This window comes from Achromobacter sp. EG18 (genome assembly GCF_059759395.1).
In genome coordinates this window covers 167,990-225,660 of the sequence record NZ_CM186213.1, presented here as the reverse complement: position 1 = coordinate 225,660, position 57,671 = coordinate 167,990, and the positions used below count along the sequence as shown (strand labels likewise).

44 protein-coding genes and 1 tRNA gene (2 of these 45 running past the window's edge) are annotated in these 57,671 nt (G+C 66.4%); 26 read left to right on the top strand and 19 right to left on the bottom strand.

All coding sequences use genetic code 11. From position 1 onward, the window contains the following. From AC6CR5_RS01075 to AC6CR5_RS01040, 8 genes are all read left to right on the top strand, one after another. A protein-coding gene (locus AC6CR5_RS01075) for an aldehyde dehydrogenase (RefSeq protein WP_316313786.1) crosses the window boundary here: on the top strand, positions 1-1,099 show its 3' portion. 401 nt of this gene lie to the left of the window's left edge; only the last 1,099 of its 1,500 coding nucleotides appear in the window; the start codon falls outside the window, past its left edge; it ends in the stop codon at positions 1,097-1,099. A 195-nt stretch (positions 1,100-1,294) separates the two neighbouring features. Further along, positions 1,295-2,869 (top strand): ABC transporter substrate-binding protein, encoded by a 1,575-nt coding sequence (locus AC6CR5_RS01070; RefSeq protein WP_498085211.1) that lies wholly within the window; start codon positions 1,295-1,297, stop codon positions 2,867-2,869. Positions 2,870-2,962: 93 nt separating this feature from the next. Next, entirely contained in the window at positions 2,963-3,970 is a 1,008-nt protein-coding gene (locus tag AC6CR5_RS01065) for an ABC transporter permease (RefSeq protein WP_421466198.1), read from the top strand. Further along, the gene (locus AC6CR5_RS01060) at positions 3,967-4,806 is read left to right on the top strand and encodes an ABC transporter permease (protein WP_006387977.1); all 840 of its coding nucleotides are present in this window, start codon (positions 3,967-3,969) and stop codon (positions 4,804-4,806) included. The genes AC6CR5_RS01065 and AC6CR5_RS01060 overlap by 4 nt, the downstream gene beginning before the upstream one ends. A 9-nt stretch (positions 4,807-4,815) precedes the next feature. After that, positions 4,816-6,450, top strand: coding sequence for an ABC transporter ATP-binding protein (locus tag AC6CR5_RS01055; protein WP_049075061.1), 1,635 nt, complete (start codon positions 4,816-4,818; stop codon positions 6,448-6,450). A gap of 49 nt (positions 6,451-6,499) precedes the next feature. After that, positions 6,500-6,820 (top strand): cupin domain-containing protein, encoded by a 321-nt coding sequence (locus AC6CR5_RS01050; RefSeq protein ID WP_498085210.1) that lies wholly within the window; start codon positions 6,500-6,502, stop codon positions 6,818-6,820. Between the two features lie 104 nt (positions 6,821-6,924). After that, entirely contained in the window at positions 6,925-7,983 is a 1,059-nt protein-coding gene (locus AC6CR5_RS01045; RefSeq protein ID WP_498085209.1) for a histone deacetylase family protein, read from the top strand. 8 nt (positions 7,984-7,991) lie between these two features. Beyond that, on the top strand, positions 7,992-8,888 hold the full coding sequence (locus AC6CR5_RS01040) for a DMT family transporter (RefSeq protein WP_498085208.1): 897 nt from the start codon (positions 7,992-7,994) through the stop codon (positions 8,886-8,888). A gap of 7 nt (positions 8,889-8,895) precedes the next feature. Here the strand turns inward: AC6CR5_RS01040 and gntR are convergent, their stop codons facing one another. Continuing rightward, entirely contained in the window at positions 8,896-9,921 is a 1,026-nt protein-coding gene (gene gntR / locus AC6CR5_RS01035; RefSeq protein ID WP_498085207.1) for an HTH-type transcriptional regulator GntR, read from the bottom strand. A gap of 132 nt (positions 9,922-10,053) precedes the next feature. Here gntR and AC6CR5_RS01030 point away from each other — a divergent pair, with 132 nt between their 5' ends. Genes AC6CR5_RS01030 through AC6CR5_RS01015 form a run of 4 tightly spaced genes read left to right on the top strand, consistent with a single transcriptional unit; the run spans position 10,054 to position 14,825 of the window. Next, positions 10,054-10,596 carry a TRAP transporter small permease gene (locus AC6CR5_RS01030; RefSeq protein ID WP_026385244.1) on the top strand — a complete coding sequence of 181 codons (543 nt, stop codon included), beginning with the start codon at positions 10,054-10,056 and terminating at the stop codon, positions 10,594-10,596. A gap of 36 nt (positions 10,597-10,632) precedes the next feature. Then, entirely contained in the window at positions 10,633-11,913 is a 1,281-nt protein-coding gene (locus AC6CR5_RS01025) for a TRAP transporter large permease (RefSeq protein ID WP_498085206.1), read from the top strand. Between the two features lie 59 nt (positions 11,914-11,972). Then, positions 11,973-12,989, top strand: coding sequence for a TRAP transporter substrate-binding protein (locus AC6CR5_RS01020; protein WP_020927027.1), 1,017 nt, complete (start codon positions 11,973-11,975; stop codon positions 12,987-12,989). A 54-nt stretch (positions 12,990-13,043) separates the two neighbouring features. Next, positions 13,044-14,825, top strand: a complete 1,782-nt coding sequence (locus AC6CR5_RS01015) for an IlvD/Edd family dehydratase (protein WP_498085205.1) — start codon at positions 13,044-13,046, stop codon at positions 14,823-14,825. 95 nt (positions 14,826-14,920) lie between these two features. On the opposite strand, the gene AC6CR5_RS01010 is transcribed toward AC6CR5_RS01015, so the two are convergent. After that, complete coding sequence (locus tag AC6CR5_RS01010; protein WP_197541470.1) at positions 14,921-15,340, bottom strand: YbaN family protein; 420 nt, start codon at positions 15,338-15,340, stop codon at positions 14,921-14,923. 101 nt (positions 15,341-15,441) lie between these two features. Between AC6CR5_RS01010 and AC6CR5_RS01005 the strand changes: the two genes are divergently transcribed. The 3 genes from AC6CR5_RS01005 to AC6CR5_RS00995 all read left to right on the top strand — a co-directional run bounded on the left by AC6CR5_RS01005 (position 15,442) and on the right by AC6CR5_RS00995 (position 16,872). Next, the gene (locus AC6CR5_RS01005; protein ID WP_035201596.1) at positions 15,442-15,651 is read left to right on the top strand and encodes a hypothetical protein; all 210 of its coding nucleotides are present in this window, start codon (positions 15,442-15,444) and stop codon (positions 15,649-15,651) included. A gap of 179 nt (positions 15,652-15,830) precedes the next feature. Further along, the gene (locus tag AC6CR5_RS01000) at positions 15,831-16,364 is read left to right on the top strand and encodes a phosphonate degradation HD-domain oxygenase (protein ID WP_026385241.1); all 534 of its coding nucleotides are present in this window, start codon (positions 15,831-15,833) and stop codon (positions 16,362-16,364) included. A 193-nt stretch (positions 16,365-16,557) separates the two neighbouring features. Beyond that, the gene (locus AC6CR5_RS00995) at positions 16,558-16,872 is read left to right on the top strand and encodes a TM2 domain-containing protein (RefSeq protein WP_241116452.1); all 315 of its coding nucleotides are present in this window, start codon (positions 16,558-16,560) and stop codon (positions 16,870-16,872) included. Between the two features lie 7 nt (positions 16,873-16,879). Here the strand turns inward: AC6CR5_RS00995 and AC6CR5_RS00990 are convergent, their stop codons facing one another. Then, positions 16,880-17,089: a hypothetical protein gene (locus tag AC6CR5_RS00990; protein WP_020927022.1), complete on the bottom strand. Its 210-nt coding sequence runs from the start codon at positions 17,087-17,089 to the stop codon at positions 16,880-16,882. 121 nt (positions 17,090-17,210) lie between these two features. Beyond that, positions 17,211-17,804 (bottom strand): CGNR zinc finger domain-containing protein, encoded by a 594-nt coding sequence (locus AC6CR5_RS00985; RefSeq protein ID WP_047993519.1) that lies wholly within the window; start codon positions 17,802-17,804, stop codon positions 17,211-17,213. 95 nt (positions 17,805-17,899) lie between these two features. Between AC6CR5_RS00985 and AC6CR5_RS00980 the strand changes: the two genes are divergently transcribed. Continuing rightward, positions 17,900-18,835 (top strand): alpha/beta fold hydrolase, encoded by a 936-nt coding sequence (locus AC6CR5_RS00980; protein WP_173000974.1) that lies wholly within the window; start codon positions 17,900-17,902, stop codon positions 18,833-18,835. On the opposite strand, the gene AC6CR5_RS00975 is transcribed toward AC6CR5_RS00980, so the two are convergent. The 10 genes from AC6CR5_RS00975 to leuC all read right to left on the bottom strand — a co-directional run bounded on the left by AC6CR5_RS00975 (position 18,801) and on the right by leuC (position 29,329). Beyond that, on the bottom strand, positions 18,801-19,019 hold the full coding sequence (locus AC6CR5_RS00975; protein ID WP_498085204.1) for a hypothetical protein: 219 nt from the start codon (positions 19,017-19,019) through the stop codon (positions 18,801-18,803). The two genes, AC6CR5_RS00980 and AC6CR5_RS00975, sit on opposite strands and share 35 nt — an antisense overlap. A 583-nt stretch (positions 19,020-19,602) precedes the next feature. Continuing rightward, a tRNA-Val gene (locus AC6CR5_RS00970) sits at positions 19,603-19,679 on the bottom strand. A 255-nt stretch (positions 19,680-19,934) separates the two neighbouring features. Further along, positions 19,935-20,588, bottom strand: a complete 654-nt coding sequence (locus tag AC6CR5_RS00965; protein ID WP_006387957.1) for a phosphoribosylanthranilate isomerase — start codon at positions 20,586-20,588, stop codon at positions 19,935-19,937. Between the two features lie 92 nt (positions 20,589-20,680). Then, positions 20,681-21,775 (bottom strand): TRAP transporter substrate-binding protein, encoded by a 1,095-nt coding sequence (locus AC6CR5_RS00960; protein ID WP_006387956.1) that lies wholly within the window; start codon positions 21,773-21,775, stop codon positions 20,681-20,683. Between the two features lie 36 nt (positions 21,776-21,811). Further along, complete coding sequence (gene truA, locus AC6CR5_RS00955; protein ID WP_047993517.1) at positions 21,812-22,633, bottom strand: tRNA pseudouridine(38-40) synthase TruA; 822 nt, start codon at positions 22,631-22,633, stop codon at positions 21,812-21,814. A 3-nt stretch (positions 22,634-22,636) separates the two neighbouring features. Then, positions 22,637-24,514 carry a FimV/HubP family polar landmark protein gene (locus AC6CR5_RS00950; protein ID WP_110059342.1) on the bottom strand — a complete coding sequence of 626 codons (1,878 nt, stop codon included), beginning with the start codon at positions 24,512-24,514 and terminating at the stop codon, positions 22,637-22,639. Between the two features lie 263 nt (positions 24,515-24,777). Beyond that, a complete protein-coding gene (gene asd, locus AC6CR5_RS00945; protein WP_006387952.1) occupies positions 24,778-25,908 on the bottom strand; it encodes an aspartate-semialdehyde dehydrogenase in 1,131 nt (376 codons plus the stop codon). Positions 25,909-26,138: 230 nt separating this feature from the next. Then, positions 26,139-27,215, bottom strand: coding sequence for a 3-isopropylmalate dehydrogenase (gene leuB / locus AC6CR5_RS00940; RefSeq protein ID WP_269878493.1), 1,077 nt, complete (start codon positions 27,213-27,215; stop codon positions 26,139-26,141). A 37-nt stretch (positions 27,216-27,252) separates the two neighbouring features. Then, complete coding sequence (leuD, locus tag AC6CR5_RS00935; RefSeq protein ID WP_006387950.1) at positions 27,253-27,903, bottom strand: 3-isopropylmalate dehydratase small subunit; 651 nt, start codon at positions 27,901-27,903, stop codon at positions 27,253-27,255. A gap of 22 nt (positions 27,904-27,925) precedes the next feature. After that, a complete protein-coding gene (gene leuC, locus AC6CR5_RS00930; RefSeq protein WP_498085203.1) occupies positions 27,926-29,329 on the bottom strand; it encodes a 3-isopropylmalate dehydratase large subunit in 1,404 nt (467 codons plus the stop codon). Between the two features lie 513 nt (positions 29,330-29,842). On the opposite strand from leuC, the gene AC6CR5_RS00925 reads away from it, so the two are divergent. The 8 genes from AC6CR5_RS00925 (at position 29,843) to AC6CR5_RS00890 (ending at position 47,861) form a co-directional block, all read left to right on the top strand. Continuing rightward, on the top strand, positions 29,843-31,357 hold the full coding sequence (locus AC6CR5_RS00925; RefSeq protein ID WP_024068383.1) for a TolC family outer membrane protein: 1,515 nt from the start codon (positions 29,843-29,845) through the stop codon (positions 31,355-31,357). 23 nt (positions 31,358-31,380) lie between these two features. Then, entirely contained in the window at positions 31,381-31,593 is a 213-nt protein-coding gene (locus AC6CR5_RS00920; protein ID WP_006387947.1) for a hypothetical protein, read from the top strand. Continuing rightward, positions 31,577-33,742, top strand: coding sequence for a type I secretion system permease/ATPase (locus AC6CR5_RS00915; protein ID WP_035201587.1), 2,166 nt, complete (start codon positions 31,577-31,579; stop codon positions 33,740-33,742). The genes AC6CR5_RS00920 and AC6CR5_RS00915 overlap by 17 nt, the downstream gene beginning before the upstream one ends. Positions 33,743-33,749: 7 nt before the next feature. Continuing rightward, positions 33,750-35,186 carry an HlyD family type I secretion periplasmic adaptor subunit gene (locus AC6CR5_RS00910; RefSeq protein WP_006387945.1) on the top strand — a complete coding sequence of 479 codons (1,437 nt, stop codon included), beginning with the start codon at positions 33,750-33,752 and terminating at the stop codon, positions 35,184-35,186. 19 nt (positions 35,187-35,205) lie between these two features. Continuing rightward, positions 35,206-35,862, top strand: a complete 657-nt coding sequence (locus AC6CR5_RS00905; protein ID WP_238920994.1) for a helix-turn-helix transcriptional regulator — start codon at positions 35,206-35,208, stop codon at positions 35,860-35,862. 85 nt (positions 35,863-35,947) lie between these two features. Further along, positions 35,948-45,043, top strand: a complete 9,096-nt coding sequence (locus AC6CR5_RS00900; protein ID WP_498085202.1) for a retention module-containing protein — start codon at positions 35,948-35,950, stop codon at positions 45,041-45,043. A 134-nt stretch (positions 45,044-45,177) separates the two neighbouring features. Then, positions 45,178-45,861: a transglutaminase-like cysteine peptidase gene (locus AC6CR5_RS00895; RefSeq protein WP_085941773.1), complete on the top strand. Its 684-nt coding sequence runs from the start codon at positions 45,178-45,180 to the stop codon at positions 45,859-45,861. 17 nt (positions 45,862-45,878) lie between these two features. Then, the gene (locus tag AC6CR5_RS00890; RefSeq protein ID WP_006387938.1) at positions 45,879-47,861 is read left to right on the top strand and encodes a bifunctional diguanylate cyclase/phosphodiesterase; all 1,983 of its coding nucleotides are present in this window, start codon (positions 45,879-45,881) and stop codon (positions 47,859-47,861) included. Between the two features lie 158 nt (positions 47,862-48,019). Here AC6CR5_RS00890 and AC6CR5_RS00885 read toward each other — a convergent pair whose 3' ends face one another. Genes AC6CR5_RS00885 through AC6CR5_RS00875 form a run of 3 tightly spaced genes read right to left on the bottom strand, consistent with a single transcriptional unit; the run spans position 48,020 to position 51,417 of the window. After that, positions 48,020-48,859 carry a M48 family metallopeptidase gene (locus AC6CR5_RS00885; protein WP_006387937.1) on the bottom strand — a complete coding sequence of 280 codons (840 nt, stop codon included), beginning with the start codon at positions 48,857-48,859 and terminating at the stop codon, positions 48,020-48,022. Between the two features lie 45 nt (positions 48,860-48,904). Continuing rightward, positions 48,905-49,972 (bottom strand): chorismate synthase, encoded by a 1,068-nt coding sequence (aroC, locus tag AC6CR5_RS00880; protein WP_054516577.1) that lies wholly within the window; start codon positions 49,970-49,972, stop codon positions 48,905-48,907. 35 nt (positions 49,973-50,007) lie between these two features. Further along, positions 50,008-51,417, bottom strand: a complete 1,410-nt coding sequence (locus AC6CR5_RS00875; protein WP_373563279.1) for a putative bifunctional diguanylate cyclase/phosphodiesterase — start codon at positions 51,415-51,417, stop codon at positions 50,008-50,010. Between the two features lie 591 nt (positions 51,418-52,008). Here AC6CR5_RS00875 and AC6CR5_RS00870 point away from each other — a divergent pair. Next, the gene (locus AC6CR5_RS00870; RefSeq protein WP_498085201.1) at positions 52,009-53,973 is read left to right on the top strand and encodes a bifunctional diguanylate cyclase/phosphodiesterase; all 1,965 of its coding nucleotides are present in this window, start codon (positions 52,009-52,011) and stop codon (positions 53,971-53,973) included. Between the two features lie 98 nt (positions 53,974-54,071). Next, positions 54,072-55,508: a sensor histidine kinase gene (locus AC6CR5_RS00865; RefSeq protein WP_498085200.1), complete on the top strand. Its 1,437-nt coding sequence runs from the start codon at positions 54,072-54,074 to the stop codon at positions 55,506-55,508. On the opposite strand, the gene AC6CR5_RS00860 is transcribed toward AC6CR5_RS00865, so the two are convergent. After that, positions 55,490-56,209, bottom strand: a complete 720-nt coding sequence (locus tag AC6CR5_RS00860; protein ID WP_024068372.1) for a response regulator transcription factor — start codon at positions 56,207-56,209, stop codon at positions 55,490-55,492. The two genes, AC6CR5_RS00865 and AC6CR5_RS00860, sit on opposite strands and share 19 nt — an antisense overlap. 214 nt (positions 56,210-56,423) lie before the next feature. Continuing rightward, positions 56,424-57,671: the 3' portion of a protein adenylyltransferase SelO gene (locus tag AC6CR5_RS00855; protein WP_498085199.1), read on the bottom strand. It continues 240 nt past the right edge of the window; 1,248 of the gene's 1,488 nt are visible here — the last part of the coding sequence; its start codon lies off the right edge, out of view — the gene reads right to left on this strand; it ends in the stop codon at positions 56,424-56,426.

The window sequence follows — 57,671 nt, the reverse complement described above, 5'->3', positions numbered from 1 at the left end:
CATCGACAAGCGCTACGACGAGATCGCGCCGACGGGGGGCAATGCCCTGGCCACGGTCACGCGCGAACCGCTCGGCGTGGTGGCCGCGGTGGTTCCCTGGAACTATCCGCTGCTGATGGCGGCCTGGAAGGTCGCGCCGGCGCTGGCCGCCGGCAACAGCGTGATCCTCAAGCCGGCCGAGCAGTCGTCCCTGAGCGCGCTGCGGCTGGCGGCGCTGGCCGAGCAGGCCGGCATCCCCGCGGGCGTGTTCAACGTGGTGCCCGGCACCGGTCCGGTCGCGGGCAGCGCGCTGGGCCTGCATCCGGACGTGGACTGCGTGGCCTTCACCGGCTCCACCGCGACCGGCAAGCGCTTCATGAGCTACTCGGGCGAATCGAACCTGAAGCGCGTGTGGCTCGAATGCGGCGGCAAGTCGCCCCACATCGTCTTCGAGGACTGCCCCGACCTGGATCGCGCCGCGCTAATCGCCGCGCTGGCGATCTTCTCGAACCAGGGCGAAGTGTGCATCGCCGGCTCGCGCCTGTACGTGCATGACGCCATCTACGACGCCTTCATGGAGAAAGTGGCGCACCACGCCGCCGAGATGCGGCCGGGCAATCCGCTGGATCCGGCCACGGCGCTGGGCGCCATGGTCGACGAGCGCCAGACGCGCTCGGTCATGGCGCGCATCGCGGCCGGCCAGGCCGAGGGTGCGACGCTGCGTATCGGCGGACGCCAGTTGCACACGGACAGCGGCGGCTTCTACATCGAACCCACCATCTTCGATTGCGCTGACGCCTCCAGCACGCTGATCCGCGAGGAAATCTTCGGCCCGGTGCTGGCGGCACAGCGCTTCCATACGGAAGACGAAGCCATCGCATTGGCCAACGATTCCTCGTACGGCCTGGGCGCCGGCCTGTGGACCGCCAACCTGGGCCGCGCGCATCGCCTGTCGCGCCGCCTGCGCGCCGGCCTGGTGTGGGTCAATTGCTACGCCGACGGCGACATCACCGTGCCGTTCGGCGGCGTCAAGCAGTCGGGCTTCGGCCGCGACAAATCGCTGCACGCGCTGGACAAGTACAGCGACCTGAAAACCACCTGGATCGACATCACCCAATAGCGCGCCCGCCGTGCACCTCGTCTGTCGCCGCATTGGTGCGCGGCGCCGTCTCTGCACCCATACGTAGCATTGTTGTAGCAGCTCCACCCCGCAGTTCCCCGAGAAACAGGTGGCACGAGGTTTGCTTGTCATAGCCGGCACACGCCGCGTGACGCGCGGCCACCTGACAACCCTCTTCCAGCCCGGAGGCTCGCAGTGAAATCGAAGACTTGGTTCTCCCTCAGCATCGGCGCCCTGGTCCTGGCGGCCGCCTTGCCCGCCACGCAGGCGCTGGCCCAGACCAAGGGCGGCACGCTCAACATGATCGTCCAGCCCGAGCCGCCCGTGATCGTCACGGCCATCAACCAGCAGGGTCCCACCCAGTTCGTCGCCGGCAAGATCTACGAAAGCCTGTTGACGTACAGCACCGACCTCAAGCCCCAGCCCGGCCTGGCCAAGTCGTGGGAAGCCTCGAGCGACGGCCTGACCTACACCTTCCACCTGCAGGACAACGTCAAGTGGCACGACGGCAAGCCGTTCACCGCCGACGACGTGGCCTTCACGCTGTCGGACATGCTGCCCAAGACCCATGCGCGGGCCCGCGTGATTCTGAACAAGTTCGTCGATTCGGTGCAGGCCAGCGACCCGAAGACGGTGGTCATCAAGCTGAAATCGCCATTCCCGGCCTTCATGCTGATGTTCGAACCCGGCTTCGCGCCGATGATGCCCAAGCACATCTACGCCGGCACCGACTACATGACCAACCCGGCCAACCAGAAACCGATCGGCACCGGCCCGTTCGTGTTCAAGGAATGGAAACGCGGCGAATACATCAAGCTGGCGCGCAACCCCGACTACTGGAAGCCCGGCAAACCCTACCTGGATGAGCTGGTGTTCAACGTGATCCCGGACGCGGCCTCGCGCGCGGTGGCGTTCGAGCGCGGCAGCGTCGACGTACTGCGCGGCGGCGATGTCGACAACGTCGACATCAAGCGCCTGCGCGCCCTGCCCAAGGTCGAATACACCACCGCCGGCTGGGAGATGTTCTCGCCCCAGGCCTACCTGATCTTCAACATGCGCAAGCCGCCCTTCGACAACCTGAAGGTGCGCCAGGCGGTGATGGCCGCGATCAACCGCAACATGGTGGTCAACAACATCTTCTTCGGCCTGGGCAAGGTCTCGACCAGCCCGTTCGTGACCACCGAGATGTTCTATGACAAGAACATGCCGCCGATGCCCTTCGACATGAAGAAGGCGCGCGCGCTGATCAAGGAATCGGGCATCAAGCCCGGCGACTACACCATCCGCCAGTTGAGCTTCCCGTACGGCTCGACCTGGGACCGCCTGGGCGAGTACACCAAGCAGGCGCTGGAACAGCTGGGCTTCAAGGTCAACCTGGAATCGACCGACGCCGGCGGCTGGGCCAGCCGCACCGGCAACTGGGACTTCGACCTGACCACCAACTTCACCTACCAGTACGGCGATCCGGCGCTGGGCGTGCAACGTCTGTACATCTCGTCGAACATCGTCAAGGGATCGCCGTTCGCCAACGTGCAGGGCTACAACAATCCCGAGACCGACAAGCAGTGGGAAGCCGCCGCGTCCGAGGTCGACCCGGCCAAGCGCCAGGCGCTCTACACGCAGCTGCAGACCACGCTGGTCAATGAAGTCGCCAACGGCTTCCTGGTGGACATGGAGTTCCCTACGCTGTATCGCGCCAACGTCAAGAACCTGGTCAAGACGGCCATCGGCCTGAACGAGTCGTTCGACGAAGTCTACATCGAGAAGTAAGCGCCGCAAGCCGCAAGCGCAGCCAACCCCGGCTCGCTTGCGGCGCCCGGCCGCGCGACGGACGTCCGCGCCCGTCCACGGAGGACCCAGAGCATGAAATTCCTGTCTTTCCTGGTTTCGCGCATCGGCAAGGCCCTGGTGGTCGTGCTGGGCGTGGTCATCATCAATTTCTTCCTGATCCGCCTGGCGCCCGGCGACCCCGCCGCCGTGCTGGCGGGCCAGGCCGGCGCGGGCGATGCCGCCTACGTCGAGCAATTGCGCGTCGCATTCGGGCTGGACAAGCCGGTGCTGACGCAGTTGTTCCTGTATCTGAAGGGCGTGGTCCAGCTCGACCTGGGCTTTTCCTATCGCAACCACGTGCCGGTGCTGGACCTGATCGTCGAACGCCTGCCCGCCACCTTTCTGCTGATGTCCTGCGCCTTCATCTTCTCGATCGTGCTGGGCGTGCTGCTGGGCGTGGTCGCGGCCAAGGCGCGCTACCGCAACAAGCGCCGCTGGATCGACAGCTCGGTCATGACCGGCGCCCTGCTGCTGTACGCCACGCCGCTGTTCTGGCTGTCGCTGATGGGCATCCTGCTGTTCTCGGTGGTGCTGGGCTGGCTGCCGGCCTTCGGCATGGAAACCGTGGGCGCCGGCCTGACCGGATGGGCGCGCGCCGCCGACATCGCGCAGCACCTGATCCTGCCGACGGTGACGCTGGGCTGCTTCTTCATGGCGGTGTACGTGCGCCTGACGCGCGCCTCGATGCTGGAGGTGATCGGCATGGACTTCGTCAAGACGGCGCGCGCCAAGGGCGTCAGCCCCGGCCGCGTGATCCGCGCCCACGTGCTGCGCAACGCGCTCTTGCCGGTGATCACCTTCGCCGGCATCCAGCTCGGCCAGATGGCCGGAGGCGCGGTGCTGACCGAGACCGTGTTCGCCTGGCCCGGCATCGGCCGGCTGATGTTCGACGCGCTGCTGCAACGCGACTACCAGCTGCTGCTGGGCATTTTCCTGGTGACCTCGATCATGGTGGTGGTATTCAACCTGTTGACCGACGTGCTGTACCGCCTGATCGATCCGCGCATCAGCGCGGGCGCGCAACAAGGAGCCGCGGCATGAAGCAATTCGCCCGACGCTATATGCGCAACTACGGCGCGGTGGCCGGACTGGCCATCGTGCTGGCCGTGGTCATCGTGGCCCTGGCCGCGCCGCTGCTGTACGAGGATTCGCCCTGGATGATGGTGGCCGATCCGCTGATCCCGCCCTTCACCGACGCCGCCTACCCGTTCGGCACCGACATGCTGGGCCGCGACATCACCGCCGGCCTGGTGTGGGGTGCGCGGGTCTCGCTGATGGTGGGCCTGCTGTCGACCGCCGTGGCGCTGGTGTTCGGCATCGTCGTTGGCGCCATCGCCGGCTACTGCGGCGGCCGCGTCGATGACGCGCTGATGCGCTTTACCGAGTTCTTCCAGACCATCCCGCAACTGGCGATGGCGGTGGTGCTGGTGGCGATTCTCGGGCCCTCGATGTATTCCATCATGGGCGCGATCGCGGTGGTGTCCTGGCCGCCGGCGGCGCGGCTGGTGCGGTCCGAGTTCATGACGCTCAAGCAGCGCGAATTCGTGCAGGCCGCCATTGTCATCGGCCAGACCCCGGCGCGCATCGTCGGCACGCAGATCCTGCCGAACGCCATGTCGCCCATCATCGTCTCGGCCTCGTTCATGGTGGCCACCGCCATCCTGACCGAATCGTCGCTGTCCTTCCTGGGACTGGGCGACCGCAACGAGATGAGCTGGGGCTTCATGATCGGCGCGGCCCGCACCATGATCCGCGAAGCCTGGTGGATGAGCGTGTGGCCGGGCGTGGCGATCCTGCTGACCGTGCTGGCCATCAACCTGATCGGCGAAGGCCTGAACGACGCCCTCAACCCGCAACTGCGCAAGCGCGGCGAATAGGAGACCGGCATGAACGCTTCCCCGCCCCTGCTGTCCATCCAGCACCTCAGCATCGCCCTGCCCCGCGGCGGCGACCGTCCGTTCGCGGTGCAGGACGTGTCATACGACATCCACGCCGGCGAGATCCTCTGCATCGTCGGCGAATCCGGCTCGGGCAAGTCCATGAGCGCCAACGCCATCATGGGCCTGCTGCCCGACTACCTGACGCCGCAACAGGGCCGCATTCTGTTCCGTGGCACCGACTTGCTGCGCCAGGACGAAGCCACGCTGCAGGGCATGCGCGGCAAGGACATGGCCATGATCTTCCAGGAACCGCTGTCGGCGCTGAACCCGCTGATGACGGTGGGCGAACAGATCAACGAGGTCATGCGGGTCCACAACGCCTATCCAGGACCGGAACGCATGCGGCGCACGCTGGAACTGCTGGCCTTCGTCGGCCTGCCCGATCCGGCCACGCTCTACCATGTCTATCCCTTCCGCCTGTCGGGCGGCCAGCGCCAGCGCGTCATGATCGCCATGGCGCTGGCGCTGGAACCGGCGCTGCTGATCGCCGACGAGCCGACCACGGCGCTGGACGTCACCACCCAGGCCCAGATTCTGGCGCTGATCGCCCGCATCCAGAAGGAAAAGGGCATGGGCGTGATGTTCGTCACTCATGATTTCGGCGTGGTCGCCGAGATCGCGCACCGGGTGGCGGTGATGGAAAAAGGGGTGCTGGTCGAACAGGGCCCGGCCGAGGAAGTGCTGAACCGCCCACGCCATCCCTACACCCAGCGCCTGATCGCGGCGGTGCCGCACAGGCGCGGCGAGGAACGCGCCACCGCCACGCCGGAACAACCGGTGCTGGAAGTGAAGGATCTGAGAAAGACCTACGTCGTCGGTCATGGCTGGCTGGGCGGCAAGCGCGAGGTGCATGCGGTCGACGGCGTCAGCTTCAGCGTGCGGCGCGGCGAGACGCTGGGCATCGTCGGCGAGTCCGGCTCGGGCAAGTCGACCATCGGCAAGTGCCTGCTCAAGCTGGTCGGCATCAACGGCGGCCAGTTGATCTTCAATGGTCAGGACATCGCCGCCATGCCGGAGTCGCGCTTCCGGCCGCTGCGCAAGGACATCCAGATGATCTTCCAGGATCCCTTCGCCTCGCTCAACCCGCGCCATACCGTGGGCCGCATCATCAGCGACGGCCCGGTCGCCAACGGCGTGCCGCGCGCCCAGGCCGAGGCCCGCGTGCGCGAGCTGCTGTCGCTGGTGGGTCTGGATCCGTCGGCCTTCGACCGCTACCCCAACCAGTTCTCCGGCGGCCAGCGCCAGCGCATCGGCATCGCCCGCGCCCTGGCGCTGGAGCCCAAGGTGCTGGTGGCCGACGAATCGGTATCGGCGCTGGACGTGTCGGTGCAGGCGCAGGTGCTGCAACTGCTGCACGACCTGCAGCAGCGCCTGAAGATCGCGCTGGTGTTCATCACCCACGACCTGCGCGTGGCCGCGCAGATCTGCAATTCGGTGCTGGTCATGCACCGGGGCAAGGTGGTGGAATACGGATCGCCCAGCCAGATTTTCGACAACCCGCAGCACGCCTACACGCAACAACTCATCGCCGCCGTGCCCGGCCAGCACTGGGATCCGACCCAGGCGCAGGCCGCGGCGTGAAGCGCATGACCCGCCGCGACGCCCGCGGCACCCCAACCAGGAGACTCGCATGCAACGCCCGCCCGCCGTGCCCACCGTCCAGATCGACAACGAGCAGGTCACCGTCACCGAATGGCGCTTTCCGCCCGGCGGAGAAACCGGCTGGCACCGCCACGGCATGAACTACGTGGTGGTGCCGCAGACCACCGGCCCGCTGCTGCTGGACACGCCCAACGGCCAGGTCACCAGCCAGCTGACCACTGGCGTGTCCTACTACCGGCCGGTGGGCGTGGAGCACAATGTCATCAACCCGGGCGACACCGAGTTCGTCTTCGTCGAGATCGAGATCAAGCAGCCGGGAAAGGCCCCGGACGCCGGCTGTTCGCACTGACCGGCCGCCCTGGGCCGACGGCCACGCATCGACCGTCGCGCCCTGAGCCACGCATCCACCCGCCGGTCGGCGGGCCCGGTTCCGCCGACACGCAAAGGACCACCATGAAGGCGTTTTTCTCGGAAGAACAACTGCTGCACACCCCCCAGCAGTTCATGCGGCTGGGACGCATCAGCGCCCCCACCGACCTACCCTCTCGCGCCCACAGCCTGCAAGGCGCGCTGGCCGCCCGCGGCATCGCGGTCGAGGCGCCGCCCGACTACGGCCGCCAGCCGCTGGAAGCCGTCCACAGCACGGACTACCTGGACTACCTGGAAACCGCGTTCGCCCGCTGGCAGGCGCTCAAGGCCCCGGGCGTCGACCCCGGCCCGGAAGTGCTGCCGAACCTGTCGCCCTACTACAGCGGCCGCGTCGAAACGGCCGGGCGCGGTCCCTGCCCGTCGCCGTCGATCGTGGCGCAGACCGGCTACTACCTGAGCGACCTGTCCTGCCCCATCGGCGCGCATACCTGGCGCTCGGCGCTGCGCTCGGCCCACAGCGCGGTGGCCGCGGCCGAGCACGTGGCAGTCTTCGGCGGATCGGCCTATGCGCTGTGCCGCCCGTCGGGCCACCACGCCCACCGCGACCGCGCTGGCGGCTTCTGCTACCTGAACAGCAGCGCGGCCGCCGCCGCGCGGCTGCTGCAGACCTGGTCCAAGGTGGCGGTGCTGGACGTGGACGCGCACCATGGCGACGGCACCCAGAACATCTTCTACCAGCGCGCCGACGTGATGACGGTGTCGCTGCACGCCGACCCTGCCGGCTACTACCCGTTCTACACCGGCTACGCGCACGAGCGCGGCCATGGCGCCGGCAAAGGCTGCAATCTCAACCTGCCGCTGCCGCACGGCACCGGCAACGACCCGTTCCTGCGGGCCCTGGATACGGCGCTGGCGGCGCTGGCCGGCTACGGGCCACAGGCGTTGGTGCTGGCGCTGGGCTTCGATACCTACAAGGATGATCCCATCAGCGTGCTGCGGCTGGACATCGACGCCTACCGCGACATCGGCGCGCGCGTGGCCAGCCTGGGCGTGCCTACGGTGGTGGTGCAGGAAGGCGGCTACATGGTGCAGGCCATCGGCCCGGCGCTGGACGCATTCCTGGAAGGCCTGGCCCGCGCCTGAACCCTGCCATGAGCAACCCCGCCGCCGTTTCCTCCGTCCCGGCCCCAGCCGCCGGCTCGCGCCAGGCCGGCATCCTGCTGTTCTTCGCGGCGCTGGTGGCCTTTGCCACCTTCGATGCCGGATCCAAGCAGATGCTGGCCCGCTATCCGGCGCCGTTCCTGAACATCGTGCGCTATATCGCCGTGGCGATCCTGGCGCTGGCGCTGCTGTGGCGCCAGCGCTGGCCCGGCCTGCGCGCCGCCCCCCACAAACCCCTGCTGGTGCTCAGAGGCCTCATGCTGGCAACGGTCGGCACCTGCTTCATGACGGCGCTGATCTGGATGCCGCTGTCCGAGGCCACGGCCATCTACTTCACCTCGCCGCTCATCATGGTGGCGCTGTCGCCCTGGCTGCTGGGCGAACGCGTGCGGCCGGTGCAATGGGCCGCGGTGGCGGCGGGCTTCGTCGGCATGCTGTTGATCGTGCGGCCGGGCGGCGACCTGCCCTGGCTGGGCACGCTGCTGATGGCGGTGTCCGCGGTCAGCTACGCCATCTTCCAGGTGCTGACCCGCAAGCTGTCGGGCAAGGTGGCCGGGCCGGTCCAATACGCCTATACGGCATTCATCTGTCTGATCGTCACCGCGTTGCCCGCGCCGTTCTTCCTGCCGGATCCCTGGCCGGACCTGACGGACATGGCCTTGATCGTGGGCCTGGGCGCCTGCAGCGGACTGGCGCAGATCCTGCTCATCGCCGCCTTCCAACGCGTCGCGGCGGCCACGCTGGCGCCGCTGAACTACTTCCAATTGCTGCTGGCGGTGGCCTTCAGCACCTTCTGGTTCCAGCGTCCGCCCGACGCGCTGGCGCTGACCGGCATCGCCATGATCATGGCGTCCGGCGTGTTCCTGGCGCTGCGCCGCGCCGGCTGACGCGGGGTCAGGTGGTTTCGCGCCGCACCAGCGTGAAGCCCAGGTCGATGTGGCGTTGCTCGATGGGCTTGCCGGCCAGGTGGCGCATCAGCAAGAGCGCCGCCTCGCGGCCGATCTCGTAGCGCGGCGTGGCGATGGTCGACAGCGGCGGCGTGGTCCAGGCCGTGCCCGCGAAATCATGGAAGCCGACCAGTGCCATCTGGTCCGGCACGCTCACGCCCAGGCGGCCGCACTGGAACACCGCGCCCTGCGCCAGGTCGTCATTGCAGAAAAACACCGCGTCGCAATCGGGATGTCCGGCCAGCAGCGTTTCCAGCAGCGCCGCGCCCAGCGCGATCGACGACTTCTCGGGCGTCATGATCTCCAGCGCCGGATCGTACAGGCCGGCGTCGCGCAACGCCTGCCGGCAGCCTTCGCAGCGCCGCAGCGAGCGCGGATCGAGCTGGGCGCCGACGATGCCGATGCGTCGGCGGCCGCGTTCGACCAGATGACGGCCGGCGGCGTGGCCCGACTCGAACTGCGAGAACCCGACGCTCATGCCATCGCTGCCTTCGAGCGTCTCGATGGTGTGGACCGTGGGCATGCCCTGCGCCCGCAGCAGTTCCCAGACCCCTGGGTTGTGGTCGATGCCGGTCAGGATCAGGCCGTCGGGCAGGTGCTGCAGGTACTTGCGCAACAACGCCTCCTCGGCATCGGGCGAATATCCCGTGACGCCGATCAGCAGGTGATAACCCTGCTCGTCCAGCACCTCCTTGATGCCGCTGATGATGTCCACGAACACCACGTTGCTCAACGACGGAATCAGCACCACGATGGTCTGCGAGCGCGCCGACGCCAGCGCGCTGGCGGCATGGTTGGGCACGTAGCCCAGTTCCTGGCAGACCTGGGTGATGCGCAGGCGCACCGCCTCGGCCACCTTGTCGGGGGTGCGCAAGGCGCGCGACACGGTGATCGCGCTGACCCCGGCGCGGCGCGCGACCTCTTGCATGGTCACGCGGCCGGCGCGGGTGCTGCGGGGCTTTCGGATGGACATCGGCCGTTCTGAGCGGTTGGCGAGTCCGTAGTCTGACGTAAAGATCAGGGCTTGCCAAACCAAAAATGTTAGCGCTAACATCGGTACCGCGATACCCATAAAAATTCCGGAAAACGGAACGAGGAGACAAGCATGCATGGTTCCCCCCCAGGGCGGCCCGGTGCCGGCCCGATGGCGCGCGCGGCGGATTGGTGCGCTCGATTGCAGACCTGGCTGATGGCCGGTTGCCTGGCGGTCATGGTGGTGTTGCTGTTCGGCAATGTCGCCATGCGCTACCTGTTCAATTCCGGCATCAACGTCTCCGACGAAATCTCCCGGCTGGCCTTCGTCTGGCTGATCTTCCTGGGCGCGGTGCTGGCGTTGCGCGATCACCAGCACATCGGCGTCACGATGCTGGTGGAACGCTTCGGGCCGGCCGCGCGCCGTGTCTCGCACGTGGTCTGTCAGCTGCTGGTGCTGTGGATGCTGTGGCTGCTGGCCGACGGCAGCTGGGCCCAGACCCTGATCGGCCTGGATACCCGCCTGCCCGTGACCGCGATGCCGCTGGCGGTGTTCAACGCCGCCGCGCTGTACGCCGCCGTCGCAATGGGCCTGCTGACCCTGTTCGACCTGGTTCGCGTGCTGGCCGGCGGCCCGCTGCCCGCGGAATCCAGCCCCGAAGACCCGCTGGTCTGACCCCGGCCCCTTGCCTCCACGTTCGGACCCGCCCCAATGATCCTGACCATTTTCCTGCTGGTGCTGCTGGGCTTCATCGCCCTGGGCATGCCGATCGCGTTCGCGCTGCTGTTGAGCGCGGTCGCCATGATGTTCCAACTCGATTTCTTCGATACCCAGATCCTGGCGCAGAACATGCTGTCGGGCGCCAACAGCTTCACGCTGATGGCGGTGCCGCTGTTCATGCTGGCCGGCGAACTGATGAACGCCGGCGGCATTTCGCGCCGCATCGTCAACCTGGCCAGCATGTTCGTCGGCCACATCCAGGGCGGCCTGGGCTACGTCGCCATCTTCGCCAGCGTGCTGCTGGCGGCCCTGTCCGGCTCGGCCGTGGCCGACGCGGCCGCGCTCGGATCGCTGCTGATCCCGATGCTGCGCGAGAAAGGCTACGACGCCGGCCAGGCCTCGGGGCTGATCGCCGCGGGCGGCATCATCGCGCCGATCATCCCGCCGTCGATCTCGTTCATCATCTTCGGCGTCGCCACCAACGTTTCCATCACCAAGCTTTTCTTCGCCGGCATCGCCCCCGGCCTGATGATGGGCCTGACGCTGGTGGCGGTGTGGACCTGGGTGGCGCGCAAGCACGGCGCCATCAAGCCCGCGCCGCGCCAGCCCTGGAGCGCCCGGCTGCGGGCGCTGCGCGAATCGGCCTGGGCGCTGCTGCTGCCCGTCATCATCATCGGCGGCCTGCGCGGCGGCATCTTCACGCCTACCGAAGCGGCGGTGGTGGCCGCCGTCTACGCGCTGCTGATCAGCCTGTTCGTCTACCGCGAGATCGGCCTGCGCCACCTGCTGCCGCTGTTCATCAACGCCGCCCGCACCACCGCCATGGTGATGTTCCTGGTGGCCGCCGCCATGGTCTCGTCCTACATGATCACGCTGGCCGACATGCCGCAGGACCTGATCGCGCTGCTGGAGCCGGTGCTGGACCACCCCAAGCTGCTGATGTTCGCGCTGCTGGTCCTGTTGACGCTGATCGGCACGGTGATGGACCTGACGCCCACCATCCTGATCCTGGCGCCGGTGCTGATGCCGGTCGTCACGCAGGCCGGCATCGACCCGGTGTATTTCGGCGTCATGTTCGTCATGGTGGGCTGCGTCGGCCTGCTCACGCCGCCGGTGGGCACCGTGCTCAACGTGGTCTGCGGCGTCGCCCGCATCAACATGGAAACCATCTGCAGGGGCGTGTGGCGCTATGTCGCGGCCTACACGCTGCTGCTGGTACTGCTGGTGATCTTCCCCGAGCTGATCACCGTCCCCGCGAGCTGGATGCACTGAGGCCCGTACACAGAGGCGCCGACCCCGCGCCATTCAGAAGAAGCCAAGGAGGAACAACCATGAACATCCGTTTCAAGACCCGTCTCGTCGTGCTGGCCGCCGCGCTGTCCTGCGCCTTCGCCGGCGCCGCCGCGGCCGCCGACGTCAAGCCGCGCCTGATCCGCTTCGGCTACGGCCTGAACGAGGACAGCGTGCAGGGCCGCGCCGCCCGCCACCTGGCGCAGGAACTGGAGAAGATCAGCGGCGGCAAGCTGAAGATGAAGACCTTCGGCTCGGCCAACCTCGGCTCGGACGAGCAGATGCAGGGCGCGCTGGTCGGCGGAGCGCAGGAAATGATGGTCGGCTCCACCGCGCCGCTGGCCGGCATGGTCAAGGAATTCGGCGTGTTCGACCTGCCGTTCCTGTTCAACAGCGAAAAGGAAGCCGATGCGGTGCTGGATGGGCAGCTTGGGCAGGACCTGCTCAAGAAGCTGGAAGCCAAGGGCCTGGTGGGCCTGGTGTACTGGGAAAACGGCTTTCGCAACATGACCAACTCCAAGCACCCCATCGTGCGCGCCGAGGACATGCAGGGCATCAAGCTGCGCGTGATGCAGAACCAGATCGCGCTGGGCGTGTTCAACACCCTGGGCGCGAACGCGGTGCCGATGCCGTTCTCGGAATTGTTCACGGCGCTGGAAACGCGCACGGTCGATGGCCAGGAAAACCCCATCACCACCATCCAGAGCAGCAAGTTCTACGAGGTGCAGCCCTATCTGACCATCACCCGCCACGTCTACACGCCCTGGGTGGTGATGGCATCCAAGAAATGGTGGGACAAGCTGTCGCCCGACGAACAAAAGCTGGTGCGCCAGGCCGCCGAGGCCTCGCGCGACTTCGAACGCAAGGACAGCCGCGCCGATTCGCTCAAGGCGATGGGCACGCTGGAAAAGGCGGGCATGAAGATCAACACCGTGTCGCCCGAGGAAGTGGCGCGGATGCGCGAGAAGGTGCAGCCCGTGGTCGACAAGTACACCCAGGAACTCGGCCCGGACCTGGTCCGGCAACTGAACGCCGAGATCAGCAAGGCACGCAATTAGGTCCCCGGCGCGCCCGCCGGCGCGCCACGCATCACCGAAGCACACGAGGCACCCATGACCGACACTCCCCGCAAGCTGCGCAGCCAGAAATGGTTCGACGATCCCGCCCACGCCGACATGACGGCGATCTACGTCGAGCGCTACCTGAACTACGGCCTGACGCGCCAGGAACTGCAATCGGGCCGGCCCATCATCGGCATCGCCCAGACCGGCAGCGACCTGGCGCCCTGCAACCGCCACCACCTGGCGCTGGCCGAACGCATCAAGGCCGGCATCCGCGACGCCGGCGGCATCCCGATGGAGTTCCCGGTGCATCCGCTGGCCGAGCAGGGCCGGCGCCCGACCGCGGCGCTGGACCGCAACCTGGCCTACCTGGGCCTGGTGGAAATCCTGCACGGCTATCCGCTGGACGGCGTGGTGCTGACCACGGGCTGCGACAAGACCACGCCCGCCTGCCTGATGGCGGCGGCCACCGTCGACATTCCCGCCATCGTGCTGTCCGGCGGCCCGATGCTGGACGGCTGGCATGACGGTCAGCGCGTCGGGTCCGGCACGGTCATCTGGCATGCCCGCAACCTGATGGCCGCGGGCAAGCTGGACTACGAAGGCTTCATGACGCTGGCCACCGCCTCCTCCCCCTCGATCGGCCACTGCAACACCATGGGCACGGCGCTGTCCATGAATTCGCTGGCCGAGGCGCTGGGCATGTCGCTGCCCACCTGCGCCAGCATCCCCGCGCCCTACCGCGAACGCGGGCAGATGGCCTACGCCACCGGCCTGCGCATCTGCGACATGGTGCGCGAGGACCTGCGCCCGTCCCGCATCCTGACGCGCGAGGCCTTCGAGAACGCCATCGTCGTCGCCTCGGCGCTGGGCGCGTCCAGCAACTGTCCGCCGCACCTGATCGCCATGGCGCGCCACGCCGGCATCGACCTGAGCCTGGACGACTGGCAGCGGCTGGGCGAAGACGTGCCGCTGCTGGTGAACTGCGTGCCCGCCGGCGAGCACCTGGGCGAAGGCTTCCACCGCGCCGGCGGCGTGCCGGCCGTGATGCACGAACTGCTGGCCGCCGGCCGCCTGCACGCCGACTGCGCCACCGTGTCCGGCAAGACCATCGGCGAAATCGCGGCCGGCGCCAAGACCCACGACGCCGACGTCATCCGCGGCTGCGACGCGCCGCTCAAGCACCGCGCCGGCTTCATCGTGCTGTCGGGCAATTTTTTCGACAGCGCGGTCATCAAGATGTCGGTGGTGGGCGAGGCGTTCCGCCGCGCCTACCTGTCCGCGCCCGGCGACGAGAATGCCTTCGAGGCGCGGGCCATCGTGTTCGAAGGCCCCGAGGACTACCACGCGCGCATCGAGGACCCTGCCCTGAACATCGACGAACACTGCATCCTGGTCATCCGCGGCGCCGGCACGGTCGGCTATCCGGGCAGCGCCGAGGTCGTCAACATGGCGCCGCCATCGCACCTGATCAAGCGCGGCATCGACTCGCTGCCCTGCCTGGGCGACGGCCGCCAGAGCGGCACCTCGGCCAGTCCGTCGATCCTGAACATGTCGCCAGAAGCCGCCGTGGGTGGCGGTCTGGCGCTGCTGCGCACCGGCGACCGCATCCGCGTCGACCTGAACCAGCGCAGCGTCATCGCGCTGTTGGACGAAGCCGAACTGGCGCGGCGGCGGCAGGATCCGCCCTACCAGCCGCCGCCGGCCCAGACGCCGTGGCAGGAGTTGTACCGGCAACTGGTCGGCCAGTTGTCAACCGGCGGCTGCCTGGAACCCGCCACCCTGTACCTCAAGGTGGTTGAAACGCGCGGCGATCCCCGGCATTCGCACTGACGGCGGCGGCAGCGCTCCGGCGACGCCCGCAAAGTAGAGGAAAAAGATGCGTTGATTTCGGCGCATCACGCAGGGGCCGGGCTTTCAGTCCGGCCTCAGCGACCGGCCGCCGGGCCGCTCGGCTCGTCAGTGTTTTCCTTTGAGATATCAGGCGCTTGCGGGCTGGGGCGAGTCAACACATAGGCGGCGCTTGCCAGGAAAAAAAGGCCGACGCCCGATGCAAGCAAGAGCGACGGATGCGCGCCCCACCAGAACAGGCCGTAGCCCACCGCCATGCCCAGCGAGGCATACAGCTTGCCTTTGCGCGACACCGCCCCCTGCTCGCGCCAGGCGCGCAGCGACGGGCCGTAGGTGGGGCTATCCAGCAGCCAGCGTTCCAGCCGTGGGGACGAACGCGAAAAGCAGGCCACCGCCAGGATCAGGAAAATTGTCGTCGGCATCACCGGCAGGAAGGCGCCGATCACGCCCAGCGCCAGCATCGCGCAACCCAGGATCAGCCAAAGTGCTCTCATCATGATGGGGTGCAGGATAACGCAGTTGCCTGCCCGGAACATTTGCGCCCTCCCTTCGGTCAGATCCCCTCCCGCCGCGACCGGCGCCCCTCCAGGAGGCCTTCTTGACCACCGAACCGCTCAACGCCAAGACCCGCCGCCGGCGCGCCGCGCCCGCGCTGCCGTCCGCCACCGAGACGGAAGGCACCCCGCTCATGCACATGAAGAAGGCGCTGGCGCAATTGCAGGCCGGCCGCCAGACACCGGAACGGGTGCAGGCCGCGGGATTGCTGGCCAGCGCCATCGCCTGGATCAACATCCTGACCTGCAGCTAGCGCGCCTGACCGCCGGCCGGACGCGGGACAGCATGGCCCGGGCATCGCGATGCGGGCCCATCGAACGCGCGGCGCCCCTGCGCGCATTCGTGCCGGGACGCGAAAATGCTCTAGTCATCTAGATGTCACGCTCGAGGCATATCGTCTCCACCGATCCACTGCCTCGAAGGTATCCACCCATGCTTACCCTGCCCATCATCCAGGACCTGTTCGCCCGCCATGGCGCCGCCTACTACGGCGGCGAAGCCATCAGCCAGACCGAACACGCGCTGCAATGCGCGCAACTGGCCGAACAGGCCGGCGAGTCCGAAGCCGTGATCGTCGCCGCGCTGCTGCACGACATCGGCCACCTGATGCTGGCCGAGAGCATCACCACCGACATGCGCCACCAGGATGTGGCCGCCGAAGCCCTCGCCCCGCTGTTCGGCGACGCGATCACGGCGCCGGTGCGCCTGCACGTTGCCGCCAAGCGCTATCTGGGCGTGATCGAGCCCGCCTATCTGGACACCCTGTCGCCCGCCTCGGTGCAGAGCCTGGCGCTGCAGGGCGGCGTGTTCACCCCGGCACAGGCCGACGCGTTCGCCGCGCAGCCACACGCCCAGGCCGCGGTGCGCCTGCGCCGATATGACGACCAGGCCAAAGTGGTCGGCCTGTCCACGCCGCCGCTGGAACACTATATGGAAATGGTCGGGCGCTGTTTGCAGACCCGTTGAATCCGGGGCGAGAGATGCCCCGACGCGGGAAGGCGCGCACACGTCCCCGCGCTGTTCAGCAGTCCGAGATTTGGCCCGCAGCCCTAGCCGGACACTTCGAAAGAACCAATCATCTGACGCGGCGAAAAATCATTCGCCAACTTGCGGCCGGCGGATACCGCCGGCCAGACCTTTGGTTCTTCCCGGAGATAACGTGAACAGTCCCGCCATGCAAACCATGATGTACGACGCCAATCGCAAAAGCGTCGGCGTGGCCTACCTCCTGTGGTTCTTCCTGGGCAGCGTGGGCGGGCATCGCTTCTATACCGGCAGGACCGGGTCCGCCATCGCCATGCTCGCGCTCACCATTGTCGGCATCGCCCTCAGCGTCATCGGCGTGGGACTGGTACTGCTGGCGGCCGTGGGGATCTGGGTGATCGTCGACGCCTTCCTGATTCCTGGCTGGATCCGCAATACCAACATGCGGCTGGCGGCGACCCTCTCGACCGGCAACATCCCCCTGCCCTGAAGCCGGATCAGCTCCTCAGCCAGCCCGCGGTCTCGGCGCGTTTGCCATGCACGTAATTCCACTCGGCACCGCAGGCCGAGCAGACAAATGCTTCGTGGTGCGCCCCGCCCTGCACCGCGGCAAGGCTGCGCACGTAGCCCAGGCTGATCAACTGGTCATGGCCCGCCGCGCCCGAGGTGGCCCGCACGATCGCCCTGCAATCTTCACAATCCGCCATCGCCCTCACCTTTCATTTGTCTTTCAATTCCTCTTGCGGGGAATCCTACAAAATGAAACGGGGCACAGTTTCATGAATTCTCACGAAACTCCGGGCGCGGCGGTTTGAGCAGCCCCGGGCATCAATCGGACTCGCTCTCCTTCTTGCGCGACCGGAACGCCGCGACCTTCATCCGGTTGCCGCATAGCGCCATGCTGCACCAGCGGCGCCGATGCGACTTGGTCCTGTCATGGAACATGAGCGTGCAGTCATGCGCCTCGCATTGCCGCACAAGCGCCAACGGCGTGTCGGTCAGCAATTCGACGATGGCTCGGGCAACAGGCTCGAGCACGCCGGCCGCGTCGTCCAGGCGGCGCGGCCTGACCGCCTTGAAGGACTGGCTGGCGCCGTCCCACGCCAATTCCGTGGCCGCCCCGCCCGCCTTGAGCACGTGGTTGACCACGCTGGCGTCCGAGTCACCGCCTGACTTGGCGGCCTGCAACAGAGATCGGGCGCTTTCGCGCAATTGCAGGGCCAGCTCCAGCAGGCCCGGAGGTGCCACGCGGGTCCCCCGCGGCAACACATCCGCCAATTTCAACCATGCCAACACGGCGTCATCGTCGCCGAAACAGTCGTGACGAGCCGCCCCCACCCCGTATTCAGTATTGATGAAATCGAGTGCAAGGTCGTCGCCCACGAAAAGCGGGGTTTTTTGATTTTGTGCGGTGTCTGGCATGGGACAAATGTAACCTATAAAAATAAATTTGACCAGTTACGCCAATCCAAAGTAACCTGAAAAAACACATTCAACGGTTACCAAGGAAATGCATCATGACTTCGAATAGCGCGACGGAAACCAGCGACCTGCCCTCGACCCCATTGACCGCAGGCGTATCCGCGGCCGATCTGCAGGTCCATCATCGGTTCGAACAGGCGGGAGACGTGAAGGTGTTCTACCGGGAGGCAGGCCCGCGCGATGCGCCCATCGTGCTTCTCCTGCACGGCTACGCCGCATCTTCGTTCATGTACCGCAATCTCATCCCGCTGCTTGCGGACGGGTACCGCGTCATTGCGCCCGACTTGCCTGGCTTTGGCTTCACCGAAGCCCCCGCGCGCGGGCAATATGACTACACCTTCGACCAGCTCGCCGAGACCATTGGACAGTTCACGCGGCAACTGGGGCTGGATCGCTACGCCATGCAGGTGTTCGACTATGGCGCCCCGGTGGGCTGGCGCCTCGCCGCGGAACACCCGGCGCGCATCAGCGCCATCATTTCGCAGAACGGCAACGCGTACGAAGAGGGGCTGGGAGCGGGCTGGGCGCCGATCCAGAAATACTGGAAGGACCCATCGCAGGCCAACCGCGACGCCCTGCGCGAGTTCGCCACGCCGGCCTCGATCCGGTGGCAATACCTCGAAGGCGTTCCGGACCAGACCCTTGTGGCCCCCGACGCGATTGCGCTCGAAAGCCACCTGGTTTCCCGGCCCGGCAATGCCGACGTCCAGCTCGACCTGCTGCTGGACTACGCCTCCAACGTCCAGAAGTATCCGGAGTTCCAGGCGTACTTCCGCAAGCACCAGCCGCCGCTGCTGGCCGTGTGGGGCAAGAACGATCCCTTCTTCCTGCCCGCCGGCGCCGAGGCCTGGCAACGGGATATCCCGGGCGCCGACGTGCGCTTCTACGACACCGGCCATCTGGCGCTGGAAACGCACGGAGCCGAGATCGGCGCGGTCATCCGGCGGTTTCTGGATAAGAACGTGAAGTGAAGCGCGGCCGGTATGTCTCTTTGACATACCGCGCCAATTCCAGCTCCACCACTGACATGGATTGCACTTCGCTTCCAGGATGCAGAAGGCGGTGCGCCGCCTCGAGCGTACGCCGCGCGCATCGCTCGGCGTTGGTGACGGCGGGCGCCGCCGGGGCATGAGTGTCGAACGCGATGATAGGCATGGCGGCTTCTCCGGGTAGGGACATCGGGCAGTCACCGCTGAGCAAGTCGCGTGCCCGGAGGAGCAGGCACAGATGTCCTTCTAGTCTCCGTGGCTTGCCAGTCACGGCCCTCCGCATTTTCGAAAGTCGTCGTCCTTCCCATGTCGCAAATCACGCCATTTTCCGGGGAAAGACGGCGGCACTGCGACACCAATCATTTCTCCGAATACGACGGGTTTCCCATAATGAATTCCAAGCGCGACCAAGTGCCGGTCCGCTTCAAAAGTGAATCATCGAGGCAACAGTTGACGGCAATCGCTTCGTATCCGGCATCAACGGCTGAAACCGTGTGCGACGCCGTCGAAGGAATGAATATGGCGAATCAAATAAACGTAGTGGATTTTGGCGCGGACCAGGCAGCGCGCAACAAAACACGCTCCGGGAAGTGCCGTTCAATCTTTCCCGTATTTTCACCACCAGGCAGACGGTTCTGCGCTGCCTGATCTACATCGTGAAAAAGCAAAAAGCCGCGAAGTCCAGGACTGTCGCGGCTTTTCAGGGTGATGCCTGACTAGCTCTATCAGGCATTCACTTTGCAGGAATTTGGTAGGCGGTATTGGAATCGAACCAACGACCTCCACGATGTCAACGTGGCGCTCTAACCAGCTGAGCTAACCGCCTGCAAAGAAAAAGAATTATATAGTGCTTTTTTAAACTGTGCAAATCGTCTTTTCAGATTTTTTGCTGTTTTTATTTCGTTGCTTGCCTGGCTTCAAAAAATGCCGTGAACCGATCAGCTCAATGCCTTTGTGCACATAAGTTTGTGCACTGCATTGGCACATGCACATTTGGCAGATACCTTCGATTCACTAAATTCTTCAGCCGCAACGGCCGGGTTCGTGATGCTCACTTCCCTGCCAGCACTGCTTTTCCCTTCTATTTCTTCGCGTCTGCGGCATGCACCGCAGCAACGAAGAACGAGATTCTATCAGAACTTTTTATTCCTTGCTCGACCTCGACGCCACTGCTCACATCGACCGCCCACGGCCGCACTGATTGCACCGCCGCGGCAACGTTGTCGGGGTTCAGTCCGCCCGACAGGATCAGCGGGCGCGACACGGGATCGGCCGCCACGTCGGCGAGCAGGGCATGGTCGAAACCATGGCCGCTGCCGCCGTAGCCCGCGCTGTAGCTGTCGAACAGCCAGCCGGCGGCTTCGCCGAAGGCGCGGCAGTACGTCGCCAGGTCTTCCGGCGTATCCAGGCCGGGCGCGCCGGCACGGAATGCACGCAGGTAGCGATGGCCATAGCGCGCACAGTCCGGCGGCGTTTCGTCGCCATGGAATTGCAGCAGCTCCGGCCCCACCTCGTCGAGCACCGCCTGCACCTGCGACGGGTCCGGGTTCACGAAAAGCGCCACCACGTCCACGAATGCCGGCACCGCGCGGCGCAGTTGCGCCGCGCGGGTCGGCGTGACGTAGCGCTTGCTCTTGGGATAGAAGACAAAACCGATGGCATCGACGCCGGCCGAGACGGCGGCGTCGATATCTTCTTCGCGGGTCAGGCCGCAGATCTTGATGCGTGTGCGCATGGAATTCACCGCTTGTATCGCTCGGCGCGACAGGTCCGGTCAGTATAAGGGAACGCTCTCCGGGCACGTCGCGCCGGCCCGGCCAGGCGCGTTCAGGCGGCCGGCTGGCCCAGCGTGGCCATGAGCGAATCGAAGCTGCCCTCGGCCACGCGGAACCAGGGGATTTCCTTGTCGCGAAAGGCGGTCATGCTTTCGTACAGCTTCTTGAACATGGGATCCTTGCCGCTCAACTCCTGATAGAGCTTGAGCGCGGCCTCGTGGGCGGCTTGCAGCATCGGCCTGGGGAAAGCCTTGAGCTGCGCGCCGCGCTGCACCAGCCGGCGCAGGGCGTCGGGATTGCCGGCGTCGTACTTTGCGATCATGTTGGAAGTGGCCATCCGCGAGGCCAGCTCCAGCGCCGCCTGGTAGGACTTGGGCAATTCGTCGTGCGCGTCCTGATTGACGTACAGGGACAACTGTAACGTGCCCGCCCACCAGCCAGGAAAATAGTAGTTCCGGGCGACCTTGTAGAGCGCGAGGCTCTCGTCATCGTGCGGACCGATCCAGGCCACCGCATCGACGCCGCCCTGCTCCAGCGCCGCATAGGTATCGGCGATCGGCAGGTCGACCGGGGCGGCGCCCATGCGGGCCAGCACCTGGCGGGCGAAACCGCCGGCCTTGACCTTCAGGCCGCGCAGGTCGTCCACCGTCTTGACCTCGCCGCGAAACCAGCCGCCCATCTGGGCGCCGGTAAAGCCGCAGGGAAAGTTGAGGATGTTGTATTTGTCGAACAACACGCGGGTCAGCGCCAGCCCCTCGCCCTGGATCATCCAGGCATTCATCTGCCGGGTATTCAGGCCGAATGGCACGCCGGCATCGAAGCACAATGCGGGATCGGTATCGAAGAACCGGGTCGACGCGGTGTGGCCGCATTCGACGACGCGCTGTTGCACCGCGTCCAACACCTGGCCGGCGTCCACCAGATCACCGGCGGAGAATATCTCGATGCGGAACTTGCCGTCGGTGACGTCGCCGACATAGCGTGCCACGTCCTCGGCGCCGGCGAACAGCGTCGGCGACTCGTTGGGGAAGCTCGACGCCAGCCGCCACGAAACCGCCGGCGCATCCTGCGCATACGCAGGCGCGGCGATCACGGCGCCGCTCGCGGCCCCCAGGGCGGTTCGTTTCAAAAACGCGCGGCGTTGCATGAGACAGGCCTCCATTGGGCGCCGGCCGGCGTCCGGCTAGGGCGGGTTGCCCGACGGTCGGGTGAAGGGCGACAGCAACAAGGCTCCGCCATCCAGCTCGTCCAGGCCGAACTCGTCCGGGTAATCGATGGCCGACAGATACAGGCCATCGGGAGAAAACGTGGGCGCGCCGCGCCGACGGTCGCGCCATGAAAGCAGTTGCGCCATCCAGTCCACCGACTCGCGCCCCTGCCCAATCTGCAGCAACGCGCCCATGATGTTGCGCACCATGTGATGCAGGAACGCGTTGGCGCGCAGCGTGAACACCAGGAACGGACCGCGTTCGTCGATGTCGAGCCGATGCATGATGCGCACCGGGTGTTTGGCCTGGCACTGCGAGGAACGAAAACTGGAAAAATCGTGCTCGCCCAGCAGGGCGTTCGCGGCAGCGCGCATGGCATCGACATCCAGAGGCTGGTAGCACCACCCGGCGCGCCCGGCCCAAAGAGCGGGACGCACCCGGCCTCGCCACAGCAGGTAGACGTAAGTCCGGGCGCGGGCCGAAAACCGGGCGTGGAACGCGTCCGGCACCGCCTTGGCCCATTGTACGGAAATGCTGGAGGGCAGGAAGGCATTCACGCCGCGCACCCAGGATTCCATGCGGCGATCGAGCGTGGTGTCGAGATGGATAACCTGCATCGCGCCATGCACGCCGGTGTCGGTGCGGCCGGCGCAGATGGTGGGGACCGCGTCCGTCACGCCACAGAACTGCGCCAGCGCGGCCTCCAGTGTGTCCTGCACCGTCTGCCGGTGCGGCTGGGTCTGCCAACCCTGCCAGGCGGAGCCGTCGTATGCCAGCCCCATTGCAACTCTAGGCATCGTTCAAATCCGGGGACCGCCAACCGGGCGCGGTTCGTCCGTGGGCGGTTCGTCCAGGTCGAGGCTGATGGAATCGAGCTTGCGGTTCAGCGCCGCGGTGTCCAGCACCGGCTCGTTATAGGCGTAGGTTTCCTCGTCGTCGTCGCCGCGCCGCGCGCCCGCGCGTCGCAGCACCCAGGCGATGGCGAAAGCGATCAGCGCCAGCACGGCGGTGACGATGACGAGAAGGTTGTCGGCCAACCAGGCCGGCATCGAAGAAGTCAAATCCTTATCCTTGTTCTTGTCGGCCGACGCCTGCGCGGCGGCCTTGTCCTGTTGCGCGGCGGCCGTCGAAGGACCGGCGGCGCCGGGCGTGCCGGAGAGGCCCGGCGCTCCCGTGGCGCCGACGGCGCCAGGGGTGCCCGATGCGCCTGCGGCACCCGTTGCGCCGGGCGAGCCCGATGCGCCCGCCGCTCCAGTCGCGCCAGGCGTACCCGATGCACCCGCCGCACCAGTCGCGCCAGGCGTACCCGATGCACCCGCCGCGCCAGTCGCGCCAGGCGTGCCCGATGCACCCGCCGCTCCGGTCGAACCAGGCGTACCCGATGCGCCCGCCGCGCCAGTCGCGCCAGGCGTGCCCGATGCCCCCGCCGCTCCGGTCGAACCAGGCGTACCCGATGCGCCCGCCGCGCCAGTCGCGCCAGGCGTACCGGATGCACCCGCCGCTCCGGTCGCGCCAGGCGTACCAGATGCACCCGCCGCTCCGGTCGAACCAGGCGTGCCCGATGCCCCCGCCGCTCCAGCGCCTCCCGTGGCGCCGTTCGCGCCCGCAGCCCCCGCAGCGCCAGGAGCGCCAGTGGCGCCCCCCTGCCCCGCGACGGCCTTGTTCAATTCATCGACATTGCTCTGCAACTGGTTCACGCGGCCCTGGGCATCCGCCATGGCTCGTGCGTCGGAGGCGCGCTGATCAGCCTGCGCGTCGGCCTGGGCCGTCGCGCCGCCTTGGGCCTGGCCGGAGGACAGGCGCACCCGGTCCTGCGGCTGGGACGCCGTGGCCACGCCCGTGTCGCCGGGACGGGCCACCGTGCCGGAAGCGGCATCCTGGCCCTTGACCACAGAGGGATTGGCACCGGCCGCCGCGCCCAGACGGGCCCGGTAGCGGGCGAACGCTTCGGCGTGCTCGTTGAAAATACGGCGCGCCTCCGCCGGATCGACGGCGCGCACGGTCGCCGCGTCGGGAATCGCCAGCTTCTGCCCGGCCCGCACCAGGTTCATGTTGCCCTGGATGAAGGCATCGGGATTGGCGCGCCACAACGCCACCAGCATCTGGTAGATCGAGGCGTTCGGCACCGCATTGCGCTGGGCAATCGCAAACAGCGTGTCGCCCGACTTCACGTTGACCGACCCCGCCGTGCCGCTGGCGCGGCTCGGCGTGCCAACGGCCGCGGGCGAAACCTCGGCGCCCGCGCCCCGCAACGGCACCAGGATGCTGACCTGCACCTGCCGCTGGCCCGAGCTGGAGCTGATGTCCAGCAGCAGGTCGACCGCGCCGCCGGACGGCGCCTGCGTCGACCGCACCCGCAGGTTCTTGCGGGTCGGATCCATCCCATCCTCGACACGCACCACCAGGCTGGCCAGCGGCGCGGGCGGCTTCAGGCCCGCGCGTTGCCACGAAGCCTCGTCGGCCACCGACACCCGCAGCGACGCGATTTCGTCGGGTGTGAGTTCCTGCAATCCCACCAGCGCCTGCAAGGGCGCGCCCGGGGCCGAGACCACCCGCGAATGCCCGACCCGCATGGCCAACGCCGGGCTGCAAGCGCTCGCGCCGATCGCCAGCGCGATCGCCCACTGGAGGGCCTTCAAACGGCGGGCATGCTTCACTTGGCGCGAACGCTGGGTCATAAGCTGGGATTCCGTTCTTGTCGTCGAATGGTCGGGCGGGGGCTGTTCGCGGCGAACGCGTGAGAACAAGCCTCAATTCACCGGAAAAGTGTAATGGATCGAGCGCGTTTCACAAACCTGAAAGGCGCATCGGCGTTGGCTGGCCGGCACATTGCCGGCCGCGTCCGATGCGCTGATGACCCGGCGCAAACGACAAAGGCACCCGAAGGTGCCTTTGCGGTACGGCCTCGTCGCGAGCGGGCGGCCACGCCGCCCGCCAGGCCTCAGGCTTCGGCCAGCGCGATACGCAGCATGCGGCGCAGCGGCTCGGCGGCGCCCCACAGCAGCTGGTCGCCGACGGTGAAGGCGCTGAGGTATTGCGGGCCCATCGACATCTTGCGCAGGCGGCCCACCGGGATGTCCAGCGTGCCCGTGACCGCGACCGGGGTCAGCTCGCGGATGGTCTCTTCCTTGCTGTTGGGGATGACCTTGGCCCACTGCGTGCCCTGGGCGATCAGCGCTTCGATCTCGTCCAGCGGCAGGTCGCGCTTGAGCTTGATGGTCAGCGCCTGGCTGTGGCAGCGCATCGCGCCGATGCGCACGCACAGGCCGTCGATCGGGGTGGCGGCGGTGCCGAAGGCGGCGCCGCGGCCGAGGATCTTGTTGGTCTCGACCTCGCCCTTCCACTCTTCCTTGGACATGCCGTTGCCCAGGTCCTTGTCGATCCAGGGAATCAGGCTGCCGCCCAGCGGCACGCCAAAGTGCTCGTGGGGCAGCGCCGCGTCCTTCTGCTTGGCCAGGATGCCGCGATCGATTTCCAGGATGGCCGAGGCCGGATCGTCCAGCAGCGGCTTGACGGCGTGGTTCAGCTCGCCGAACTGGGTCAGCAGTTCGCGCATGTGCTGCGCGCCGCCGCCGGAGGCGGCCTGGTACGTCATGGTGGTCATCCACTCGACCAGGTCGTTGTTGAACAGGCCGGCCAGGCCCATCAGCATGCAGCTGACCGTGCAGTTGCCGCCGATGAAGTTGCGCACGCCGCGCTTGAGCGCCGCGTCGATCACGGGACGGTTGACCGGGTCCAGCACGATGATGGCGTCATCGGCCATGCGCAGCGTGCTGGCGGCGTCGATCCAGATGCCATTCCAGCCCGCGCCGCGCAGCTTCGGGTAGACCTCGGAGGTGTAGTCGCCGCCTTGCGCCGTCACGATGATCGGCAGTTTTTTCAGAGCGTCGATGTTGTAGGCGTCTTGCAGCGGACCCGCGCCAGTCGCCCAAGTGGGGGCGGCGCCGCCAGCGTTGCTGGTGGAGAAAAACACCGGTTCGATCAGTGCGAAGTCGTTCTCGTCGCGCATGCGTTGCATGAGCACCGAGCCGACCATACCGCGCCAGCCGACAAGGCCTACTGCTTGATTCATTTCAATCGCTCTTTAAAGGTGGGGACAAGGTGTGGTGAAAAAACGGGCAAGAACCCAACAATTTATCAGAATGCACGCATGGATGTTGCGGCGCAGCTTGAAAAAACGGGGCCACAATAAAAGCCAACCCGCTTTCGCGGCGCGGCGGCAACACCGGCATGAAAAAGGGCCGCCCCGCGGGCGGCCCCTGGAATCGGGACCGCGCCGCAAGGGCGCGTCCCTTGCAGGCATCAGGCCAGGGCTTTGAGGACGGCGTCGCCCATGCCCGAGGTGCTGACCTTGGTGGTGCCGGGTTCGAAGATGTCGGCGGTGCGCAGGCCATCGGCCAGCACGCGGCGCACGGCGGCTTCGATGCGGTCGGCCTGCGGCGCCAGGTTCAGCGAGTAGCGCAGCAGCATGGCGGCCGACAGGATGGTCGCCAGCGGATTGGCGATGCCCTGGCCGGCGATGTCGGGCGCCGAGCCGTGGCTGGGCTCGTACAGGCCCTGGCCGCCGGCGTTCAGCGAGGCCGACGGCAGCATGCCGATGGAGCCGGTCAGCATGGCCGCCTCGTCCGACAGGATGTCGCCGAACAGGTTGCCGGTGACGATCACGTCGAACTGGCGCGGGTTGCGCACCAGCTGCATGGCGGCGTTGTCGACGTACATGTGCGACAGCTCGACGTCCGGATACTCGCGCGCCACTTCGATGACGATGTCGCGCCAGAACTGCGAGGTCTCGAGCACGTTGGCCTTGTCCACGCTGCACAGCTTCTTGTTGCGCTTCTTGGCGGATTCGAAGCCGATGCGGGCGATGCGGCGCACTTCCGATTCGGCGTAGCGCATCGTGTCGTAGCCTTCGCGTTCGCCGCTGAAGGCGCCGTCCGGCGACGAGCGCACGCCGCGCGGCGTGCCGAAATAGATGTCGCCGGTCAGTTCGCGGATGATCAGGATGTCCAGGCCGGACACGATCTCGGGCTTGAGCGAGGAGGCGCTGGCCAGCTCGGGATACAGGATGGCGGGACGCAGGTTGGCGAACAGGCCGAGCGCCTTGCGCAGGCCCAGGATGGCCTGCTCGGGGCGGAATTCGCGCGGCAGGCTGTCGTACTTCCAGTCGCCGACGGCGCCGAACAACACGGCGTGCGATTCCTTGGCCAGCTTCAGCGTGGCCGGGGGCAGCGGGTGCTCGAACTCGTCGAAGGCGGCGCCGCCGACGGCGGCCTGCTTGATGTCGAACGGCACGCCCAGCGCCTTCAGGACGCGCACGGCCTGTTCGACGATTTCGGGGCCGATGCCGTCACCCGGCAAGACTGCGATGTTGTGAGTCATGGAAAAAACGGTCCTGTGGTCGGTATGAAGGGAGCTGTCAGGCGATCGGCCGGCTTTCCAGCCAGGGATGGCGGGCCAGGCGCTCGGCCTCGAAGGCGCGGATCTTGTCGGCGTGGCGCAGGGTCAGGCCGATATCGTCGAAGCCGTTCAGCAGGCAGTACTTGCGGAACGGCTCGATGTCGAACTTCATGGCGCGGCCGTCGGCCGCCACCACTTCCTGGCGCTCCAGGTCGATATTGAGCTTGTAGCCCGGGAAGGCCTTCACTTCGTCGAACAGGCGCGCCACTTCGAGCTCGGACAGCACGATGGGCAGCAGGCCGTTCTTGAAGCTGTTGTTGAAGAAAATGTCGGCGTACGACGGCGCGATGATGGCGCGGAAACCGAACTGGGTCAGCGCCCAGGGCGCGTGCTCGCGGCTCGAGCCGCAACCGAAGTTCTTGCGCGCCAGCAGCACCGAAGCGCCCTGGTAGCGCGGCTGGTTCAGCACGAAATCGGGGTTGAGCGGACGCTTACTGTTGTCCATGCCCGGTTCGCCGTGGTCCAGGTAGCGCAGCTCGTCGAACAGATTGGGGCCAAAGCCGGTGCGCTTGATGGACTTGAGGAACTGCTTGGGGATGATGAGGTCCGTGTCTACGTTTTCGCGGTCGAGCGGAGCCACCAGGCCTTCGTGAGTGGTGAATGCTTGCATGATGTCGGTACTCGGTGGGCGCTTAACGGAACGTGCGGACGTCGACGAAGTGGCCGGCCACGGCGGCGGCCGCGGCCATCGCCGGGCTCACCAGGTGGGTGCGGCCACCCTGACCCTGGCGGCCTTCGAAGTTGCGGTTCGAGGTCGAGGCACAGCGCTCGCCCGGCTCGAGCCGGTCGGCGTTCATCGCCAGGCACATCGAGCAGCCCGGCTCGCGCCATTCGAAGCCCGCCTCGATGAAGATCTTGTCCAGGCCTTCGCTCTCGGCCTGCTGCTTGACCAGTCCGGAACCCGGCACCACCATGGCCTGGCGCACGTTGGAGGCCACGTGCTTGCCGCGCGCCACGACGGCGGCGGCGCGCAGGTCCTCGATGCGCGAGTTGGTGCAGGAGCCGATGAAGACGCGGTCCACGCGGATGTCGGTCAGCGGCGTATTGGGCTTGAGGCCCATGTATTCGAGCGCGCGTTCCATGCCGCTGCGGCGCACATCGTCTTTTTCGCGGTCGGGGTCCGGCACGCGCGAGTCGACCGGCAGCACCATTTCGGGCGAGGTGCCCCAGGTGACCTGCGGCTTGATGTCGCGGGCGTTGACTTCGACCACGGTGTCGAACTTGGCGCCTGCGTCGGTATGCAGCGTGCGCCAGTAGGCCACGGCGTGGTCCCACAGCACGCCCGACGGTGCGAACGGACGGCCGCGGAAGTATTCGATGGTCTTGTCGTCGACGGCGACCATGCCGGAACGGGCGCCGGCCTCGATGGCCATGTTGCAGACCGTCATGCGGCCTTCGACCGACAGCGCGCGGATGGTGCTGCCGGCGAATTCGATGGCGTGGCCGGTGCCGCCGGCGGTGCCGATGATGCCGATGACGTGCAGCACGACGTCCTTGGCCGTACAGCCGAACGGCAGTTCACCTTCGACCTTGATCAGCATGCTCTTGGCCTTCTTCATGAGCAGCGTCTGCGTGGCCAGCACGTGTTCGACCTCGGACGTGCCGATGCCGAACGCCAGCGCGCCCAGCGCGCCGTGCGTGCTGGTGTGCGAATCGCCACAGACCACGGTCATGCCCGGCAGGGTGGCGCCCTGCTCCGGCCCGATGACGTGGACGATGCCCTGGCGCAGGTCGTTCATGCGGAATTCGGTGATGCCGTACTTGTCGCAGTTGGCGTCGAGCGTGTCGACCTGCAGGCGCGAGATGGGGTCGTCGATGCCCTGGGCGCGGTTCATCGTCGGCACGTTGTGGTCGGCGACCGCCAGGTTGGCGCCGTTGCGCCATGGCTTGCGCTCGGCGATGGCCAGCCCTTCGAACGCCTGCGGGCTGGTCACTTCATGCAGCAGGTGGCGATCGATATAGAGCAGACAGGTGCCGTCTGATTCCTGGTGGACGATGTGGGCGTCCCAGAGTTTGTCGTAAAGGGTTTGGGCCATGGATGCGCTCTGCAAGTAGACAATCCGGCTGGTGCCTGGCGCGAAGAAACCAAACGTTCCCGCGCCGGCCGCTGCGGCATGGAAGAATTATGCACAGCGACCAAACCTAGTACAAGCACACCGACAATACTAGTACATGCAATACCACCATGCCTTGGTCCTCGACATCGGTATCACGGTTTCCGCGCGTGGATCCCGACGAAAAGCGGCAGATAATCGGCGAGTGAGATATAAAAACAATTTAGATACAAAAGACGCAAGCAGGTATAATCAAGTTTCAATGTGGCAAAGCAGAAACCGAAATAATGCGACATAAAACGCATTAATAGTTTTTGATTAATCCGTCCATGTTGAATTTCGCGAAAATCCCGTCAATTGTCGTGATTTCCGCGAAACAAATCCCGACGGGCCGGCAAGATCCGTCAAGAATTAACAAATCTTGACTCGTCAATTCTGACATTTGCACACAATATGCCGGCTACTAATCCCAAACTTGACTCGCGAATAATCCCTATGTCTTCGTTTCTGCTTAAGACCTCGGTTTCCGCCCTGGCGTTGGCATTCGTTCCTGTCACCTTTGCCCAGCCCGCCGCGGCGGATTCCAGCACTGCGGCGCCCGCCCCGGGCGTCACGACGTTGAACCAGATTGTTGAACAGACCCTGCTCAGCAACCCCGAAATCCAGGCGAAATACCACGATTTCCAGGCGTCGCTGGAAGGCCAGGCAGTGGCGCGCGGCGCGTTCTTCCCGCAAGTCAATGCATTGGGCTATGTCGGCCGCGAATACCGCAACAACGTCCCCGGCGTCGGCTCGCAGAACTGGAACCGCCCGGGCTACAACTTCGAACTGCGCCAGCTGATTTTCGACGGCTTCCGCACCAGCAACGACGTCAAGCAGGCCGGGTTCGACAAGCTGGCGCGCTTCTATGACGTGCTGGCCACCAGCGACAGCACCGCCCTGGCCGCCGTGCAGGCCTACATCGACCTGCAGCGCTACCGCGACATGGAACTGCTGGCCCGCCAGAATTACTCTCTGCACGAGGAAACCCTCAAGCAGATCGGCCAGCGCACGGAATCCGGCGTGGGCCGGCGCGTCGACCTGGAACAGGCCGGCGGCCGCCTGGCGCTGGCCCAGACCAACCTGATGACCGAAACCACCAACCTGCTGGACGTGCAGCAGCGCTTCCAGCGCGTGACCGGCGCCCTGCCGCCCGAGTCGATGCAGCCGGTGCCGGACATCTCCGACAAGCTGCCGACCAAGCCCGGCAACTTCAACGAGTCGCTGCGCCGCAACCCCAGCTTCCTGTCCAAGCAGGCCGCCCTGCAGGCGGCGGAAGCGGGCGTGGCCTCCTCCAAGGGCGCGTTCTCGCCCAAGTTCGAATTCGTCGCCGCCACCGGCCGCGACCAGAACGACCCGACGCCGGAAAACCGCAACATCCGCAGCTCCAGCGTCCAGGTGGTCATGAACTACAACCTGTACCGCGGCGGCGCCGATTCGGCCCGGGTGCGCCAGACGGCAGCCCAATCCTACGCGGCCCGCGACGTGCGCGACTACACCTGCCGCAACGTCCAGCAGGACCTGGCCGTGGCCTGGAACAACATCACCAGCCTGCAGGAAAAGCTGCCCTTCCTGCGCGACCACGAAATGGCCACGGCCAAGGTGCGCGATGCCTATCGCCAGCAGTTCCAGATTGGCCAACGCACCCTGCTCGACCTGCTCAACACCGAAAACGAACTGTTCGAATCGCGCCGCGCGCTGACCAACGCGGTCTATGACCTGAGGCTGGCCCAGTATCGCTGGCTGGCGCTTTCGCATAAGCTGCTGCCGGCGCTGACGCTGCAGCCCGCGCGCAACGAAATGCCCGAGGAAAACGGCAAGCTGGTGGTGTCCGACGATGTCATCCGCCTGTGCAATTCCACGGTGCCCGATTCGGCGCGGCTGACGCCAGTGCGTGTGCAATACAACGAAGGCACCCTGCCGCCCACGCTGGTGCCGCTGAACGCGCCCGCCGCCCAGGCCCGTCCCTGACGAGGCGCGCGCAAGGAGGCCATATGGCTACAGAGGACAACGACTTTTCACGGTTGGATGCGGACTTCGTCCGCGTGTTGGAAGACTTGATCGACGCCTTGATCGCCAATGGCACCTTGCGCATGACGGACCTGCCGATACAGGCCCAGCAAAAACTCACCCAGCGCAAGCAACAGCGCGCGCGACTCTCGGAGCATCTGGACCTGCTGGATGACGATGATGGACAAGTTATCTGACGCCGCCGCCCGGGAATGGCGCGCCGACGCGCGCGCCGCGCATGACGACCCGCTGCTGGACTGCCTGGTCGAGATCACCCGGCTGCACGGCGTGGCGGCCACCGCGCAGGCGCTGTCCGCCGGCCTGCCGCTGGAGTCGCATCGCCTGACCCCGGCCCTGCTGCCGCGAGCGGCGGCGCGCGCGCAGTTGTCGGCGCGCGTGGTCAAGCGCCCGCTGGACGGCCTGCCGTCGGACCTGTTGCCGGCCATCCTGCTGCTGAATGGCGAGCGGGCCTGCCTGCTGCTCAAGAGGGATGGCGACAAGTGCGTGATCAGCCATCCCGAGCTGGGCGGCAGCGCGGTCGAGATGAGCGCGGCCGAGCTGGACGCGCAATACACCGGCCTGGTCTGTTTCGTGCGGCCGCAGTTCCGCTTCGACGCGCGCGCGCCGGAAGTGGCCAAGGTGCGCGAACGCCACTGGTTCTGGGCCGCCATCATGGAAAACCGGCGCCTGTACCGCGACGCGCTCATCGCCGCGCTGCTGATCAACATCTTCGCGATGGCGATGCCGCTGTTCACCATGAACGTGTATGACCGCGTGGTGCCCAACAACGCCGTCGAGACGCTCTGGGTGCTGGCGCTGGGCATCACCCTGGTGGTGATCTTCAACATGATCCTGAGCACGGCGCGCTCGCACGTGGTCGACAGCGCCAGCAAGCGGGTCGACGTGCGCCTGTCGGCGCAGATCATGGAACGGGTGCTGGACCTGCGCATGGAAGGCCGCCCGGTGTCGGTCGGCTCGTTCGCCGCCAACCTGCGCTCGTTCGAATCGATCCGCGACTTCATCGCCTCGGCCACCATCACCACGCTGGTGGACCTGCCCTTCATCCTGCTGTTCCTGGCCGCGCTGGCCTGGATCTCGCCATGGATGGTGCTGCCACCGGTGGTGGCGATCGTGCTGATCCTGGTGGTGTCGCTGGCCGCGCAGGCGCGCATGGAAGCGCTGACGATGGCTTCTTTCCAGGCTTCGTCGCAGCGCAATGCCACCCTGGTCGAGGCCCTTACGGGGCTGGAAGCGGTCAAGACCCTCAACGCCCAGGGCGCGATCCAGCGCAACTGGGAGCGTTCCACCGAGTTCATCGCGCAGACGGGCGGCAAGCTCAAGCTGATCTCGTCGTCCACCGTGGGCTTCGTGCAGGCGGTGCAGCAGCTGGTGTCGATCGCGGTCGTGATCATCGGCGTGTACCTGGCGCAGGATTCGGCCCTATCGATGGGCGGCATCATCGCCGCCTCGATGATCGCCGGCCGCTGCCTGGCCCCGCTGGGCCAGGTGGCCGGCCTGCTGATGCAATACCAGAATGCCCGCACCTCGCTGGGTTCGATCGACAACTACATGAAGCTGCCGATCGAACGCCCGGCCGAGGCCGAGTTCCTGCACCGCCCGGTGTTCCACGGCGGCCTGGAATTCCGCGACGTCAGCTTCACCTACCCGGGCAGCACCCAGCCGGTGCTCAAGAAGGTGTCCTTCAAGCTCAAGCCGGGCGAAAAGGTCGGCATCATCGGCCGCATCGGCTCAGGCAAGACCACGCTGGAAAAGCTTGCCTTGGCGCTGTTCCAGCCGACCGAGGGCGCGGTCCTGCTGGACGGCGTGGACGTGCGCCAGATCGACCCGGCCGACGTGCGCCGCGCCATCGGCCACGTGCCGCAGGACCCGCTGCTGTTCTACGGCAGCCTCAAGCACAACCTGGCGATGGGCGCGCCCTACGCCGACGACGCCAGCATCCTGGCGGCGGCCAACATGGCCGGCGTGACCGAGTTCGCCAACCTGCACCCGAACGGCTTCGACATGCTCATCGGCGAGCGCGGCGAGTCGCTGTCGGGCGGCCAGCGCCAGTCGGTGGCGGTGGCGCGGGCGCTGATCAACGATCCGCCCATCCTGCTGCTGGACGAACCCAGCAGCAACATGGATCACCAGAGCGAGGCCCAGCTGCGCCGCCGCCTGGGCGAAGCCAGCGCCAACAAGACCATCCTGCTGGTGACGCACCGCACCGCCCTGCTGGAACTGGTCGATCGCCTGATCGTCATCGATAACGGCCACATCGTGGCCGATGGCCCCAAGGAACAGGTCGTCGAAGCCCTGCGCCAGGGGCGCGTCGGACGCGGAAGCTGAGAGCCGCATGGACAACACCACCGCCATCCCGAAACCCGCCCTTGCCCGGCCCGGCCTGCTCAAGCGGCTGTGGCTGCGCATACGCGGCGTCTTCATTTACTTCTTCGACCGCCTGCTCGACGGCGCCGAGAAAGGCAAACCCAAGGCGCGCACCGACTACGTCGGCAACGCCGAATGGGTCATCCACGAATCGCAGGCGCGCGGCGCCCGTGTGCTGCTGTGGACCAGCCTGCTGGCCGTCTTCCTGCTGCTGCTGTGGGCGGCCTTCGGCTATATCGACGAAGTCGTGCGCGGCGAAGGCAAGGTCGTGCCCTCGCGCCAGGTACAGATCATCCAGAGCCTGGACGGCGGCATCGTCGAGGAAATCCTGGTCAAGCCCGGCCAGGAGGTCGAGGCTGGCCAGATCCTGCTGAAGATCGATTCCACCCGCTTCGCCTCGTCGCTGGGCGAAAACAATGCCGAATACCTGTCGCTGCTGGCCAAGTCGGCGCGCCTGAAGGCGCTGGCCACGGGCGAACCCTTCGTCGCGCCCGAAGAAGTGCTGAAGCAGGCGCCCGGCCTGGCCGAAATGGAGCGCAACGCCTGGCAGGCCCGCACCACCGAACTGAACGCCACCGTCAACGTCGCCCGCGAACAGCTCAAGCAGCGCCAGGAAGAACTGCGCGAGACCATCGCCAAGCGCGACCAGGCGTCGGCCAGCTGCGGCCTGACCTCGCGCGAATTGCAGGTGACCCGGCCGCTGCTCAAGAGCGGCGCGGTGTCCGAGGTCGACCTGCTGCGCCTGCAACGCGACGTGGCCCGCTACTGCGGCGAACAGAAAGGCGCCGAGGCCCAGATCGACCGCATCCAGGCCTCCATCAAGGAAGCCCAGAGCAAGCTCGAGGAATCCGAGCTGAACATCCGCAACCAGGCCCGCAACGAGTTGTCCGAGACCAACACCAAGCTGTCGACCCTGCGCGAGGGCAAGCTGGCCCTGGCCGACCGCGTCAAGCTGGCCGAAGTGCGCGCCCCGGTGCGCGGCACGGTCAAGACGCTGTTCAACAACACCGTGGGCGGCGTGGTCCAGCCGGGCAAGGACATCATCGAGATCGTGCCCAAGGACGACACCCTGCTGCTGGAGGTGCGCATCCTGCCGCGCGACATCGGCTTTTTGCACCCCGACCAGAAGGCGGAGGTCAAGTTCACCGCCTACGACTTCGCCATCTATGGCGGTCTGGAAGGCAAGGTCGAGCAGATCGGCGCCGACACCGTGACCGACGAGAAAGGCAATTCCTATTACGTGGTGCGGGTCCGCACGGACCGCAGCACGGTGGGCGACAAGAACCTGCCCATCATCCCCGGGATGGTGGCCGAGGTCCACGTCCTGACCGGCAAGCGCACCGTGTTGCAGTACCTGCTCAAGCCGGTGCTGCGCGCGAAGGCCAACGCCTTTACCGAGCGTTAGAGGAGAGCGAGAAGGCTTTATGAAATCCGTTCCCGTCTTGTTGATTACGCACGACGACCTGTTGTGGCAGCACTGGCGCGCCCTGGATCCGGCGCGCTGGCTGGCGGCCCGCGGGCGCGGCCTGGCGGACCTGCAGCGCTGGCGCGAGCAGGGCCGCGCCCTGGCGGTGGTGGACACCGACCTGCCGCGACTGCCGTCCTGGCAGGACCCCGCCTGGAATGCCCAGCTCGCCGGGCTGCAGGTGGTGGTGGCCAGCGCCAGTCCCAACGACGAACAGGGCTCCCAGGCGCTGGGCGCCGGCGCTTTGGGGTATTGCCACAGCTACGCCCCGGCGCCCGCCCTGGCGCAGGCGCTGGAGGTAGTCGCCTCCGGCGGCATCTGGATGGGTCGTTCGTTGGTGACGCGCCTGCTGCGGCTGGTCACGGAGCGCGCGCAGGACAGCCGGTCCTGGGACAACGGCACCCTGACCGAGCGTGAAACCACCGTGGCGCGCTACGCCGCCAGCGGCCAGTCCAACGCCCAGATCGCCGACGCGCTCGGCATCACCGAGCGCACCGTCAAGGCCCACCTGTCGGCGGTCTTCGAAAAACTCGAGGTGACCGACCGCCTGCAACTGGCGCTGCGGGTGCACGGCATCTCGGCGCCGGCCGATACGCGCAGCAAAATCCCCTCGTGAACCTGTCCTCGAGGACAATACCGCCGCGCGGCGGCCCCCTCTAGTATCTAGGCCATCTTGGATAACTCCCTGAAACGGAACCAACATGGCCAACTCCTCCCCCGCTGTCGTCAACGAAATCACCGGTCGCGCGTGGATACGCAATAGCGACGGGTCCCTGACCGAGCTGCACCAAGGCAGCAAGGTGCCCGCCGGCAGCGACATCGTCACGGCATCGGGCGCCACGGTGGCGCTGCAGGTGGAAAATGGCATGCCGATCGTGATCGGCGAAGGCCGGGCGGTGGCGGTCACCGAGGACATGGCCGGCCCGCTGGCCGACCCGACCGAAGCGGCCGTGGCCGCGCCCAAGGGCACCGACTCCGACCGCCTGCTGGCGGCCTTGCAAGCGGGCCAGGATCCGTTCGACGTGCTGGATCCGACCGCCGCCACCCTGACCGGCGGCAGCGGCGACGACGGCGGCGGCAGCTTCGTGCGCCTGGCCCGTATCCTGGAAACCACCAGCCCGCTGGACCTGGCCTACCCCAATCCGGGCCGTGGCGCCGACACGATCGACCGCGCCTCCAGCGGCGCCGGTGGTGACGGCGGCGCCGCGGGCGACAACAACAACGCGCCCCTGGCCATCAATGACGTTGCCCGCACCGATGAAAAGAGCGCCGTGCGCGGCAACCTGCTGATCAACGACAGCGATCCCGACGGCGATCCGTTGAGCCTGGTCTCGATCAACGGCCGCCCCATGACGCCGAATGGCGTCGCTGTCACCGGCTCCAACGGCGGCACCTTCATCGTGCAGCCGGACGGCAGCTATGTGTTCGTGCCTGGCACCAGCTTCCAGCACCTGCCGGAGGGCCAGACCACGACCACCACGATTTCCTACGTGGTCACCGACCCCAGCGGCGCGACCTCCACCGCCACCGTGGAAGTGACCGTGGTCGGCGTCAATGACCCGGCCCAGATCACCGCCGCCAAGCCGGGCGACGACGCCGGCACGGTCAAGGAAGACGAAGTCTCCACCGCGAATGGCAAGCTCAATGTCGTCGACGCGGACGATGGCCAGTCGTTCTTCGTGGCCGTGGCCGACCGCGCGGGTGTGCACGGCACGTTCTCCATCGACGCCAACGGCAACTGGGTCTACAACCTGAACCAGGCCGACCCGCGCGTGCAGGCGCTGGCCGTGGGCGAGAAGCTGACCGAGACCTTCACCGTCACCACCGCCGACGGCACCACCGGCACGGTCACCATCACCATCAATGGCACCAACGACGCCCCGACCATCAGCGGCGAAGCGGCCGGCGACGTCAAGGAAGACGGCGCGCAGGAGGTCTCGGGCCAATTGGCCAAGCAGGACGTCGACACCAGCGACACCCATACCTGGTCCGTCAACGATGGCGGCAAGGGCCAGTACGGCACCCTGACCGTCGACCAGAACGGCAAGTGGACGTACGTGCTGGACAACAACAGCGACAAGGTCCAGGCGCTGGCCGAGGGCCAGAAGGTCACCGATACCATCACGGTGACCGTCGACGACGGCCACGGCGGCAAGGCCACCCAGGTCATCACGGTCACGGTCACGGGCACCAACGACGCCCCGACCATCAGCGGCACCACGGTCGGCGAGATCCGCGAAGACGACACCAGCGACACCGTGTCCGGCCAGCTGACCCAGCACGACGTCGATACCAACGACACCCATACCTGGACCGTCAACGATGGCGGCAAGGGCCAGTACGGCTCGTTCACGGTCGACGGCAGCGGCAAGTGGACCTACACGCTGGACAACGGCAGCGACAAGGTCCAGGCCCTGAAGGAAGGCGAAACGGTCACCGACACCATCACGGTCACGGTCGATGACGGCCATGGCGGCAAGGCGACTGAAACCATCACCGTCACCATCACCGGCACCAACGACGCTGCCGTCATCACCCCCAGCAAGGACGGCGATGACCAAGGCAACGTCAAGGAAGACGGCAACCTCGTCACCGGCGGCAAGCTGGACGTGACCGACAAGGACGCGGGCGAAGCCACCTTCAACCCGCAGACCGACGCCAAGGGCGAGCACGGCAAGTTCTCCATCGACGCCAACGGCAACTGGAAGTACGAACTCGACAACGACGATCCCAAGGTCCAGGCCCTGGCCGTGGGCGAGAAGCTGGTCGAGACCTTCACCGTCACCACCGCCGATGGCACCAAGAGCACCATCACCGTCACCATCGACGGCACCAACGATGATCCGAAGCTGAGCGGCAAGACCGACGGCGCCGTGGCCGAGGACGGCACCACCAGCGCCACCGGCAAGCTGGACGTCGCCGACGTCGACACTTCCGACACGCACACCTGGACCGTCAGCAACAACGGCGACGGCCAATATGGCAAGTTCACCGTCGATGCCAATGGCAACTGGAAGTACGAGCTGGACAACACCAGCGACAAGGTCCAAGCCCTGAAGGATGGCCAGAAGGTCACCGACACCATCACCGTGACTGTCGACGACGGCCATGGCGGCACCGCCACCAAGACCATCACCGTCGACATCACCGGCACCAACGACGCTGCCGTCATCACCCCCAGCAAGGATGGCGATGACCAAGGCAACGTCAAGGAAGACGGCAACCTCGTCACCGGCGGCAAGCTGGACGTGACCGACAAGGACGCGGGCGAAGCCACGTTCAACCCGCAGACCGACGCCAAGGGCGAGCACGGCAAGTTCTCCATCGACGCCAACGGCAACTGGAAGTACGAACTCGACAACGACGATCCCAAGGTCCAGGCCCTGGCCGTGGGCGAGAAGCTGGTCGAAACCTTCACCGTCACCACCGCCGATGGCACCAAGAGCACCATCACCGTCACCATCGACGGCACCAACGATGATCCGAAGCTGAGCGGCAAGACCGACGGCGCCGTGGCCGAGGACGGCACCACCAGCGCCACCGGCAAGCTGGACGTCGCCGACGTCGACACTTCCGACACGCACACCTGGACCGTCAGCAACAACGGCGACGGCCAATACGGCAAGTTCACCGTCGATGCCAATGGCAACTGGAAGTACGAGCTGGACAACACCAGCGACAAGGTCCAGGCCCTCAAGGATGGCCAGAAGGTCACCGACACCATCACCGTGACTGTCGACGACGGCCATGGCGGCAAGGCGACTGAAACCATCACCGTCACCATCACCGGCACCAATGACACGGCCGTCATCACCCCGAGCAAGCCGGGCGACGATGCCGGCAACGTCAAGGAAGACGGCAACCTCGTCACCGGCGGCAAGCTGGACGTGACCGACAAGGACGCGGGCGAAGCCACCTTCAACCCGCAGACCGACGCCAAGGGCGAGCACGGCAAGTTCTCCATCGACGCCAACGGCAACTGGAAGTACGAACTCGACAACGACGATCCCAAGGTCCAGGCCCTGGCCGTGGGCGAAAAGCTGGTCGAAACCTTCACCGTCACCACCGCCGATGGCACCAAGAGCACCATCACCGTCACCATCGACGGCACCAACGATGATCCGAAGCTGAGCGGCAAGACCGACGGCGCCGTGGCCGAGGACGGCGCCACCAGCGCCACCGGCAAGCTGGACGTCACCGACGTCGACACTTCCGACACGCACACCTGGACCGTCAGCAATAACGGCGACGGCCAATACGGCAAGTTCACCGTCGATGCCAATGGCTACTGGAAGTACGAGCTGGACAACACCAGCGACAAGGTCCAGGCCCTCAAGGATGGCCAGAAGGTCACCGACACCATCACCGTGACCGTCGACGACGGCCATGGCGGCACCGCCACCAAGACCATCACCGTCGACATCACCGGCACCAACGACGCTGCCGTCATCACCCCCAGCAAGCCGGGCGACGACAAGGGCACCGTCCAGGAAGACACCACCCTGACCGCCAACGGCAAGCTGGACATCGTCGACAAGGACGCCGGCGAAGCCACGTTCAAGCCGCAGACCGACTTCCAGGGCCAGTACGGCACGTTCTCGATCGATGCCAACGGCAATTGGAGCTTCAAGCTCGACAACGACGCCAAGGCCATCCAGCAGTTGGGCGCCAAGGAGCACCTGACCGAGACCTTCACGGTCACCAGCGCCGACGGCACCACGGGCCAGGTCGTCATCACCATCAACGGCACCAACGACGCGCCGACCATCACGGGCGCGGCCACCGGCGACGTCACGGAAGACGGCGCCAAGGCAGTGTCGGGCCAGTTGACCCAGCACGACGTCGACGTCAACGACAAGCACACCTGGTCGCTGGACAACGACGGCAAGGGCCAGTACGGTTCGTTCACGCTCGACCAGAACGGCAAGTGGACCTACACGCTGGACAACGACAGCGCCAAGGTGCAGGCCCTGGCCGAAGGCCAGAAGGCCACCGAAACCATCACCGTGACCGTCGACGACGGCAACGGCGGCAAGGCCACCCAGGTCATTACCGTGACGGTCACCGGCACCAACGACGCCCCGACCATCACCGGCACGTCCACTGGCCAGATCCAGGAAGGCAGCAACCAGGACGTGAGCGGTCAGCTGACCAAGCACGACGTCGACACCAACGACACGCACACCTGGTCGCTGAACAATGACGGCAAGGGCCAGTATGGTTCGTTCACGCTTGACCAGAACGGCAAGTGGACCTACAAGCTCGACAACGCCAATCCGGACGTCAAGGCGCTCAAGGATGGCGAACACCTGACCGACACCATCACCGTGACCGTCGACGACGGCCATGGCGGCAAGGCCACCCAGGTCATCACCATCACCGTCGATGGCACCAGCGACGGCGCCGTGATCACCCCGAGCAAGCCGGGCGACGACAAGGGCACGGTCCAGGAAGACACCACCCTGACCGCCAGCGGCAAGCTCGACGTCGTCGATCCGGATGCCGGCGAGGCCGTATTCCGTCCGCAGACCGACTTCCAGGGCCAGTACGGCACGTTCTCCATCGATGCCAACGGCAATTGGAGCTTCAAGCTCGACAACGACGCCAAGGCCATCCAGCAACTGGGCGCCAAGGACCATCTGACCGAGACCTTCACCGTCGTGACCGCCGACGGCACCACCGGCCAGGTCACCATTACCATCAACGGCACCAACGACACCCCGACCATCTCGGGCGTGGCCACGGGCGCGGTCAAGGAAGACGCGACCGACACTACCGTGTCCGGCCAGTTGGCCAAGCAGGACGTCGATGCCACCGACAAGCACACCTGGTCCGTCAACAATGAAGGCAAGGGCCAATACGGCACCTTCACCGTCGACCAGAACGGCAAGTGGACCTATGTGCTCGACAATGACAGCGCCAAGGTTCAGGCGCTGACCGAAGGCCAGAAGGTCACCGACACCATCACCGTGACCGTCGACGACGGCAACGGCGGCACGGCGACCCAGGTCATCACCGTCGACATCACCGGCACCAACGATGCCGCCGTCATCACCCCGAGCAAGCCGGGCGACGACAAGGGCACCGTCCAGGAAGACACCACCCTGACCGCCAACGGCAAGCTGGACATCGTCGACAAGGACGCCGGCCAGGCTTCGTTCAAGCCGCAGACCGACTTCCAGGGCCAGTACGGCAAGTTCTCGATCGACGCCAATGGCAACTGGAGCTTCAAGCTCGACAACGACGCCAAGGCCATCCAGCAGCTGGGCGCCAAGGAGCACCTGACCGAGACCTTCACGGTCACCAGCGCCGACGGCACCACCGGCAAGGTGGTCATCACCATCAACGGCACCAACGACGCCCCGACGATCAGCGGCACGGCCACCGGCGCCGTCAAGGAAGATGGCACCCAGACGGTGACTGGCCAGTTGGCCAAGGCAGACGTCGACGTCAACGACAAGCACACCTGGTCGCTGAACAACGACGGCAAGGGCCAGTACGGCACCTTCACGCTCGACCAGAGCGGCAAGTGGACCTATGTGCTGGACAACAACAGCGCCAAGGTCCAGGCCCTGGCCGAAGGCCAGAAGGCCACTGACTCCATCACGGTGACCGTGGACGACGGCAACGGCGGCAAGGCCACGCAGGTCATCACCATCGACATCACCGGCACCAACGACGCCCCGACCATCGGCGGCACCGCCACCGGCGCCGTCAAGGAAGACGGCACACTGGTCACCACCGGCCAACTGACCACGACCGATGTCGACACCAACGACACGCACACCTGGTCCGTCAACAACGAGGGCAAGGGCCAGTACGGCACCTTTACCGTCGATCAGAACGGCAAGTGGACCTATACGCTGGACAACGCCAGCACCAAGGTCCAGGCCCTGAAGGAAGGCGAAACCGTGACCGACACCATCAAGGTCACGGTGGACGATGGCCATGGCGGCACGGCGGTCAAGGACATCACCATTACCGTCACCGGCACCAACGACATCGCCAAGATCACCGGCCAGTCCACCGGCGCCGTGATCGAGGACAAGACGCTGGTCACCACCGGCAAGCTGACGGTCTCGGACGCCGACGCCGGCCAGAGCGCGCTGATCGCCCAGACCAACGTGGCGGGCAAGTACGGCACGTTCTCGATCGACGCCAACGGCAACTGGACCTACACGCTGAACAACAGCCTGAAGGTGGTCCAGGATCTGCGGCCGGGCGCCGTGCTGAAGGAAACCTTCGAGGTCGTCTCGGCCGATGGCACCGGCAAGCAGCAGATCACGGTCGACGTGATCGGCACCAACGACGCGCCGGTGGCCGCCGACAACGCCACCAGCGTCGATGCCGGCAGCAGCCACACCTTCACCGCCGCCGAGTTCAACTTCAATGACGGCGCCGAGGGCAACCAGCTCGACAGCGTCATCATCACGCGCCTGCCGACGGACGGCACCCTGACGCTCAACGGCCAGGCAGTCTCGGTCAATACCGTGGTTTCGGCCGCGGACATCGCCGCGGGCAAACTGGTCTACACGCCTTCGGCCTCGGGCCAGGACACCTCGTTCGGCTTCCAGGTGCGCGACGATGGCGGCACCGCCAACGGCGGCAAGGACACGTCGGGCGACTACAACTTTGCCATCAAGACCAACAACATGATTACGGGGGAAAACACGGGCAGCGGCACCGGCACCAATCCGCCAATCAGCGGCGGCAGCGGTGACGACATCATCGTCGGCGACAAGGGAGGCACGGTCACCAATGTGGAACCGGGCAAGAACTACAACATCGCGCTGGTGGTGGACACCTCCGGCAGCATGAAGTGGGGCCTGGATGGTGCCCGGGATGCCTCTTACGAGCAATCGCGCATGAAGCTGGTCAAGGATGCGCTGATCAACCTGGCAACGCAACTGAGCAAGCATGATGGCGTGGTCAACGTTGCGTTGATCGGCTTTTCCACGGCGGCCGGGGAACCGCTGACCATCTCCGGACTCACTCCGGCCAAGCTGACCACCCTGTTGAATGCGATCAACGCCCTGTACGCCGATGGCGGCACCAACTATGAATCCGCTTTCAACACCGCAGTACAGTGGTTCAACGGCCAGAACAGCCAGGGCAGTTCGACGGCCGCCGGGTTCGAGAACCTGACATTCTTCCTGACCGATGGCAACCCGACCTACTACATGACCACCGACTGGTGGGGCAATCCGACGGTCGGGGGCAGTGGCAGCAGCACCGACAAGACGACGGTGCAGGAGTCCCTGGCCGGCTTTGGCCCGCTTGCGGACGTCAGCAAGGTGCACGGCATTGGCATCGGCCCGGAAATCAACAAGGACCTGCTGCAACTGTTCGACAATACCGGCGGAAGCGGCGCGACGTCCTATGCCGGTATCGGTTCCGGCAGCAGCGCCACGCTGGCCGACTTCAACAGCAATTCCACGTCCAGCAGCAACTGGAACAATCTGAACATCTGGAGCCGTAGCAACGATGGCAGCGGCAGTTCCATCGGCCGCAGTGGCAATACGCTGCAACTCGTCGACGTCAATGGCGGCGGCCATACGGTGGCGGGCAGCCCGACGTTCACCACGTCCAGCTACGTGAAGTTCTCGTTCGGCGTCAGCACGATCAACTTCGCGACGGGCGACTCGTTCTCGTGGTCCATGCAGCGCTGGGATGGCAGCAAGTGGGTCACCGTGGACAGCGGCAAATACACCGCCGCCCTCTCCGGCTCGCAAACTATCACCACTGGACTGTTCCCGCCGGGTTCGTACCGCCTGGTCTACGACCTCTCCGACAATACGGACAACGGCCAAAGCGCCACAGTCCGCATTGACAACATTGTCCAGACCTCGTTCACCTCGTCCAACGTGGTGAGCTCGAACGGCGGCGACGTCGACATCGTGCTCAAGCCAGGCGACCTCGACGCCGCCTTGCAGGGCGGCAAGGTCAACACGGACCCGGCACCGGTCGGCAACGACATCATCAATGGCGGCGCGGGGCATGACATCATATTCGGCGATACGATCAACACCGATCACCTCACCTGGGGCGATGTCGCGGCGGGCACGCACGACGGGCAAGGCATGAAGGCGCTGGTGGACTACCTGACCTTCAACCTTGGCCGTCCGGCGACCAGCACCGACGTCTACTCGTACCTGAAGGACCACCACGCCGACTTCAACCTGGCCGACGACCCGCGCGGCGGCGATGACACGATCCACGGCGGCACCGGCGACGACATCATCTACGGCCAGGGCGGCAACGATACCCTGTACGGCGACGATGGCAACGACATCATCTATGGTGGCGCCGGCGACGACAAGCTGTACGGCGGCGAAGGCAACGACGTGCTGCATGGCGGCTCGGGCAACGACACGCTGGAAGGCGGCAACGGCAACGACCTGCTGATCGGCGGCAAGGGCGACGACACGCTGATCGGCGGCGCCGGCAGCGATACCTTCAAGTGGGAACTGGGCGACCAGGGCACGACCGCCAAGCCGGCCGTCGACACCATCAAGGACTTCTCGCTGGACAAGCCCGCCGATGGCGGCGACGTCCTGGACCTGAAGGACCTGCTGGTCGGCGAAAAGGATGGCACCCTGACGCAATACCTGAACTTCCACAAGGAAGGCAACAACACGGTCATCGACGTCAACACCCAGGGCAAGCTTGGCACCCAGGGCGCGGACCAGAAGATCGTGCTGGAGAACGTCGACCTGACGCAGGGCGGCCAGCTGAACAACCAGGCCATCATCAATGACCTGTTGCAGAAGGGCAAACTGAACGTCGACCACAGCTAAGCAGCCGGCGGGCAGGGCCATTGCGCGGCCCTGCCCGTTCGGATGACAAGGTATGGCGACGCGGCGCGCAGGCGGCGCGGGGATTTTTTCCGGATATCCACTGGATCACCCGGAAAAATGTGAAAATCCGTTTCATGCGATCAACCCGCCGTTTCCGCGCCACGCTGAATCTGTGCCGACTGGTTTTGCTCTGCCTGGCTTGCGGCTGGGGCGGAAGTTCCGCCCTGGAGATCAACGCCGAGAAGCTGCAAAGCCTGTCGGCCAGCCGCTATGGCGCGCGCGGCGCAAAGGCGGTGACGAACTGGCTGCAATTGCTGCGCGGCGCGGCGCCGCCGCTGGAAAAGGACCGGCTGACGCTGGCCAACGATTTCTGGAACCGCGCACTGCTGTCCGGCGAGGACATCACGATCTGGGGCAAGGATGACTACTGGGCCACCCCGCTCGAATCGCTGGGCAAGGGCGCGGGCGATTGCGAAGACTATGTCATCGGCAAGTATTTCACCCTGCTGTCGATGGGCGTGCCGGCCAACAAACTGCGCTTCATCTATGTCCGCGCGCGCGTGGGCGGCCCGGCCAGCAGCAGCCAGATCGCCCACATGGTGCTGGGCTACTACGAAACACCCAATGCGGTACCGCTGGTGCTGGACAGCCTGGTCTCGACCATCCTGCCGGCGTCGCAACGGCGCGACCTGACGCCGGTCTTCAGCTTCAACGCCGATGGCGTCTACGTCGACGGCAAACCCGCCGCACCGGTTGACCGTCTCAGCCGCTGGCGCGATCTACTCCAACGCATGGAACGGGAAGGCATACGCCCCTGACGTCCGGAACCAAGACTATGTCCATACTTCGACAGCTACTGCTCAGCGTAACCCTCGCGATCGGCGTCATCCTGCTGGGCACCCTGGCGCTCAGCGTCAACGCCGCGCGCGAATACCTGTCCGGGCAATTGCAGGTGCAGGCCACCGACGCCGCCGTGTCGCTGGCACTGTCGCTGTCGCAGCCGGCCAACAATGACCCGGTGGTGCAGGAACTGCTGGTGTCGGCGCTGTACGACGGCGGCCATTTCTCGCTGGTGCGGCTGGCCGACCCGGAAGGCAAGGTCCTGATCGAACGCCAGTCGACCGCCACGGCGGCCTCGGTGCCGGCCTGGTTCCGCGCGCTGGCGCCGCTGGATGCGCGCTCGGCCTCGCACGCGGTCAGCGACGGCTGGCGCCAGATCGGCGAAGTGACGCTGGTGGCCAACGACGCCTACGCCTGGGAAGCCCTGTGGCGCAGCAGCCTGCGCATGATCGCGCTGGTGCTGGGAGCCGGCCTGATCTGGGCGCTGTTCGCCTTCGCGCTGGTGGGATGGATCAAGAACCGCTTGTTGCGCGAGGTCAGCGACCACGTCCGCAGCATCGGCCAGGACTCGCCGCCGCAGCAGATGGAAGCGCGCGTGCCCGAGCTGTCCGGCGTGGTCCAGGCGCTGAACCAGACCCGTGAACGGGTCTACGCCAGCGTCGAGGAACAGAACGCCAAGATCGAATCCCTGGAACTGGAACTGAACCAGGACCCCGTCACGCGCCTGCCGAATCGCAAGTATTTCGTCAACGAATTCCGCCGCGCGCTCGACGCCGGTCCCGCCGCCGGCCCGGCATCGGCCCGCACCGGCATCGACGGCGGCCACGTGCTGGTGTTCCGCCAGCGCGACCTGGCCGACCTGAACCGCCACATGCCGCGCGAATTCATCGACCAGTGGCTGCGCACCGCCTGCGAACGCATCCAGGCCTCGCTCAAGTCCCTGCACGTGGCCGATCCGCTGCTGGCGCGCCTGAACGGATCGGATTTCGCTTTGCTGCTGCCGGGCTGCGCCGCGCCGCAGGCCATGATGATCGCCGAGCAGTTGCGAGCCGACCTGCACGCCTCGCGCATCCCGGTGGGTGAAGGCCACCTGTGCCGCTGGGCCCAGGCCATGGCCGACTACAGCCGCGGCAACCAGGCCGGCCCGGTGCTGTCACGGCTCGATTTCGGCCTGATGCGGGCCGAGAGCGCCGGCAATGACCAGGTCGTGATCGCCGGCGCGGCGGATGCCCAGTCGCCGTCCGAGTCGGGCGAACGGGCCTGGAAGGATGCCATCCTGTCGGCCCTGGAAGCGCACCGTTTCGAGCTGGCCACCGAGCCGCTGTGCGACGCCAGCGGCGCGCCCATCCGCACGGAAGCCATGCTGATGTTGCGCATCGCCGCCGACCAGGCGCCGATCCCCGCCACGCTTTTCATTCCGCCCGCCGTGCGGCTGGACCTGGTTGCCGACTGCGACCTGGAGGCGGTCGCCCTGGGGCTGGACTGGCTCGCCAGTCACGATGGCGAGTTGACGTTGCGCGTCGCCCTGCCCTCGCTGCGCGGCCAGAAGTACTTCCGCCAGTTGGCCTTGTTGCTGACCGAACGCAAGGCGCTGGCGCGCCGCCTGTTTCTCGAAATCGACGCGCACGGGCTGGTCGAATGCCACGAACAGATCGCCACGCTGGCGCGGGTGGCGACCGAGTTCGGCGCGCATATCGGCGTGCGCCGCCTGGCGCAGCAGTTCGGCGCGGTGGCGCAACTGCACACCCTGCCCCTGTCCTATGTGAAGCTGGGCGGCGGTTTCGTCGGCGGCATGTCGCAAAGCCCGGGCAGCCAGCAATTGACTGCCTCGGTGCTGGAAACCGCCCGTAAACTGCGCATCGACGTCTACGCGGAAGACGTGCCGGACAGCGAAACGCGACGCATCCTGGCCGACCTGGGCATCCGCGTGATGCGCGGCCCCGGCGTCAAACTGCCGGCCTCGCCGGCAATGCACTAGTGTGCTGTCCCGCAGATACGCCCGCACGAAATCCACCCCTTGACGCCATGGCGTCGTTGCAAATCCTCGCGATACCTACGGGTAGCACTGCGGTTTGCGCCTAGCCCTGACGCCAAGGGATGAATTTCGTCATACGCACGCATCTACGGGACAGCACACTAGCGCGCCGCGCGCCCCTTCGATTGCTCGTACAGCGGCAGCACCTGCTGGGCCGCCCCTTGCAGGTCGGTGATGCGCGAGGCCGCCGACGGGTGGGTCGACAGGATCTCGGGCGGCGCGCTGCCATTGTCGGCGGCCCCCATCTTCTGCCATAACGTGACCGCCGCGCGCGGATCGAAGCCGGCGCGCGCCGCCAGCTCGACGCCCATGCGGTCGGCCTCGGTTTCATGCGTGCGGCTGTTGGGCAGCGTGAACATCACGTCGCTGAGCTTGCCGCCCAGGTCCGATGCGGCGCTCGAGCCGGTGGCGATGGACAGCACTTGCAGGCCCAGGTTGGTGGCCATCTGCTGCGACACGCGCTCGCGCGCATGTTCACGCAGCGCATGGGATATCTCGTGCCCCAGCACCGCCGCCAGTTCATCATCGGTGGGCTTGATCTTGTTGATCAGGCCGGTATAGACGGCGATCTTGCCGCCCGGCATGCACCAGGCATTGACCTCGTCGCTGGTCAGCACGTGCACTTCCCATTTCCAGGCGGACGCATCGGGGCGGAACACGCCGGTCTGCGCGATCAGGCGCTGCGAGATGGCGCGCACGCGCGCCACCTGCTGCGCATCGCGATCGAGCAGGTTCTTGGCCTGCGCCTGCTTGATGATGTCGGCGTACTGCTGGTTTGCTTCCTGCTCCAGCGCCTGCGACGGCACCATGCTCGACATGTACTGGGTGCGATTGACGCCGATGGCGCCCGACTGGGTGGTGTTCATCCCCGTGCAGCCCGCCAGGGTCGCCAGGGACAGCGCGGCCACCATGCGGCGCAACGGATAGCGGTCTAGGCTCATGCCAGCCTCCTACAAACGGTCAGGAACTCGGTAATGCGGCCGGTATCAGCCCGGCTCGCCGCACTGGCCGCGATGGCGCAGCGCGTGGTCGATCAGCACCAGGGCCAGCATGGCTTCGGCGATGGGCGTGGCGCGGATGCCGACACAGGGATCGTGACGACCCAGTGTCTGCACCATGACCGGTTCGTTGGCGCGGTTGACCGAGCGGCGCTCGACCCGGATGCTGGAAGTGGGCTTGATGGCCAGCGATACCGTCACCGGCTGGCCGGTCGAAATGCCGCCCAGCACGCCGCCGGCGTGGTTGGTCAGGAAACCGTCCGGCGTGATCTCGTCGCCGTGCTCGGAGCCGCGCTGCGCGATGCAATCAAAGCCGGCGCCGATCGAGACGCCCTTGACCGCGTTCAGGCCCATCATCACGTGGGCGATGTCGGCATCCAGGCGATCGTAGATGGGCTCGCCCCAGCCGGCGGGCAGGTTCTCGGCCACCACTTCGATGCGCGCGCCGACGGAATCGCCATCGCGGCGCAACTGGTCCATGTAGGCTTCCAGTTGGGGCACGACCTCGGCGTTGGGCGCGTAGAACGGGTTGTTCGGAACTTCGTCCCAGGATACGAAGGGAATCGCGATCGGGCCCAGCTGGCTCATGTAGCCGCGCACCTTCACGCCGTACTGCTCGGCCAGCCATTTCTTGGCCACGGCGCCCGCGGCCACCGTGGGCGCCGTCAGGCGCGCCGACGACCGGCCGCCGCCGCGCGGATCGCGCAGGCCGAACTTGCGCCAGTAGGCGTAGTCGGCGTGGCCCGGCCGGAAGGTGTCGGTGATGTTGGAGTAGTCCTTGCTGCGCGCATCGGTGTTGCGGATCAGCAGGCCGATGGGGGTGCCCGTGGTCAGGCCCTCGTACACGCCGGACAGGATCTCGACCTGGTCGGCTTCCTGGCGCTGGGTGACGTGGCGCGAGGTGCCGGGGCGGCGGCGGTCCAGTTCGAGCTGGATGTCGGCCGCCTCCAGGGGCATCCCGGGAGGGCAGCCATCGATGACGCAACCGATGGCCGGCCCGTGGGATTCGCCAAAATTCGTGACGGTGAACAGAGTACCGAGGGTATTGCCGGGCATAGGAAGTCAACAGGTGGGTTTGCAAGCAACCCCGATTATGACACCGCCGACGCCAAAGCCTGAATTTCCGCGGCCGGCGCCGGACGCCCCAGCAGGAAACCCTGCATCACGCGGCAGCCGAGCGATTTGAGGATCTCGCGCTGCCCCTCGGTCTCGACGCCTTCGGCCACGACCGGCAGGTGCATCGCCTGGCACAGCCCGAACAACGCCGACACCACTTCGCGGCTGCCGGCGTCGGACTCGAGCGCGGAGATGAAGCTGCGGTCGATCTTGACCCAGTCGATGGGCAGGTGGCGCAGATGGTTCAGGCTGGAATAGCCGCAGCCGAAGTCGTCCAGCGCCACGCCGATGCCCTTGGCACGCAGCGTGTTCAGGATCTTCACGTGCCGCTCGTAATGCAGGATGAAGATCGACTCGGTGATCTCCAGCACCAGCTTGCGCGGCGCCAGCTTGGTCGAGGCCAGCACGTCGGAAACCAGTTGCACCAGGCTGTCTTCGTTCATCTGCTTGACCGACAGATTGACGTGCACGCGCCAGGCGGGCGGCCACAGCGCCGCCTGCGAGCAGGCGCGCTCCAGGATCCATGCGCCCAGCGGCACGATCAGGCCGCTGCGCTCGGCCAGTTCGATCGTCACGGCGGGCGACACGCTGCCCAGTTCGGGGTGGTGCCAACGCAACAGGGCCTCGCAGCCCTGCACCACGCCGGTGCCGCTGTCACACACCGGCTGGTAGTACAACTCGAACTGGTCCATGGCCGCCGTGGTCAGCGCCAGCCGCAGGTCGTTCTCCAGCCCCTGCTGATCGCGCTGGCGCGCCAGCAGGCGGAAATCGAACATGTTCCAGCCCGGCCCGCCGCGCTCCTTGAGCGGCACCATCGCGACCTGCACGCAGCGTTGCAGCTCTTCCACACTGCGACCGTGGTCTGGATACAACGCCGCCCCCACGCGGAACACCGCGATCAGGGGCCGACCGCCCAGTTCATAGGGCACGGACAGGTCCTCGAGCAGCTTGGCCGACACCTGGGCGGCGCCCACTTCATCCACGTCGGGAATGCACACCGTGAATGCGTCGGTGCCGGTACGCGCCACCATCCCACCGAGCGCGCGCGTCAACAGACTGAGCCGGTCCGCCACCATCACCAACAGCGTCTGGTCCTCGCCCGCGCGCAGCATGGCGCTGATCTCGGCGTACTGGTCGAAGCTGACCAGGAAAAAGGCGCCGATGCCCCGAGAGCCGGCGCGGGCACGCGAAATACCCAGGGATTCGCGCTCATCCTGGGCCGAGCCGCGGGGTCCGAAAATGCCTCGGCCCGACTGCCTTTCGGCCTGGTTCAGCCAGGCGCGCGCGCGGCGCTGCAGCTCCTGCTGGCTCAGGACACCGGTCAATTCGTCACGCGTCAATCGTCCGCGCAGGACGCGTTCCCGGCGGACGAAGAACAAACATATCGCTGCAAGTGCGCCCGCGAGCGTCAGGCACAGTGCGAGCAGGTAACTCTCACGCACGGAGCCCCCTATCTAGAAACCCTTGGCGTTGTGGTCCGGAAAGAAACCCAAGGGCTGTAACATTTTTTAAATTATGCATTATTTTCGCAAAAAAACGCCACACTTCAGAAGCAACGCGCTCCCTTTCCTTCGATTCCTGCCCTGATCTGATTGCTCGCGAGGGGTCATGACGGTCCTTGGATAGCAGTCGCTGGCCGCTCCATTGCGCCATGCCGTGCCCTTACTACGACACCCCGGGCCGGAAAATTAATACGGCCTGTCTCAATAGTTGTCATCCGGGCAATTATCACGAGCGAAATAATTGCACAGGTTGTCTGATATCGCTGCTGACTTCGTAATATTCTGTATGTTTTGTGACATACGGAATTACAGCGTACACGGCGACACTGAGGTATTAGTAACGTGTGTCACGTTTCTTATCCAGCATTTTTCCCAATCGGGCACTTGCGTGGCCTGACGTTCCCCCCTTTCATTGGCAGGCCGGCATCGAACGGCACCGGCAACGGTGCAGGCCACGAAGGGAAGCCTTGATCCATGTCCACACTACGCCGGCTGATCCTCTGCACCGCCCTCCTGATTGCCCTCATCCTGCTCGGCACCCAGGCCCTGGGGATGCTGGCCGCCCATCGCTATCTGAACACCCAGCTGGCGCAGCAGGGTGAGGTCGGCGCGAACGCGCTGGCCTGGGCCCTGTCGCACGACGCGACCGGCGTCCAGGACAAGGCCAGACTGGCCGACGAATTTTTCACGGCCGGCGCCTACGCCCTCGTGCGGATCACGGGAGAAAACGGGGACACCCAAGTCGAGCGGCGCAAGCCCGCGCCCGACCGGCCGGACCTGGCGCGTGACTGGCGCAACGGCTGGCTGGCGATGGAAGCGCCAGCGGCCACCCGGCCCTATCAGGCGCCCGACGGCCGCCGGCTCGGCACGGTCACGGTCCAGGCCGACGCCCGGCTGGCGCGCGACACGCTGTGGCAGGGCGGCGTGCGGGTCATCGGCCTGACGTTGGCCGCGGCCGTCTTCTGGGTGCTGTTCGCCGCCAACCTGCTGCGCTGGATCGAAGCGCGCGCCGCCCGGGAGATCCACGACCGGGCACGCGCGCAGGCGTCGGATGGCGGCGCGCCCGGCCGCCCCGGCGAACTGACGGACCAGGCCCTGGTCGACGCGCAGCGCCAGGTCGCCGCGACGGTGCAGGAACAGAACGCACGAATCGAATCGCTGCAGAGCGAAATCCATCGGGACGCCGTCACCCGCCTGCCCAACCGCAAGTACTTCATCGACCATTTCCGCCAGGCCCTGGCGGACCCGGCGCCCGAAGCCGGCGGGCACATCCTGATGTTCCGGCAACGCGACCTGGCGCAGATCAATCGGCATTTGTCGCGCGCCTTCACCGACCAATGGCTGCGCTCCTCCTCCGACCGCTTGCGCAAGCTGGTCGACGGCGGCGGTGATGGCGACATGACGCTGGCGCGGATCAGCGGCTCGGACTTCGCCCTGCTGATGCCGCGCACCTCGGCGCCCCAGGCCGGCCTGCTGGCCGAGCGCGTGCGGCATGAACTGCGGTCGCTGCGCGTGCCGATGGACAAACACGGCTGGTGCCGCTGGGCCCTGGCGATGGCGGCCTTCACGCCCGGCGACAACATCAGCGACACCTTGGCGCGGCTGGATCATGCGCTGATGTGCGCGGAAAGCGCCGACGACGATCAGATCGCCCCGGCCAGCCAGGCCGCCGACAGTACGCGCATCGGCGAATACAGCTGGCACGACGCGCTGTCCACGGCGCTGGAGCAACACCGTTTCTCGCTGTCCGTGCAACCCTTGGCCGACGTGTCCGGCGCCCCGTTGCATTACGAGGCCAGCCTGACGCTGCACGATGCCGAAGGCGCGGACCCGGTGCCGGCCTCGATCTTCATGCCACCCGCGGTGCGATTGGGGCTGTCGGCGGAATGCGACATCCAGGCCATCCGCCTCGGGCTGGACTGGCTCTACACCCATGCCGACGCGCTTACCGTGCATGTCTCGCTGGCCTCGCTGGCGCAGGGCGCTTTCCTGTCGAGGCTGGAACGCATGCTGGCCGACCGGCCGGCCCAGGCGTCACGGCTGATCCTGGAAGTGGATGCCGCGGCGCTGGTGGAGCACGGCGCCGACATGCGCCAACTGTGCCAGATCGTCAGCCAGGGCGGCGGCCGTATCGGCCTGTCGCGCCTGTCGCAGCAGTTCGGCGCGATGGAACACCTGCACGAATATCCCTTGTCCTACGTGAAGCTCTGCGGCGGCTTCGTCACCGGCATCCTGCACAGCCCGGGCAGCCAGCACCTGGCGGCCACCGTCGTGGCCACCGCGGTATCCCTGCGGATGTCGGTATACGCCGAAGATGTGCCCGACGAAGCCACCCGCGCCATCCTGGAGCAAATCGGTGTCCGCGCGATTCGTGGCGCTGTCGTAAACTTCGCCCGCGCGCACGACCTCGCGCCTGACCAACAATGGGTTTCTAGTTGACGGAAGGATTGTTTCTTCGCACCCGCTGGCGGTCGCGCCAGCGCCGCGCGCCGCGCGCCCGTCCGGCCGGATCCGCCTGGCCGGAATGGCTGGGCGCCGTGCTTTTCTGGCCAGGCACCGCCCTGGCCGCCGGATCCGGCCATTCCCCTCCAGACCTGCAGATCGGCCTTGCCGCAGGCATCGCCGTGGCTTGCGCCGCGGCCTGCGCCGTCGCCTGGATTTATTCGCGCGCGGCGATCTTTGGCGCCGGCCTGGCATTCGCGCTGGTCGAAGGCATATTGCGCGCCCAGCCGGCGCTGTTTCCCGCCGGCGCATTGCAGGCAGGTTCGTACGCCGCGCTGCTGGCCCTGTCCATTCCCCTGATCTCGGGCCGCCCCGTCGCCTCGCGGCTGGCCGCGGCCTGCCACTGGACCTGCATCGCATTGACCGGCGTGGCAGCGCTGGCGCTGATCTTCGTCTATGACGGTGACGGCGGCATGGCGCCTGCGCTGATCGCCGGCGCGGGCGCCACCGCCAGCGCGGTACTGGCCCTGTGGTTCCTGGCCGCGGCGGCGCGATCCGGCCCGCAACGGGCCGCGACGGCGGCGCTGGGCCTGGCCTATCTGCTGTCGATCGCGATCCTGGCGCGCGACGCCGGATTCGTGCCCGGCGACGGCTCCCTGGTGTTGCCGCTGGCGCGGCTGCTGCTGGTGCTGGCCGCCCTGCTCCTGGCCGGGTTGGCCCAGCGCGGCACAGGCTCGGCCGCCCCCCACGGCAGGGCCGACGCCGACCAATTGGTACAGGGTGAACTGCGGCTGGTGGAAATGGCGAGCGCGCTGGACTCGCAGCGCCAGATGAACGCCCTGATCTCGCACGAACTGCGAGCGCCGCTGGCCACGATCAGCGCGGCCGCCCAGTCGCTCGACATGATCCTGTCCGGCAGCGGCGAAACCGTCGATAACCGCCTGGCCCGCATTCACCGGTCGGTGAGCCGGATGACCGAGCTGATGGAGCAACTGCTGAACCAGGACCGGCTCGGGGAACAGGCCTGGACGCCGCGCGGCGAACTGACCGACATGTCCGAGCTGGCCAGCGACGTCGTCATGGCCATGCAGCCCGACACCGCCCACGCGCTGCGCCTGCAGACGAGCGGCGATGCGTTGCCGGTGTACTGCGACCGCCCGTTGACCAGCGTGGTGGTCCGCAACCTGATCCACAATGCCGTCAAGTATTCGCCGGCCAGCGAACCGATCCGGATCGAAACCGGCCAGGTCGAGGTAAACGGCGCGCCGATGGCATGGGTAGCGGTGACCGACCGCGGCCCGGGCATCGGCCCGGATGAACAGGCGCGCATCTTCGAGCCGCGCTTTCGTCGCGCCGCGCATCGCGAGACCCAGGGGATGGGGATCGGCCTGTACCTGGCGCGGCGCATCTGCCAGAGCCAGGGCGGTTCACTGACGATGCAAAGCGAAGTGGGCGTAGGCACGCGTTTCGTGATTACGCTGCCCGCCCGGGCGCCCGCGCCGGGCGAGCGCGATCAGGCGGCGAATACGTAGCCCTGTCCGCGCACCGACAACACCGGCAGCTTCAGGCCCGCGCTCTGCGCCTTGGCGCGCAAGCGACTCACCAGCACATCGATACGGCGCAGTTCGAAGCCGCCCGGGCTGTCGGGCAGGAACAGCTCGGCCAATGCCTGGCGGCTGACCGCCGAACCCGCCGCATCCATCAAGGCCATGAGAAAAGTGCGCTCCTGGGCGCTCAGGTGCAGCGAGGCGCCGTCCGGCGCCACCAGGATCCAGCCGCCGTCCTGCAACGACCAGGAGGTGTCGGCGGCCGCGCGGGTTTCAGCATCGACCGGCCGTGGCGCCTTGGCCAGGCGCATGCGGCGCGCCAGGCTGCGGATGACCGAACTGAGTTCGAGCAGGTCGACCGGCTTGGTCATGTAGACATCGGCGCCGCCTTCCAGGCCGCGCACCCGGTCTTCGAGCGCGCTGCGGCCCGTCAGCATGACGATGCCGACGGGGCTGAGCGCCCGCAGGCGCGTCGCCACTGAAAAACCGTCCTCTCCGGGAAGATGGGCATCGAGAATGACGATATCGCAGGGTTGCTCCTGCAAACGGCGGTAAAACGCCGCGGCATTGTCACAGGCGAACGCCACACGGAAACCGTACCCGCCCAGGCCCAACGCCAACTCCTCCCGGAAGTCCGCATCATCCTCAAGCAGGCCGATACACAGCAAACCATCTGCGCCAGGCATATTCAGAGTGCTTTATATTGAAAATTGTCGACAAATGCCCCAGTGACAGGCATGCCATCCTGAGTGTCCCGCAGGCGACAATCTTACGACTTTTACAATGGAAACGAATGATTGCAGAGAAAAAAACTGCGATTTTTCGCCTCATTGCGCCAATTTTCCGCATCTTCCGCGCTCAAAAGACGATTTTGTCGTCACCAAACGCGCAAAACGAACATCAAGACGAACAGCTGACTTCGATGCCGTTGGCCCAGTCCGGCGGCAGGCCGGCATACTTTTCGTAGCCAACTCTGGCCGTGAACGGCGCCCGCAACAACGTCATCAGGGTGTCGATCTCGCTGGCGTCGCCGGCCTTGGCGGCGCGGATCGCCTCTTCCGCCAGATGGTTACGCAATACATATAAGGGATTGACCCGATTCATGGCCTCGGCCACCTCGGCCGCCGCACGCCCGTCCTGGGCGTGGCGCGCCAGCAGGCGGTCGAGCCAGGCCGATGCGGCGGCGCGGTCTATGAACAGGTCCTGGAACGGGGCCCGATCGCCCGACACCGCATCGGCCAGGCGGCGCCAGGTCAGGGTGAAGTCGGCCTGGTTGGCGTCCATCAGCTTTAGCAGGTCATCCAACAACGGTTCATCCGCCGGCCGCCACGCCGCCAGGCCCATCTTGGCGCCCATGCGGTCATGGAAAGCGCGCGTGAACACGCCTTCGAATTCGTCCAGCACCGCGCGCAAGCCGTCGACGTCCGGGGCCAGCGTGTGCAGGCTGCCGCCCAGCCGGTAGAGATTCCACAGGGCCACGGAAGGCTGTCGATTCCAGGAATAACGGCCTTCCGAATCGGAATGGTTGCAGACATGGCCCAACCGGAATCCGTCCATGAAGCCGTAGGGACCATAGTCGAGGGTCAGGCCCAGGATCGACATGTTGTCGGTGTTCATGACCCCGTGGCAGAACCCCACGGCCTGCCAATCCGCCATCAGCAGCGCGGTGCGCCGGGTGACTTCGCGCAGCAGCCGCACATAGGGCGCGGCCTCGTCCTGGGGTTCACCGGCCGGCGTGGCCCGGCATTCGGGGTAATAGCGGTCGATCACGTAGTCGGCCAGTGTCCTGAGCATGTCCGGCTGGCGGCGCGAGGACCAGTGTTCGAATGAACCGAAGCGCACGAAGCTGGGCGACATGCGCGTCACGATGGCGGCGGTTTCCACGGTTTCGCGCCACACCGGATCGTCCGAGGCGACCAGCGCCAGTGCGCGGGTAGTCGGTATGCCCAGGCCGTGCATGGCCTCGCTCGCCAGGTATTCGCGCACCGACGAGCGCAGCACGGCGCGGCCGTCGCCCATGCGTGAATAAGGCGTCAGGCCCGACCCCTTGAGCTGCAGCTCCCAGGCGCCTCCCGGTCCCTGAATTTCGCCCAGCAAATGGGCGCGGCCGTCGCCCAATTGCCCCGCCCAGACGCCGAACTGATGGCC

Excerpts from the sequence above, each read along its gene's own strand:
- AC6CR5_RS01065 (WP_421466198.1), top strand. The coding sequence starts at position 2,963 with ATGAAATTCCTGTCTTTCCTGGTTTCGCGCATCGGCAAGGCCCTGGTG.
- AC6CR5_RS01060 (WP_006387977.1), top strand. The coding sequence starts at position 3,967 with ATGAAGCAATTCGCCCGACGCTATATGCGCAACTACGGCGCGGTGGCC.
- AC6CR5_RS01055 (WP_049075061.1), top strand. The coding sequence starts at position 4,816 with ATGAACGCTTCCCCGCCCCTGCTGTCCATCCAGCACCTCAGCATCGCC.
- AC6CR5_RS01050 (WP_498085210.1), top strand. The coding sequence starts at position 6,500 with ATGCAACGCCCGCCCGCCGTGCCCACCGTCCAGATCGACAACGAGCAG.
- AC6CR5_RS01045 (WP_498085209.1), top strand. The coding sequence starts at position 6,925 with ATGAAGGCGTTTTTCTCGGAAGAACAACTGCTGCACACCCCCCAGCAG.
- AC6CR5_RS01040 (WP_498085208.1), top strand. The coding sequence starts at position 7,992 with ATGAGCAACCCCGCCGCCGTTTCCTCCGTCCCGGCCCCAGCCGCCGGC.
- gntR (WP_498085207.1), bottom strand. The coding sequence starts at position 9,921 with ATGTCCATCCGAAAGCCCCGCAGCACCCGCGCCGGCCGCGTGACCATG.
- AC6CR5_RS01030 (WP_026385244.1), top strand. The coding sequence starts at position 10,054 with ATGCATGGTTCCCCCCCAGGGCGGCCCGGTGCCGGCCCGATGGCGCGC.
- AC6CR5_RS01025 (WP_498085206.1), top strand. The coding sequence starts at position 10,633 with ATGATCCTGACCATTTTCCTGCTGGTGCTGCTGGGCTTCATCGCCCTG.
- AC6CR5_RS01020 (WP_020927027.1), top strand. The coding sequence starts at position 11,973 with ATGAACATCCGTTTCAAGACCCGTCTCGTCGTGCTGGCCGCCGCGCTG.
- AC6CR5_RS01015 (WP_498085205.1), top strand. The coding sequence starts at position 13,044 with ATGACCGACACTCCCCGCAAGCTGCGCAGCCAGAAATGGTTCGACGAT.
- AC6CR5_RS01010 (WP_197541470.1), bottom strand. The coding sequence starts at position 15,340 with ATGATGAGAGCACTTTGGCTGATCCTGGGTTGCGCGATGCTGGCGCTG.
- AC6CR5_RS01000 (WP_026385241.1), top strand. The coding sequence starts at position 15,831 with ATGCTTACCCTGCCCATCATCCAGGACCTGTTCGCCCGCCATGGCGCC.
- AC6CR5_RS00990 (WP_020927022.1), bottom strand. The coding sequence starts at position 17,089 with ATGGCGGATTGTGAAGATTGCAGGGCGATCGTGCGGGCCACCTCGGGC.
- AC6CR5_RS00985 (WP_047993519.1), bottom strand. The coding sequence starts at position 17,804 with ATGCCAGACACCGCACAAAATCAAAAAACCCCGCTTTTCGTGGGCGAC.
- AC6CR5_RS00980 (WP_173000974.1), top strand. The coding sequence starts at position 17,900 with ATGACTTCGAATAGCGCGACGGAAACCAGCGACCTGCCCTCGACCCCA.
- AC6CR5_RS00975 (WP_498085204.1), bottom strand. The coding sequence starts at position 19,019 with ATGCCTATCATCGCGTTCGACACTCATGCCCCGGCGGCGCCCGCCGTC.
- AC6CR5_RS00965 (WP_006387957.1), bottom strand. The coding sequence starts at position 20,588 with ATGCGCACACGCATCAAGATCTGCGGCCTGACCCGCGAAGAAGATATC.
- AC6CR5_RS00960 (WP_006387956.1), bottom strand. The coding sequence starts at position 21,775 with ATGCAACGCCGCGCGTTTTTGAAACGAACCGCCCTGGGGGCCGCGAGC.
- truA (WP_047993517.1), bottom strand. The coding sequence starts at position 22,633 with ATGCCTAGAGTTGCAATGGGGCTGGCATACGACGGCTCCGCCTGGCAG.
- AC6CR5_RS00950 (WP_110059342.1), bottom strand. The coding sequence starts at position 24,514 with ATGACCCAGCGTTCGCGCCAAGTGAAGCATGCCCGCCGTTTGAAGGCC.
- asd (WP_006387952.1), bottom strand. The coding sequence starts at position 25,908 with ATGAATCAAGCAGTAGGCCTTGTCGGCTGGCGCGGTATGGTCGGCTCG.
- leuB (WP_269878493.1), bottom strand. The coding sequence starts at position 27,215 with ATGACTCACAACATCGCAGTCTTGCCGGGTGACGGCATCGGCCCCGAA.
- leuD (WP_006387950.1), bottom strand. The coding sequence starts at position 27,903 with ATGCAAGCATTCACCACTCACGAAGGCCTGGTGGCTCCGCTCGACCGC.
- leuC (WP_498085203.1), bottom strand. The coding sequence starts at position 29,329 with ATGGCCCAAACCCTTTACGACAAACTCTGGGACGCCCACATCGTCCAC.
- AC6CR5_RS00925 (WP_024068383.1), top strand. The coding sequence starts at position 29,843 with ATGTCTTCGTTTCTGCTTAAGACCTCGGTTTCCGCCCTGGCGTTGGCA.
- AC6CR5_RS00920 (WP_006387947.1), top strand. The coding sequence starts at position 31,381 with ATGGCTACAGAGGACAACGACTTTTCACGGTTGGATGCGGACTTCGTC.
- AC6CR5_RS00915 (WP_035201587.1), top strand. The coding sequence starts at position 31,577 with ATGGACAAGTTATCTGACGCCGCCGCCCGGGAATGGCGCGCCGACGCG.
- AC6CR5_RS00910 (WP_006387945.1), top strand. The coding sequence starts at position 33,750 with ATGGACAACACCACCGCCATCCCGAAACCCGCCCTTGCCCGGCCCGGC.
- AC6CR5_RS00905 (WP_238920994.1), top strand. The coding sequence starts at position 35,206 with ATGAAATCCGTTCCCGTCTTGTTGATTACGCACGACGACCTGTTGTGG.
- AC6CR5_RS00900 (WP_498085202.1), top strand. The coding sequence starts at position 35,948 with ATGGCCAACTCCTCCCCCGCTGTCGTCAACGAAATCACCGGTCGCGCG.
- AC6CR5_RS00895 (WP_085941773.1), top strand. The coding sequence starts at position 45,178 with ATGCGATCAACCCGCCGTTTCCGCGCCACGCTGAATCTGTGCCGACTG.
- AC6CR5_RS00890 (WP_006387938.1), top strand. The coding sequence starts at position 45,879 with ATGTCCATACTTCGACAGCTACTGCTCAGCGTAACCCTCGCGATCGGC.
- AC6CR5_RS00885 (WP_006387937.1), bottom strand. The coding sequence starts at position 48,859 with ATGAGCCTAGACCGCTATCCGTTGCGCCGCATGGTGGCCGCGCTGTCC.
- aroC (WP_054516577.1), bottom strand. The coding sequence starts at position 49,972 with ATGCCCGGCAATACCCTCGGTACTCTGTTCACCGTCACGAATTTTGGC.
- AC6CR5_RS00870 (WP_498085201.1), top strand. The coding sequence starts at position 52,009 with ATGTCCACACTACGCCGGCTGATCCTCTGCACCGCCCTCCTGATTGCC.
- AC6CR5_RS00860 (WP_024068372.1), bottom strand. The coding sequence starts at position 56,209 with ATGCCTGGCGCAGATGGTTTGCTGTGTATCGGCCTGCTTGAGGATGAT.